The organism is Streptomyces aureus (assembly GCF_000725495.1).
Classification (GTDB): Bacteria; Actinomycetota; Actinomycetes; order Streptomycetales; family Streptomycetaceae; genus Streptomyces; species Streptomyces aureus_B.
In genome coordinates, this window is sequence record NZ_JNZD01000001.1 from 455,545 (window position 1) to 513,215 (window position 57,671).

At 71.8% G+C, this 57,671-nt stretch carries 41 protein-coding genes, 10 tRNA genes, 1 other RNA gene, 3 pseudogenes and 1 riboswitch (2 of these 56 only partly in view); of the genes and pseudogenes, 28 read left to right on the forward strand and 27 right to left on the reverse strand.

Annotated elements, in window-relative coordinates; genetic code table 11:
• Positions 1-205, forward strand: partial view of a copper resistance CopC/CopD family protein gene (locus IO36_RS02055; protein WP_078942959.1) — the final stretch only. It extends 1,739 nt beyond the left edge of the window; 205 of the gene's 1,944 nt are visible here — the last part of the coding sequence; its start codon lies beyond the left edge, outside the window; its stop codon occupies positions 203-205.
• 126 nt (positions 206-331) lie between these two features.
• Here IO36_RS02055 and IO36_RS02060 read toward each other — a convergent pair.
• A tRNA-Ser gene (locus tag IO36_RS02060) sits at positions 332-419 on the reverse strand.
• A 72-nt stretch (positions 420-491) separates the two neighbouring features.
• Here IO36_RS02060 and ffs point away from each other — a divergent pair.
• The 6 genes from ffs to IO36_RS02085 all read left to right on the forward strand — a co-directional run bounded on the left by ffs (position 492) and on the right by IO36_RS02085 (position 9,477).
• Positions 492-590: signal recognition particle sRNA small type (gene ffs, locus IO36_RS43670), an RNA gene on the forward strand.
• Between the two features lie 47 nt (positions 591-637).
• The gene (locus tag IO36_RS02065; RefSeq protein ID WP_037615193.1) at positions 638-2,890 is read left to right on the forward strand and encodes a DNA polymerase III subunit gamma and tau; all 2,253 of its coding nucleotides are present in this window, start codon (positions 638-640) and stop codon (positions 2,888-2,890) included.
• Positions 2,891-3,167: 277 nt separating this feature from the next.
• The gene (gene purD / locus IO36_RS02070) at positions 3,168-4,421 is read left to right on the forward strand and encodes a phosphoribosylamine--glycine ligase (protein ID WP_037615194.1); all 1,254 of its coding nucleotides are present in this window, start codon (positions 3,168-3,170) and stop codon (positions 4,419-4,421) included.
• A gap of 449 nt (positions 4,422-4,870) precedes the next feature.
• Positions 4,871-6,706, forward strand: coding sequence for a membrane protein (locus tag IO36_RS02075; RefSeq protein WP_037615196.1), 1,836 nt, complete (start codon positions 4,871-4,873; stop codon positions 6,704-6,706).
• Positions 6,707-6,924: 218 nt separating this feature from the next.
• A complete protein-coding gene (locus IO36_RS02080; RefSeq protein WP_037615198.1) occupies positions 6,925-8,445 on the forward strand; it encodes a N,N-dimethylformamidase beta subunit family domain-containing protein in 1,521 nt (506 codons plus the stop codon).
• Positions 8,446-8,577: 132 nt separating this feature from the next.
• The gene (locus IO36_RS02085; RefSeq protein ID WP_037615200.1) at positions 8,578-9,477 is read left to right on the forward strand and encodes a phosphoribosylaminoimidazolesuccinocarboxamide synthase; all 900 of its coding nucleotides are present in this window, start codon (positions 8,578-8,580) and stop codon (positions 9,475-9,477) included.
• A gap of 143 nt (positions 9,478-9,620) precedes the next feature.
• Here the strand turns inward: IO36_RS02085 and IO36_RS02090 are convergent.
• The 8 genes and pseudogenes from IO36_RS02090 to IO36_RS02125 form a co-directional block, all read right to left on the reverse strand.
• Positions 9,621-9,693, reverse strand: a tRNA-Gly gene (locus tag IO36_RS02090).
• Positions 9,694-9,715: 22 nt separating this feature from the next.
• Positions 9,716-10,345 (reverse strand): response regulator transcription factor, encoded by a 630-nt coding sequence (locus IO36_RS02095; RefSeq protein ID WP_037615202.1) that lies wholly within the window; start codon positions 10,343-10,345, stop codon positions 9,716-9,718.
• A 380-nt stretch (positions 10,346-10,725) separates the two neighbouring features.
• Positions 10,726-11,973, reverse strand: a pseudogene (locus IO36_RS02100) (histidine kinase); the annotation flags it as partial.
• A gap of 20 nt (positions 11,974-11,993) precedes the next feature.
• Entirely contained in the window at positions 11,994-12,797 is an 804-nt protein-coding gene (locus IO36_RS02105; protein ID WP_037615204.1) for an ABC transporter permease, read from the reverse strand.
• Positions 12,794-13,816 (reverse strand): ABC transporter ATP-binding protein, encoded by a 1,023-nt coding sequence (locus tag IO36_RS02110; protein WP_037615206.1) that lies wholly within the window; start codon positions 13,814-13,816, stop codon positions 12,794-12,796. The genes IO36_RS02105 and IO36_RS02110 overlap by 4 nt, the downstream gene beginning before the upstream one ends.
• A gap of 181 nt (positions 13,817-13,997) precedes the next feature.
• A tRNA-Gly gene (locus tag IO36_RS02115) sits at positions 13,998-14,070 on the reverse strand.
• 79 nt (positions 14,071-14,149) lie between these two features.
• Positions 14,150-14,221, reverse strand: a tRNA-Gly gene (locus IO36_RS02120).
• Positions 14,222-14,358: 137 nt separating this feature from the next.
• Positions 14,359-14,676, reverse strand: coding sequence for a histone-like nucleoid-structuring protein Lsr2 (locus tag IO36_RS02125; protein WP_037615208.1), 318 nt, complete (start codon positions 14,674-14,676; stop codon positions 14,359-14,361).
• A gap of 361 nt (positions 14,677-15,037) precedes the next feature.
• Here IO36_RS02125 and purS point away from each other — a divergent pair, with 361 nt between their 5' ends.
• From purS to purL, 3 genes are read left to right on the forward strand one after another with little or no spacing between them, the layout of a single operon-like run.
• Positions 15,038-15,301 carry a phosphoribosylformylglycinamidine synthase subunit PurS gene (gene purS / locus IO36_RS02130; RefSeq protein WP_005482678.1) on the forward strand — a complete coding sequence of 88 codons (264 nt, stop codon included), beginning with the start codon at positions 15,038-15,040 and terminating at the stop codon, positions 15,299-15,301.
• Positions 15,298-15,978 carry a phosphoribosylformylglycinamidine synthase subunit PurQ gene (gene purQ / locus IO36_RS02135; protein WP_037615212.1) on the forward strand — a complete coding sequence of 227 codons (681 nt, stop codon included), beginning with the start codon at positions 15,298-15,300 and terminating at the stop codon, positions 15,976-15,978. The genes purS and purQ overlap by 4 nt, the downstream gene beginning before the upstream one ends.
• A complete protein-coding gene (gene purL / locus IO36_RS02140; RefSeq protein ID WP_037615214.1) occupies positions 15,975-18,233 on the forward strand; it encodes a phosphoribosylformylglycinamidine synthase subunit PurL in 2,259 nt (752 codons plus the stop codon). Before purQ ends, purL begins: the two co-directional genes overlap by 4 nt.
• Before the next feature lie 70 nt (positions 18,234-18,303).
• Here purL and IO36_RS02145 read toward each other — a convergent pair whose 3' ends face one another.
• Positions 18,304-19,797 (reverse strand): MFS transporter, encoded by a 1,494-nt coding sequence (locus tag IO36_RS02145; RefSeq protein WP_037615428.1) that lies wholly within the window; start codon positions 19,795-19,797, stop codon positions 18,304-18,306.
• 79 nt (positions 19,798-19,876) lie between these two features.
• On the opposite strand from IO36_RS02145, the gene IO36_RS02150 reads away from it, so the two are divergent.
• From IO36_RS02150 to purM, 5 genes are all read left to right on the forward strand, one after another.
• Positions 19,877-20,515, forward strand: coding sequence for a TetR/AcrR family transcriptional regulator (locus IO36_RS02150; protein WP_037615216.1), 639 nt, complete (start codon positions 19,877-19,879; stop codon positions 20,513-20,515).
• A 118-nt stretch (positions 20,516-20,633) separates the two neighbouring features.
• A complete protein-coding gene (locus IO36_RS02155) occupies positions 20,634-21,428 on the forward strand; it encodes a maleylpyruvate isomerase family mycothiol-dependent enzyme (RefSeq protein WP_037615217.1) in 795 nt (264 codons plus the stop codon).
• Positions 21,429-21,650: 222 nt separating this feature from the next.
• The gene (locus IO36_RS02160; RefSeq protein ID WP_051899896.1) at positions 21,651-22,160 is read left to right on the forward strand and encodes an META domain-containing protein; all 510 of its coding nucleotides are present in this window, start codon (positions 21,651-21,653) and stop codon (positions 22,158-22,160) included.
• Positions 22,161-22,221: 61 nt separating this feature from the next.
• Positions 22,222-23,748, forward strand: coding sequence for an amidophosphoribosyltransferase (purF, locus tag IO36_RS02165; RefSeq protein WP_037615219.1), 1,527 nt, complete (start codon positions 22,222-22,224; stop codon positions 23,746-23,748).
• Positions 23,749-23,790: 42 nt separating this feature from the next.
• A complete protein-coding gene (purM, locus tag IO36_RS02170) occupies positions 23,791-24,891 on the forward strand; it encodes a phosphoribosylformylglycinamidine cyclo-ligase (protein ID WP_037615221.1) in 1,101 nt (366 codons plus the stop codon).
• Positions 24,892-25,089: 198 nt separating this feature from the next.
• On the opposite strand, the gene IO36_RS02175 is transcribed toward purM, so the two are convergent.
• Both IO36_RS02175 and IO36_RS02180 read right to left on the reverse strand, forming a co-directional pair.
• Entirely contained in the window at positions 25,090-25,344 is a 255-nt protein-coding gene (locus tag IO36_RS02175; RefSeq protein WP_037615441.1) for a DUF3073 domain-containing protein, read from the reverse strand.
• A 301-nt stretch (positions 25,345-25,645) separates the two neighbouring features.
• Positions 25,646-26,740 carry a Leu/Phe/Val dehydrogenase gene (locus IO36_RS02180; protein WP_037615222.1) on the reverse strand — a complete coding sequence of 365 codons (1,095 nt, stop codon included), beginning with the start codon at positions 26,738-26,740 and terminating at the stop codon, positions 25,646-25,648.
• A gap of 222 nt (positions 26,741-26,962) precedes the next feature.
• On the opposite strand from IO36_RS02180, the gene IO36_RS02185 reads away from it, so the two are divergent.
• Positions 26,963-27,811 carry a DUF8083 family protein gene (locus tag IO36_RS02185; RefSeq protein ID WP_037615224.1) on the forward strand — a complete coding sequence of 283 codons (849 nt, stop codon included), beginning with the start codon at positions 26,963-26,965 and terminating at the stop codon, positions 27,809-27,811.
• Between the two features lie 658 nt (positions 27,812-28,469).
• Positions 28,470-28,676 carry a developmental transcriptional regulator BldC gene (bldC, locus tag IO36_RS02190; protein ID WP_003949541.1) on the forward strand — a complete coding sequence of 69 codons (207 nt, stop codon included), beginning with the start codon at positions 28,470-28,472 and terminating at the stop codon, positions 28,674-28,676.
• Between the two features lie 478 nt (positions 28,677-29,154).
• Here the strand turns inward: bldC and IO36_RS02195 are convergent, their stop codons facing one another.
• The 9 genes from IO36_RS02195 to IO36_RS02235 form a co-directional block, all read right to left on the reverse strand.
• Positions 29,155-29,346, reverse strand: a complete 192-nt coding sequence (locus IO36_RS02195) for a DUF6274 family protein (protein WP_037615229.1) — start codon at positions 29,344-29,346, stop codon at positions 29,155-29,157.
• 316 nt (positions 29,347-29,662) lie between these two features.
• Positions 29,663-29,737 (reverse strand) — tRNA-Asp (locus tag IO36_RS02200).
• 89 nt (positions 29,738-29,826) lie between these two features.
• Positions 29,827-33,804, reverse strand: coding sequence for an ATP-dependent RNA helicase HrpA (gene hrpA / locus IO36_RS02205; RefSeq protein WP_037615231.1), 3,978 nt, complete (start codon positions 33,802-33,804; stop codon positions 29,827-29,829).
• 68 nt (positions 33,805-33,872) lie between these two features.
• Complete coding sequence (locus IO36_RS45680) at positions 33,873-34,247, reverse strand: hypothetical protein (RefSeq protein WP_051899899.1); 375 nt, start codon at positions 34,245-34,247, stop codon at positions 33,873-33,875.
• 231 nt (positions 34,248-34,478) lie between these two features.
• Positions 34,479-34,552, reverse strand: a tRNA-Phe gene (locus tag IO36_RS02215).
• A gap of 24 nt (positions 34,553-34,576) precedes the next feature.
• A tRNA-Asp gene (locus tag IO36_RS02220) sits at positions 34,577-34,651 on the reverse strand.
• A gap of 49 nt (positions 34,652-34,700) precedes the next feature.
• Positions 34,701-34,773: transfer RNA gene (locus IO36_RS02225), tRNA-Glu, on the reverse strand.
• 80 nt (positions 34,774-34,853) lie between these two features.
• Entirely contained in the window at positions 34,854-36,458 is a 1,605-nt protein-coding gene (locus IO36_RS02230) for a metallophosphoesterase family protein (RefSeq protein WP_037615232.1), read from the reverse strand.
• A 113-nt stretch (positions 36,459-36,571) separates the two neighbouring features.
• Complete coding sequence (locus IO36_RS02235) at positions 36,572-36,922, reverse strand: metallopeptidase family protein (protein WP_037615235.1); 351 nt, start codon at positions 36,920-36,922, stop codon at positions 36,572-36,574.
• A gap of 162 nt (positions 36,923-37,084) precedes the next feature.
• On the opposite strand from IO36_RS02235, the gene IO36_RS02240 reads away from it, so the two are divergent.
• The 6 genes and pseudogenes from IO36_RS02240 to IO36_RS02265 all read left to right on the forward strand — a co-directional run bounded on the left by IO36_RS02240 (position 37,085) and on the right by IO36_RS02265 (position 46,633).
• A complete protein-coding gene (locus IO36_RS02240) occupies positions 37,085-38,326 on the forward strand; it encodes a serine hydrolase domain-containing protein (RefSeq protein WP_051899901.1) in 1,242 nt (413 codons plus the stop codon).
• Positions 38,327-38,565: 239 nt separating this feature from the next.
• Positions 38,566-39,105 carry a hypothetical protein gene (locus IO36_RS02245; protein ID WP_037615237.1) on the forward strand — a complete coding sequence of 180 codons (540 nt, stop codon included), beginning with the start codon at positions 38,566-38,568 and terminating at the stop codon, positions 39,103-39,105.
• A gap of 356 nt (positions 39,106-39,461) precedes the next feature.
• Positions 39,462-41,458: pseudogene (locus tag IO36_RS02250) on the forward strand (DEAD/DEAH box helicase).
• 233 nt (positions 41,459-41,691) lie between these two features.
• Positions 41,692-44,844: an FG-GAP repeat domain-containing protein gene (locus IO36_RS02255; RefSeq protein WP_245173087.1), complete on the forward strand. Its 3,153-nt coding sequence runs from the start codon at positions 41,692-41,694 to the stop codon at positions 44,842-44,844.
• A 58-nt stretch (positions 44,845-44,902) separates the two neighbouring features.
• A complete protein-coding gene (locus tag IO36_RS02260; RefSeq protein WP_037615239.1) occupies positions 44,903-46,438 on the forward strand; it encodes an amino acid permease in 1,536 nt (511 codons plus the stop codon).
• A gap of 122 nt (positions 46,439-46,560) precedes the next feature.
• Positions 46,561-46,633 (forward strand) — tRNA-Lys (locus IO36_RS02265).
• Between the two features lie 125 nt (positions 46,634-46,758).
• On the opposite strand, the gene IO36_RS02270 is transcribed toward IO36_RS02265, so the two are convergent.
• Together IO36_RS02270 and IO36_RS02275 are read right to left on the reverse strand one after the other, a co-directional pair.
• Positions 46,759-47,412: a GTP cyclohydrolase II gene (locus tag IO36_RS02270; RefSeq protein ID WP_037615241.1), complete on the reverse strand. Its 654-nt coding sequence runs from the start codon at positions 47,410-47,412 to the stop codon at positions 46,759-46,761.
• Positions 47,413-47,534: 122 nt separating this feature from the next.
• Positions 47,535-48,044 carry a MarR family winged helix-turn-helix transcriptional regulator gene (locus IO36_RS02275; RefSeq protein ID WP_037615243.1) on the reverse strand — a complete coding sequence of 170 codons (510 nt, stop codon included), beginning with the start codon at positions 48,042-48,044 and terminating at the stop codon, positions 47,535-47,537.
• Between the two features lie 66 nt (positions 48,045-48,110).
• Here IO36_RS02275 and IO36_RS02280 point away from each other — a divergent pair, with 66 nt between their 5' ends.
• The 5 genes and pseudogenes from IO36_RS02280 to IO36_RS02300 all read left to right on the forward strand — a co-directional run bounded on the left by IO36_RS02280 (position 48,111) and on the right by IO36_RS02300 (position 52,382).
• Positions 48,111-49,253, forward strand: coding sequence for a dihydrofolate reductase family protein (locus tag IO36_RS02280; RefSeq protein ID WP_037615245.1), 1,143 nt, complete (start codon positions 48,111-48,113; stop codon positions 49,251-49,253).
• Between the two features lie 83 nt (positions 49,254-49,336).
• Positions 49,337-49,410, forward strand: a tRNA-Met gene (locus tag IO36_RS02285).
• A gap of 109 nt (positions 49,411-49,519) precedes the next feature.
• Positions 49,520-49,747, forward strand: a pseudogene (locus tag IO36_RS02290) (SpoIIE family protein phosphatase); the annotation flags it as partial.
• 261 nt (positions 49,748-50,008) lie between these two features.
• A riboswitch (cyclic di-AMP (ydaO/yuaA leader) is annotated at positions 50,009-50,162 on the forward strand.
• Positions 50,163-50,173: 11 nt separating this feature from the next.
• Positions 50,174-51,208 (forward strand): M23 family metallopeptidase, encoded by a 1,035-nt coding sequence (locus tag IO36_RS02295; RefSeq protein WP_037615249.1) that lies wholly within the window; start codon positions 50,174-50,176, stop codon positions 51,206-51,208.
• Between the two features lie 229 nt (positions 51,209-51,437).
• Positions 51,438-52,382, forward strand: coding sequence for an aldo/keto reductase (locus IO36_RS02300; protein ID WP_037615252.1), 945 nt, complete (start codon positions 51,438-51,440; stop codon positions 52,380-52,382).
• Positions 52,383-52,437: 55 nt separating this feature from the next.
• Here the strand turns inward: IO36_RS02300 and IO36_RS02305 are convergent, their stop codons facing one another.
• The 4 genes from IO36_RS02305 to IO36_RS02320 form a co-directional block, all read right to left on the reverse strand.
• Positions 52,438-53,799: a PrsW family intramembrane metalloprotease gene (locus IO36_RS02305; RefSeq protein ID WP_037615254.1), complete on the reverse strand. Its 1,362-nt coding sequence runs from the start codon at positions 53,797-53,799 to the stop codon at positions 52,438-52,440.
• 91 nt (positions 53,800-53,890) lie between these two features.
• Positions 53,891-54,727, reverse strand: coding sequence for a tRNA (guanosine(46)-N7)-methyltransferase TrmB (trmB, locus tag IO36_RS02310; RefSeq protein ID WP_037615256.1), 837 nt, complete (start codon positions 54,725-54,727; stop codon positions 53,891-53,893).
• A 403-nt stretch (positions 54,728-55,130) separates the two neighbouring features.
• The gene (gene lhgO / locus IO36_RS02315; protein ID WP_245173088.1) at positions 55,131-56,366 is read right to left on the reverse strand and encodes an L-2-hydroxyglutarate oxidase; all 1,236 of its coding nucleotides are present in this window, start codon (positions 56,364-56,366) and stop codon (positions 55,131-55,133) included.
• Between the two features lie 255 nt (positions 56,367-56,621).
• Positions 56,622-57,671, reverse strand: the 3' portion of a protein-coding gene (locus IO36_RS02320) for an NsdA family TPR-like regulatory protein (protein ID WP_037615259.1). The gene runs 372 nt beyond the window's last position; only the last 1,050 of its 1,422 coding nucleotides appear in the window; its start codon lies off the right edge, out of view; its stop codon occupies positions 56,622-56,624.

Here is a 57,671-nt window from a genome sequence, read left to right on the forward strand (position 1 = left end):
CGTGACCGTTCCCGAGGTGCGCCTCAGCTTCACCTTGGAATCGCAGAAGGTCGGCCCGATCGACGCGGGGATCACCGACAAGGGCGGCTACTGGACCTCCGACGGCCTCACCCTCCCCCTCCCCGGCACCTGGACCATGAAGGTCACGGTCCGCACGAGCGACCTCGACGAGGTCACCGTGTCGAAGAAGGTGAGGATCGACTGATCCCGGCATGACGAAGGCCCCGGACACGTGGGTGTCCGGGGCCTTCGCATGTCCGGCCGGTTCCGGGAAACGTCGAAGGGCCCCACCTCGCGGTGGGGCCCTTCGACATCGTGCCCGGTGAGGCACTGGCGGAGGATACGAGATTCGAACTCGTGAGGGGTTGCCCCCAACACGCTTTCCAAGCGTGCGCCCTAGGCCTCTAGGCGAATCCTCCGCGGCAAACAATACAAGACGTTGAGGAGTGCTCGCGAACTCGTTCCCCGCCCCGCCGATCCTGTACTCTTTGCGGAGCCCCTCACGTGGCGCTATCTGACTGAACTCCCCCAGGGCCGGAAGGCAGCAAGGGTAGGTCGGCTCTGGCGGGTGCGTGGGGGGCGCTTGCGTTTCCCGGGCGGTCCCTTGATGTCAGTGGGCGCCTATAACCTCGTAGACGTGTCGTCTCTCGCGCTGTACCGCCGCTATCGCCCGGAGTCGTTCGCCGAGGTCATCGGGCAGGAGCATGTCACCGACCCGTTGTCGCAGGCGCTGCGGAACAACCGGGTCAATCACGCGTACCTGTTCAGCGGGCCGCGCGGGTGCGGCAAGACCACCAGCGCGCGCATCCTGGCCCGCTGCCTGAACTGCGAGCAGGGCCCGACGCCGACCCCGTGCGGCCAGTGCCAGTCCTGCCAGGACCTCTCCCGCGGCGGCCGGGGCTCCATCGACGTCATCGAGATCGACGCCGCCTCGCACGGTGGTGTGGACGACGCCCGTGACCTGCGCGAGAAGGCCTTCTTCGGCCCGGCCGGCAGTCGTTACAAGATCTACATCATCGACGAGGCCCACATGGTCACGTCGGCAGGCTTCAACGCGCTGCTGAAGGTCGTCGAGGAGCCCCCGGAGCACCTCAAGTTCATCTTCGCCACCACGGAGCCGGAGAAGGTCATCGGGACGATCCGGTCCCGTACCCACCACTACCCGTTCCGGCTGGTGCCGCCCGGCACCCTGCGCGAATACCTGGGCGAGGTCTGCGGCCAGGAGGGGATCCCCGTCGCGGAGGGCGTGCTGCCCCTCGTCGTCCGGGCGGGCGCGGGGTCCGTGCGTGACTCCATGTCCGTGATGGACCAGCTGCTGGCCGGCGCCGCCGACGACGGTGTGACGTACGCCATGGCGACCTCGCTCCTCGGCTACACCGACGGCTCCCTGCTGGACGCCGTCGTCGAGGCGTTCGCGTCCGGGGACGGCGCCGCCGCGTTCGAGGTCGTGGACACCGTCATCGAGGGCGGCAACGACCCGCGCCGCTTCGTCGCCGACCTGCTGGAGCGGCTGCGCGACCTGGTGATCCTCGCGGCCGTCCCGGACGCGGCGGAGAAGGGGCTCATCGACGCCCCGGTGGACGTGGTGGAGCGCATGCAGGCGCAGGCCGGGGTCTTCGGCGCCGCCGAGCTGAGCCGCGCCGCCGACCTCGTCAACGAAGGACTGACGGAGATGCGCGGGGCCACCTCGCCGCGCCTCCAGCTCGAGCTGATCTGCGCCCGCGTGCTGCTGCCCGCCGCCTACGGGGACGAGCGGTCCCTCATGGCCCGCCTCGACCGCATCGAGCGCGGGGTGAACTTCTCCGCCGGAGCGGCCGCCCCGGCCCTGGGGTACGTGCCCGGACCCGAGGCCCACGGCGCGGCGCCGGCCCCGCAGGCGGCCCCGGCGGCCCCCGCGGTCCCGCCGGGAGGCGGCCTCGCCGCGGCCCGTGCGGCCGCACGGGGAGCGGGTCAGGGCACACCACAGGGAAGCGGGGCACGGCCAGGCGCCGGCGACGGCGGAGCCCTGCCCGGCGGGGCTCCCGCGGCGCCCGCCCCCGTCGCTCCCCCGGCGCCCGAGCAGCCCGCGGCCCCGGCCGCCGCGCCGGCGGCATCCGCGCCCGGCGCCTGGCCGACCGCCACGGCGGCCGGCAGCGGCCGGCGTCCCGGCGGCTGGCCCACGACCGCCCCCGCGGGCGGCGGCCGGCCTCCGGCGCCGTCCGCACCGGCCTCCGCCGCCGCGCCCGCTCCCGCGGCCGGCGCGGCCCCCGGAGCGCCCCAGGCGGCCGCCCCGGCGCCGGGCGGACTCGACCCCCGTGTGCTGTGGCCGAACATCCTGGAGGCGGTGAAGAACCGCCGCCGCTTCACCTGGATCCTGCTCAGCCAGAACGCGCAGGTCACGGCCTTCGACGGCACGACCCTGCAGATCGGCTTCGTGAACGCCGGGGCCCGGGACAACTTCGCGAGCAGCGGCAGCGAGGACGTGCTGCGCCAGGCGCTCGCGGAGCAGTTCAACGTGCAGTGGAAGGTCGAGGCGATCGTGGACGCCTCGGGCGGCCCGGCACCCCAGACCGCCCCGTCCGGCGGTGGCGGCTACGGCGGCGGGTACGGCGGTGGCGGCGGCGGTGGGTACGGCGCGGCTCCGGCCGGCCAGGGCCCGGCGCCCCAGCAGCCCTCGGCTCCCGCTCCCCCGGCCCCGCAGTCCGGCCCGTCCGCGGGGCGTCCCCAGGCCACGGGCATGTCCGCGCCCGCTCCCGCGCCGGCTCCGGCGTACGAGCCGCCGCCGGTCTCCCCGGAGGACGACACCCCTGAGGACGACGACCCCGACCTGGACGAGTCCGCCCTCTCCGGCCACGATCTGATCGTCCGCGAACTCGGTGCGACGGTGGTCGAGGAGTTCACGAACGAGTGAGCCCGGCCCGGGACGCCTCCGGGCACCGGGAACGGAGCCTCCGGACACGGGGATGGACGCCTCCGGGCACCGGTGGGACGGAGCCTCCGGACACCGGGGACGGATCCCGCCGGACGCCGGGGACGGGCGCCGTCGAACGCCGGCGGACGGACGCCTTCCGATGGCGAGGTCGGATCCCGCCGGACACCGTTTTTCGGAGGATCGCACCAGGGGCGTACGCCCTCCGTTTCGGAAGCCACCACAAAGGCATCCGCGCGCGGCGGATAGGCTGACCCCCGTGAAGGTCCTTGTCATCGGTGGTGGCGCCCGCGAACACGCCCTGTGCCGCTCCCTGTCCCTCGACCCCGACGTCACCGCCCTGTACTGCGCTCCCGGGAACGCCGGGATCGCGGAGGTGGCGGAGCTGCGCGCGGTCGACGCCCTCGACGGCGCCGCCGTGGCCGCGCTGGCGACCGAGCTCGGCGCCGAGCTGGTGATCGTGGGCCCCGAGGCCCCGCTCGTCGCCGGTGTCGCCGACGCCGTGCGCGCCGCGGGCATCCCCTGCTTCGGGCCCTCGGGCGAGGCAGCGCAGCTGGAGGGCTCCAAGGCGTTCGCGAAGGACGTGATGGCGGGTGCCGGCGTCCCCACGGCACGCTCGTACGTCTGCACGACGCCCGAGGAGGTCGAGGAGGCCCTCGACGCCTTCGGGGCGCCCTACGTCGTGAAGGACGACGGACTGGCGGCCGGCAAGGGCGTCGTCGTGACCGACGACCTGGAGGCGGCGCGGGCGCACGCCAACGCCTGCGACCGGGTCGTCATCGAGGAGTTCCTCGACGGTCCCGAGGTCTCCCTCTTCGCGATCACCGACGGCACCACCGTCGTCCCGCTCCAGCCGGCCCAGGACTTCAAGCGCGCCCTGGACGGCGACGAGGGCCCGAACACCGGTGGCATGGGCGCCTACTCGCCGCTGCCGTGGGCGGACCCGAAGCTCGTCGAGGAGGTCATGGAGACCGTCCTCCAGCCGACCGTCGACGAACTGCGCCGCCGCGGCACCCCGTTCTCCGGGCTGCTGTACGCCGGTCTGGCGATCACCAGCCGCGGGGTGCGGGTCATCGAGTTCAACGCCCGCTTCGGCGACCCCGAGACCCAGGTGGTCCTCGCCCGGCTGAAGACCCCGCTCGCCGGTGTCCTGCTGGCCTCCGCGAACGGCACCCTCGCCGATCTGGAGCCGCTGCGCTGGAGCGAGAACGCGGCCGTCACCGTCGTCGTGGCCTCGCACAACTACCCGGACACCCCGCGCACCGGCGACCCGATCACCGGGCTCGACGAGGTGGCCGCCCAGGACGCCCCGCACGCCTACGTCCTGCACGCCGGCACCCGGCACGAGGGCGGCGCCGTGGTGAGCGCGGGCGGCCGTGTGCTGTCCGTCACAGCGATCGGATCCGGCCTGACCGAGGCCCGTGAGCGCGCCTACGCGGCCGTCGCCCGTATCGGTCTGGACGGCTCGCAGCACCGCACCGACATCGCGGCCAAGGCGGCGGCCGAGGCCTGATCCACCCCGGCGGGTCCCGGTCCGACGGGCCGGGCACGCCCGGCCGTACCGGCCTCGACGGGCGGTGTCCCCGCCCGAGCCCGGCCCCGAGCCCCCATAGCAGCACGGCGCCCCGGACCCGTACGGAGTCCGGGGCGCCGTCGTGTCGCCTCCGCCCCCTGCCACCTGCGGATTTCCGCGTGGGACCGGAAACCTGTCCGAGACCCGCCGTCATCCACCTTTCCCCAGAGCCATTCCATCGGGTGACCGATGCCCTATCCGGCTGACGAGGGCCGGGGCCCCAACTATGGTGCGGCGAAAGCATTCCGGCACTTGGCCCACCGGCATTGCGATGTCGGCGGCGGGTGCCACAGTGGGGGAGTGACCAACGCCAGGGCATCCGTCGGCGCCGGCAGCGACAGGGCCGGGGCCCGGCGGACAAGAGGGGGTGACGTCCGGTCGTGACCGGTATGGGTGTGGAGGTGGGCGCGCAGGCAGCGCGCTCCCGGGCTCTCGCCGTGCTGCGCGTCCGCAGCAGGGCGCTGGCCGTCGCCCTGCTGCCCGCGGCCGTGGCCGTCGTGCTGCTCGTCGGGGCCGCCACCGGCCGTGTCACCGGCAGACCCTGGGGCATCGCGGGGTGGATCGTGACGGTCCTCGCCGTGGTCGTCCTCCTCGCGGCGGCGGGTGTGGCCCTCGTCGTGGCCCGGGCCCGGCCGGCGACGAGTCCCACGGTTCCGATCCCCGAGGCCTCGGCCCCCGACCTCTACCGCATGGTCCGTGACCTGGCCGACCGCCTCGACGTGCCGGCCCCCTCGGCGATAGCGCTCACCCCGGACTGCGACAGCTGGCTGGAGGACCGCACCCACCGGGCGCAGAGCCGGTTCTCCCCCGGTGGACGGGGCGAGCGGGACGACCGGCGGGCGGACGCGGCCGGGAGCCGTGCCGTGACCGCGCCGGCGGACCGCGCCGCCCGGGTCCCCGTCGCCCCCGTCCTCGTGATCGGCTCGCCCTTCCTGTGGTGGATGCGGGTCGGCGAGCTGCGGGCGGTCCTCGCCCCCGTCGTCGCCGGCACGGGTCCGTCCGCGCATCCGGACATAGCCGCGGCCCGCCGTTTCGTCCGGGGCCTGGACGCGGCCGTGGCCGTCGCCTCGGCCTCCGGCCGGGGCCCGCTGTCCCGTACGGTCCTGGCCGGCGTCGGCTGGGTCACCCGGTTCCTGCTGCGCGGCTGCCGGGACCACGCGGCCGAGATGGAGCGCGCGGTGGCCTCCGCCGCGGCCGAGCGCGCCCAGGCCGTGGACTACGGCGTGCGGATCGTCGCCCAGGAGCAGGTCGGTCTGGCCTACGCGGGCTGGGACCGCCTCCTGACCCGGGTCGCGCTGCCCGCCTGGCGGATGGGCCGCTGGCCCTCCCGGCTGGACGTGGGGGTCGTCGCCGCCCTGACCGAGTTGTCCCGGCGCGACCGGCTCGCGGAGGGCTTCACCTCCCGGCTGGGCGAGCGCCCCGCCTGCGATCTGCTCGAGGAGCCCGGCACCGTGGACGAGGCGGCCTCGCTGCTGGCCGCCCGGCTCTTCCACGGCGGTCCGGCCGAGGCCGGCCCGGACTGGGCGCCGGTCGACTGGCAGGACTATCCGGACGAGGTCGTGGACCGCACCTGGCGCGCCGACGCGGCCCGGCTGCACCGGGTCCTGGACGCGCTGGGCGTCCGCCACCCCGCCGACCCCGCGCTGCCCGAGGCGGACGGACCGACGCTCGCGCGGGTCCTCGACCACCTGACCGTGCCCGGCGCCGTGCCCGCCCCGGACTCCGGCCCCGCCGCCGTGCTCGCCGAGCACCGGACGGAGGCGTACGGCGAGATGGGGATCGCCGAGAGCGACGACCACGACCTCGCCGTGGGCAACGAACGGTCGGCGGCCCTCGCGGCCCGCCTCACCGCCGAACTGGCCCGCGAGGAGGCGTCCGCCCCGGCGGGGTCCCGGCCCGCGGGGAGCGCCGCGCAGCAGGGCCCCGACCACGACCTGTGGGACGACCGGATGCTTCCGCTGTTCCCGCTCCAGCCGCCCAGGACCGGCCGTGAACTGCTGGCCGACCACGTCACGGCGATGGTCTGCTGCGCCGCGATGGACACGGCGGGGGCGGTCGCCGGACTCGACTGGCTGGACGGTCCCTCCCTCCTCGTCGCCGGGGAGCGCGCCTCGGACATCGGCCCCCGGGTCCTCACCCTCATAGAGACGGGGGACCCCACGCCCCTGCGGGACTGGCTCCGCCATCTCGGCGTCCGTCCGGAGAAACCGGTCCGTCTGGTCTGACGGCCCTCCGCCACAGGGCCCCACCCCCGTCCCTTCCCCCACGACCGAAACATCCCGCCGTCCGCGGTCCCCCGGCACACGTGGAGCCATCCGTTCCACTCGCGCCAATTCACGACGAACGGTGACGGACCGCGTGCGTAATGTGATGTGCTGGGACCAGATCGAGCACGGCGCAAGGGCTTGCCAGTACGACGGGGGCACGAGGGAGGGGTGCGGGCATGGGATCGGAGCAGATCCGCCGCTGGGAGTCGGGAGCACTCGCGCACGCCGTCACGGATCCCTTCGGCCTGGGACCCGTTCCCTGGCTCCGCGGCAGTGAGACCTATTTCGACGACACCGGCCACGTCGTCCCCTGGTACGTGGACACCGACGCGCCCCAGCCGACGGCCGGCGCGTCCCGGATCCCGGCCCCGCGGTCCACCTCCCGCACGGGCGCGCGTACCGGCCCGGGAGGCCCCCGCTCCGCCGACGACGTCCACCGTCAGATCAAGGGCTTCACCAGTACGGGTGCCGCCGCTCCCGGGGAGTCCATCGACTTCCATGTGACGGTCGACCCGCCGCAGGAGTTCAGCGTCGACATCTACCGGATCGGCCACTACGGCGGGGACGGCGCCAGCAAGATCACCACGAGCCCCCGGCTCTCGGGGATCGTCCAGCCGCGCCCGCTGACCGCCGACCGGACGGTCTCCTGCCACCACTGGTGGCTGTCCTGGCGCCTGCAGATCCCGTCCTACTGGAGCGTCGGTGCCTACGTGGCCGTCCTGACCACGCTCGACGGCTATCGCTCGCACGTGCCCTTCACCGTCCGCAACCACCAGACGGCCGATCTGCTCCTGCTGCTCCCGGACATCACCTGGCAGGCGTACAACCTGTATCCGGAGGACGGTCACACCGGTGCCAGCCTCTACCACGCCTGGGACGAGAACGGCCGGCTGCTCGGCGAGGCCGACGCCGCGACGACGGTGTCCTTCGACCGTCCGTACGCGGGCGCGGGCCTGCCCCTGCACGTCGGCCACGCCTACGACTTCATCCGCTGGGCCGAGCGCTACGGATACGACCTCGCCTACGCCGACGCCCGCGACCTGCACGCCGGCCGGGTCGACCCCACCCGGTACCGCGGTCTGGTCTTCCCCGGCCACGACGAGTACTGGTCGCCACAGATGCGCCGCACCACGGAGCTCGCCCGCGAGCACGGCACCTCGCTCGTGTTCCTCTCCGCCAACACCATGTACTGGCAGGTGGAACTGGGCCCGTCCCCCTCGGGCGTCCCCGACCGGCTGCTGACCTGCCGCAAGCGCCGGGGCCCCGGCAAGCCCGTCCTGTGGCGCGAGATCGACCGCCCCGAGCAGCAGCTCATCGGCATCCAGTACGCGGGGCGCGTCCCCGAGCCGAACCCGCTGATCGTCCGCAACGCCGACCACTGGCTGTGGGAGGCCACCGGGGCGCACGACGGCGACGAGGTGGAGGGCATGGTCGCGGGCGAGGCGGACCGTTACTTCCCGCGCACGCCACTGCCCGAGCACCAGGACCGGATCCTGCTGGCGCACTCCCCGTACCCGGACAGCGAGGGTGTCGTGCGCCACCAGGAGACCTCGCTCTACCGCGCCCCGTCCGGCGCCCTGGTCTTCGCGTCCGGGACGTTCGCGTGGTCCCCGGCGCTCGACCGCCCCGGCCATGTGGACACCCGGATCCAGCGGGCGACCGCCAACCTCCTCGACCGCATCTGCAAACACGACTGAGGAGGCCCCGCCGGGTGCCCGTGCCGCACCCGTGTCCGGGGTGCCCGCACCCGCCCGGCCCGCCCCCTGTCCGCAGCAGCTCGTCCCGTACGGGAGAATCGAGCCACTTGGACAGAACCACGGGGAGGAACCGTGTCCGGATTCGTCGAAAAGCCCGAGCCCCTCCAGGTGCCGGGTCTGGTACATCTGCACACCGGCAAGGTGCGCGATCTGTACCAGAACGAGGCGGGCGACCTCGTGATGGTCGCCAGCGACCGCATCTCCGCCTACGACTGGGTTCTCCCCACCGAGATCCCCGACAAGGGCCGCACGCTCACCCAGCTCTCCCTGTGGTGGTTCGACCAGCTCGCGGAGCTGGCCCCCAACCACGTGCTGAGCACCGAACTCCCGCCCGGCGCCCCGGCCGACTGGGCCGGCCGCACCCTGATCTGCAAGTCGCTGCGGATGGCCCCGGTCGAGTGCGTCGCCCGCGGCTATCTGACCGGCTCGGGCCTCGTCGAGTACAACGAGTCCCGTACGGTCTGCGGTCTCGCGCTCCCCGAGGGCCTCGTCGACGGCTCGGAGCTCCCCGCGCCGATCTTCACCCCGGCCACCAAGGCCGCGGTCGGCGAGCACGACGAGAACGTCTCGTACGAGGAGGTCGTCCGTCAGGTCGGCGCCGACACCGCGGCCGAGCTGCGCCAGGCGACCCTCGCCGTCTACAGCCGCGCCCGTGACATCGCCCGCGACCGGGGCATCATCCTCGCGGACACCAAGTTCGAGTTCGGCTACGACGGCGACACGCTCGTCCTGGCCGACGAGGTGCTGACCCCGGACTCCTCGCGCTTCTGGCCCGCCGACGTCTGGGAGCCGGGCCACGCCCAGCCCTCCTTCGACAAGCAGTACGTCCGCGACTGGCTGACCTCCGCCGAGTCGGGCTGGGACCGCAAGAGCGAGCAGCCGCCGCCCGCGCTGCCCGAGCGCGTCGTGGAGGCCACCCGCGCCAAGTACATCGAGGCGTACGAGCGTCTGACGGGCGTGAGCTGGACCTGATCCCGTCCCACGGGCCCGGCCGCCGGCCGGGCCCGCGGGCGGCTCGGCCGTCTCCCCGCGGATCTTCCGTCCGGGGCGGCGGACCGTGACCGGCCCGCGCACACGAAGAAGCCCCCGGCCGAGGCCGGGGGCTTCTTCTGCTGAGCGGACGACGAGGCTCGAACTCGCGACCTCAACCTTGGCAAGGTTGCGCTCTACCAACTGAGCTACGTCCGCATGCGCCGTGGCGCGAGAGCAACTATACCCAACCTCGCTCCCGTGCGAGACGCACTGCCGTGTGCCGGTTCTCCGCGCCCAGTTTGGACGCGGCCGACGAGAGGTAGTTCCGCACCGTCCCCTGGGACAGCGCGGCCCGTTCCGCGATCTCCGCCACCGGCGCCCCGTCGGCGGCGAATTCGAGGACCTCGGCCTCGCGGGCGGTCAGCGGCGAGTCCCCGGCGGAGATCGCGTCGGCGGCCAACTCGGGGTCCACGTAGCGGTTTCCCGCGTGCACGGTCCGGATGATCTCCGCGAGCCGCCGCGCACTGACCGTCTTCGGGACGAATCCGCGCACACCCGCCGCGAGCGCCCGCTTCAGATGCCCCGGACGCCCGTGACTGGTCACGATCAGCACCTGGCAGCCCGGCAGTTCGGCCCGCAGGGATGTGGCCACGCTCACACCGTCCGCCCCGGGCATCTGGAGGTCCAGGACGGCGACGTCGGGCACGTGGGCCCGCGCCATCGCCAGCGCCTCCGGTCCGGTGGCCGCCTCGGCCACCACGACCAGGTCGTCCTCCAGTCCGAGGAGCGCGGCGAGCGCGCCCCGGATCAGATGCTCGTCGTCGGCGAGCAGCAGCCGTACGGGAGTGCCGGGCGGCGGGTTCGTCATGGGGTGGCCTCTCTCACCTGATGCGGAACGGACGGCGGCGACCCGCCCGGCGACTCCTCGCCGCTTCCCGGGGCGGGGTCTCCGCCGTTCCCGGACACGGCGTCCCGGTGGCTCTCCCCGATGTCCGCCGGGGAGGGCCGCCCTGTGGAGGCCGGTCGGGGCCGTCCTGCGGAGTCCGGGCCGTTTCCGGGCACGGTTTCCCGGTGGCTCTCCCCGATGTCCGGCGGGCCAAGCCGCCCTGCGGAAGCCGGGCCGGGCCGCCCCGCGGAAGCCGGGCCGTTCCCGGGGCCGGGGCCCCGGTCCTTCGTCGGGTCCGGGCTCCCGGCGCCGGCCGGCGCACGGCCCCCGCTGTTTCCGGGGGCGGGGCCGGGTGTGTCCGGGCTCCCGTCCGGGGACGGACTCAGCGGCACGTCCGCCGTCAGCCGGAACACCCCGTCCCGCGCGCCGGCCCGCAGAACCCCGTCCACCTCCCCGAGCCGCTCCCGCAGTCCCGGCAGACCGCTGCCCCTGCCCGGCCGGGGGCCGCCGTCCGGTCCGGAGTCCGGGTCCGTCTCCCGTGGCGCCCCGTCGTTCTCGACGGTGAGCGTCACCCGGTCCGGTGTCACGCGCAGGGACAGCGCGACCATCCGCGCGTTCCCGTGCCGCAGCACGTTGGTGGTCGCCTCGCGCACGACCCAGCCGAGCGCCGACTGGACCCGCGGCGGGAGCTCCGCGGCCGTGCCGGTGATGGAGCACTCGATGCCGGCGGCCGTCAGCACGCCCTGGGCACCGGCGAGTTCGCCCGCGAGGTCGGCCTCGCGGTAGCCCCGTACGACGGCCCGCACCTCCCGCTGGGACTCCCGCGCGATCCGCTGCACCTCGGTCATCTGGTCCACGGCCTCGGGCCGTCCGCGCCGGGCGAGCTGCACCGCGAGTTCGCTCTTGAGGGCGATGACCGCGAGGTTGCGGCCCATCACGTCGTGCAGATCCCGCCCGAAGCGCAGCCGTTCCTCGGCGACGGCGAGCCGGGCCCGGGTCTCGCGGGCCTCGTCGAGCTCGTAGACGGCGGTGAGCAGCCAGACCGAGAAGGCCGCGGTGAAGGTCAGGAAACCGGTGGCCAGCAGGACGATGAAGGCGGTGACGAGCGCGGCGGGCGCCGGGAAACCGAGGGGGAGGGCGAGGACACCGGTTCCCGCGGACGCGCCGAGCACGAGGTGGGACATCCTCCGGCGGTCACGGGTCCCGAGCGCGACCGTGCCCGTGCCGAACGCCGTGACGCCGACGAGCAGCGAGGAGGCGACCGTGAACGCGCTGTCGCTCGCCGGGGCCCAGGGGCTGCCCGACAGGACGCTCCCGGCGACGGCCGTCGCGAAGGTCGCCACGATCAGGGCCGACAGCATCCGCCGGGGCCGTTCCCGGGTGCCGCGGGTCCAGTCCAGCGTCCGTGAGGCGGTCACCGAGCAGAACGCCGCGTGCCCGCACACCAGCAGGAACACCGCCCAGGACCGGACCGGCGGCAGGATCCCGAACACGGGCAGCCCGATCGAGAGGGCTTCGAGCAGGGCGAAGAAGTGGAACGACCACCGGGTGTACGTCTCGACCTTCGCCGGTGTGCTCTTGCCCCGCCACCAGCCGGACGGCCTGCCCATGCCCACCCCCGCCTCCGTGGTCACCGCCGCGGCTCCCAGCGGAACCACCGGCGTACAGCAAACACCGCGATCACGGTCCAGGCCACCGCCGTGACGAGGGCGCCGACGGTGTCGTGGGCGGAGAGGTGCCCGCTCCAGCCGCCACGGACCAGGGTGATCACGGGCGTGAGAGGCAGCAGTTCGCAGAACGGGGCCACGCCGTCGGGGAGCATCTGCAGGGGGACGAAGGTTCCCGAGCCGACCATGGACACCAGGGTCAGGGGCGCGGCCGCGACCTGGGCTCCCTCCACGCTCCTGCTGAAGCTCGCGGTGACGGCCGCGAGCGCGGGCCAGGTGACGAGGGCCGACAGCAGCCCCAGCGCGACCAGTTCGGGGCGCTCGGGCAGGCCGGTCCCGAGGGCCGCCCGGCAGGCGATCGTCAGGACCACGCACTGGGCGAGGCCGATCGCCACCGAGGGCAGGGCCGCACCCGCGAGGATCTCCAGGTCCCGTGCCTCCCCCGTGCGCAGCCGCTTGAGGACGAGTTCCTCCCGGCGGGCCGCGTACACGCTGACCAGGGAGCCGTAGACGGCGAACAGGAGCGCGAAGCCGATGGCGGAGGGGAGCAGGACCGAGCCGACGGTGAGTCCGGTGCCCTTCAGGTCCATCGAGGAGACGGCCGAGCGCAGCGTGAGCGGCATGACCAGGGGGACGAACACCGCGGCGGCGAGGGTCGCCCGGGTGCGGCCCAGGAGGGTCAGTTCGGCGTGCGCCAGTGCCCTCGTCCGTCCCGCCGCCGTGGTCCGGGCCGGGCCGGCGCCGGTGGTGACCGTTGTCCCGCTCATGCCGCCGTTCCCCTCGTACGTGCCGGTCGCGTGTCCGCGGCCGGTCCGGTCGTCGTCGCTGCGTTCTCGTCCCCGTCGCGTGCCGCCGCGTCCCGCGAGATCCGCAGGAAGGCCTCCTCCAGGGAGGCGGGGCGCACGTCCAGTCCCCGCAGTTCGACGCGTGCCCGCTCGGCCCACACCAGCAGGGCGGTGGCCGTCCGCTGGAGTTCGCCGGTGCGCAGCCTGATCCTCCGGCCCGTCGTCTCGTGGCCGCTCACGCCGAGTCCCGGCAGCGGGGGCAGGTCGCCGGGGAGATAGCCGTCGGGCAGCTCGAAGGAGACGTGCGACGGCTGGGAGGCGGTCACCTCGGCCGGGGTGCCGAGGGCCGCGACACGGCCTTCGTGCAGGATCGCCAGCCGGTCGGCGAGTTCCTCGGCCTCTTCCAGGTAGTGGGTGGTGAGCAGGACCGTGGTCCCGGCGTCGCGCAGTTCGCGGACCAACTCCCAGGTGCTCCGGCGCCCTTCCACGTCGAGCCCGGTCGTCGGCTCGTCGAGGAAGAGGACCTCGGGGTCGCCGAGGAGCGCGAGCGCCAGGTCCAGGCGCCGCTTCTCGCCGCCGGACAACTGCTTCACGCGGACGCCGGAGCGGTGTCCGAGGGCGACCCGGTCCAGGACCTCTCCGGCGGGCCGAGATCCGCTGGTGCAGCCCGCCCACATCCGCGCGGTCTCCGCGACCGTGAGCTCGGAGGGGAAGCCGCCCTCCTGGAGCATCACGCCGATCCGGGGCCGCACGGCGGCGCGGCCGGTGTAGGGATCGTGCCCGAGGACGCGCACGCGCCCGCCGGCCGGCGGGGCCAGGCCCTCGATCAGTTCGACGGTGGAGGTCTTGCCCGCGCCGTTGGTGCCGAGGAGCGCGAAGATCTCACCGCGCCCGACGGAGAAGGTGACGCCGCGCACGGCCTCGAAGTCCCTTCCGCCGCCCCCGTACACACGCCGCAGACCGGTGACCTCGATCACGTCGTCGTGCTGGTTCGTGTTCATGGGATCAGCGTCGGCGCGGATCGGACCCCTCGGCAGTGCGCGGTGTCATCACTCGACATGACATATGTCAGAGGGCCCCGGCAACCGTCGCGGGAACGCCGGTGCGCGCGGGGATCCGGGAACACCGGTGACGCGGGAAACGAGAAAGGCCCCGGTCGCTGACCGGGGCCTTTCTTCACTGAGCGGACGACGAGGCTCGAACTCGCGACCTCAACCTTGGCAAGGTTGCGCTCTACCAACTGAGCTACGTCCGCATTGCCTCCGACCGGCTTCCACCGATCGGCGCGAGCACCACCCTACCTGATCGACGACGTCCATCGGTAAGAAGTGCAGAGCGGGTGACAGGAATTGCACACTGCGCCTTCCCCCTGGAAGGGGGATGTTCTGCTACTGAACTACACCCGCACGACCTTCGGGTTCCGGCTTTTTCGGCCTTGCCCCTCGGCGTGTTCCAGACTCTAGCTGATCAGACGGGGGTCAGCGCAAGTCGGTTCTCCCGGGGCCGCCGGAGGTCTCCGGCGGCCGTGCTCCGGGCCGCCGGCTCAGTGGGCCTCGGCGAACGCCTCGTAGACCTTCTTGGGGATCCGGCCGCGCGGCGGCACGTCCATCTTGTTGGAACGGGCCCAGGCGCGGACGGCCGCGGGATCGGGCGTCAACGCGGTGTGCGTGTAGGCCTTCCCTGACTTCGCCCGCTTGCGGCCGGCCTCGACGTACGGCTCGAGCACCTTCCGCAGTTCCTCGGCATTGGAGGGGTTGAGGTCGATCTCGTACGACTTGCCGTCGAGTCCGAAGGCGATCGTCTCCGCCGCTTCCGAGCCGTCGATGTCGTCAAAGAGAGTGACCACGACACGCTGCGCCACGAATATCGGTCCCTTCGTGCGACACCTTCGCGATCAACGGTCATGACGTGCGCCGACGTCACTGAGTTGTCGGGGAGATGCCGACTGTCCGGCTGTTATTGAGCAAAGTATCGGCTATTGCCAATTCATTTGTACAGGGCCCGGCATTGCAATGGGAAGCCCGACTAAATCCCCCCGCGTGTCCGGTGGCAATGGCGTCCTGCCGTTCTTCTGCGGTTTTTCCCAGGATTTTCCGTGGATGGCCCCGCGCCGATGCCGGATCGTGATGGCGGTCACGTAGGATTCTACGAATCTACGCGAGTAGAAATTTCGTACGGGTAGTCTGAAGGGACCTGCTCAGCACCACACACCGGGAGTGCCAGTGGCACGCGTCGTAGTCGACGTCATGCTCAAGCCGGAGATCCTCGACCCCCAGGGCCAGGCGGTGCAGCGTGCACTGCCGCGCCTCGGTTTCGAAGGTGTCTCCGACGTCCGTCAGGGAAAGCGATTCGAACTGGAAGTGGACGGGCCGGTGGACGACGCCGCCCTCGCCCGCATCCATGAACTGGCGGAATCCTTCCTCGCCAACACCGTGATCGAGGACTTCACCGTCAAGGTCGAGGAAGTCGCGGAGGCCGGAAAGTGACCGCTCGTATTGGAGTCGTCACCTTTCCGGGCAGCCTCGACGACCGCGACACGCAGCGCGCGATCAGGCTCGCGGGCGCGGAGCCCGTGGCCCTCTGGCACAAGGACAAGGACCTCAAGCAGGTCGACGCCGTCGTCCTGCCCGGCGGTTTCTCGTACGGCGACTATCTGCGGGCCGGTGCCATCTCGCGCTTCTCGCCGGTGATGGGGACCGTCATCGAGCAGGCGAAGTCCGGAATGCCGGTCCTCGGCATCTGCAACGGCTTCCAGGTCCTCACCGAGGCGCACCTGCTTCCCGGCGCGATGCTCGGCAACAACCACCTCCACTTCATCTGCCGCGACCAGAAGCTGCGGGTGGAGAACACGGACACCGCCTGGACCGCCGACTACACGGCCGGCCAGGAGATCCACGTCCCGCTGAAGAACATGGACGGGCGGTACGTCGCCGACGAGCACACGCTCGACATGCTGGAGGCGGAGGGCCGGGTCGTCTTCCGCTACCTGGACTTCAACCCGAACGGCTCGCTGCGGGACATCGCCGGCATCACGAACGAGGCCGGGAACGTCGTCGGTCTCATGCCGCACCCCGAGCACGCCGTCGAGCCCCTGGTCGGGACCGGCCGCACCGACGGCCTCCCGTTCTTCACCTCGATCCTCAAGAAGCTGGTCAACGCATGAGCCGCACGCCTCTGGACACGGTCGAGCACGCGGCCGCGACCCCCGACGTCGAGCTGCCCTGGGCCGAACTGGGTCTGAAGAAGGACGAGTACGAGCGGGTCGTCGAGATCCTCGGCCGCCGGCCCACCGGTGCCGAGCTCGCCATGTACTCCGTCATGTGGTCCGAGCACTGCTCCTACAAGTCCTCGAAGGTCCACCTCCGCCAGTTCGGCGAGAAGGCCCCTCAGTCGGACGCCCTCCTCGTCGGCATCGGCGAGAACGCCGGTGTCGTCGACGTCGGCCAGGGCTACGCGGTCACCTTCAAGGTCGAGTCCCACAACCACCCGTCGTACGTCGAGCCCTACCAGGGCGCGGCCACCGGCGTCGGCGGCATCGTCCGCGACATCATCGCGATGGGCGCCCGCCCGGTCGCGGTCGTGGACCCGCTGCGCTTCGGCGCGGCCGACCACCCCGACACCAAGCGCGTCCTCCCGGGCGTCGTCGCCGGCATCGGCGGCTACGGCAACTGCCTGGGCCTGCCCAACATCGGCGGCGAGGTCGTCTTCGACGCCTGCTACCAGGGCAACCCGCTGGTCAACGCCGGCGCCATCGGCGTCATGCGGCACGAGGACATCCACCTCGCGAAGGCCTCGGGCACCGGCAACAAGGTCATTCTCTACGGGGCCCGCACGGGCGGCGACGGCATCGGCGGCGCGTCGATCCTCGCCTCCGAGACCTTCGACGACGCCAAGCCGTCGAAGCGCCCGGCCGTCCAGGTCGGCGACCCCTTCCAGGAGAAGCTCCTCATCGAGTGCACCCTGGAGGCCTTCGCCGAGAAGCTGGTCGTCGGCATCCAGGACCTCGGCGCGGCCGGTCTGTCCTGCGCCACCTCCGAGCTCGCCTCGAACGGCTCCGGCGGCATGCGCGTCACCCTGGACGACGTACCGCTGCGCGACTCCACGCTCTCGCCCGAGGAAATCCTCATGAGCGAGTCGCAGGAACGCATGTGCGCGGTCGTCGAGCCGGAGAAGGTCGACCGGTTCCTCGAGATCTGCGACAAGTGGGATGTCATCGCCACCGTCATCGGTGAGGTCACCGACGGCGACCGGCTGGAGATCTTCTGGCACGGCGGCAAGATCGTCGACGTCGACCCGCGCACGGTCGCGCACGACGGCCCGGTCTACGAGCGCCCCTACGCCCGCCCCGAGTGGCAGGACGCGCTCCAGGCCGACGACGCCGGCAAGCTGCCCCGCCCGGCGACCGGCGACGAGCTCAAGGACCAGGTCCTCAGGCTGGTCTCCTCCCCGAACCAGGCCTCCAAGTCCTGGATCACCTCCCAGTACGACCACTTCGTGCAGGGCAACACGGTGCTGGCCCAGCCCGAGGACTCGGGCATGATCCGCATCGACGAGGAGTCCGGGCTCGGCGTCGCCATCGCCACCGACGGCAACGGCCGCTACGCCAAGCTCGACCCGTACACGGGCGCCCAGCTCGCGCTGGCCGAGGCCTACCGCAACGTCGCGACGACCGGTGCCAAGCCGCTCGCCGTGTCCGACTGCCTGAACTTCGGCTCGCCCGAGGACCCGGCCGTCATGTGGCAGTTCGCCGAGGCGATCCGCGGTCTGGCCGACGCCTGCCAGCAGCTCGGCACCCCGGTGACCGGCGGCAACGTCTCGCTGTACAACCAGACCGGCGAGGCGGCCATCCACCCGACCCCGGTCGTGGCCGTGCTGGGCGTCATCGACGACGTCGCCCGTCGCACCCCGGTCGCCTTCCAGGAAGAGGGCCAGCTCCTCTACCTGCTCGGTGACACCCTTGAGGAGTTCGGCGGTTCGGCCTGGTCCCAGGTCGTCCACGACCACCTGGGCGGTCTGCCGCCGAAGGTCGACCTGGAGCGCGAGCGGCTGCTCGCCGAGATCCTCATCTCGGCGTCCCGCGACGGCATGATCGACTCCGCGCACGACCTGTCCGACGGCGGTCTGGTCCAGGCCGTGGTCGAGTCGGCGCTGCTCGGCGGCAAGGGCGCGCGCCTGGTCGTGCCCGACGGTCTCGACGCGTTCACCTTCCTGTTCTCGGAGTCGGCGGGCCGCGCGGTCGTCGCCGTCCCGCGTTCGGAGGAGCTCCGCTTCAACGACATGTGCGGTGCCCGGGGTCTGCCCGTCACCCGCATCGGTGTCGTCGACGGTGACGCGGTGGACGTCCAGGGCGAGTTCGCGCTCTCGCTGGACGAGCTGCGCACCGCCCACGAGGGCACCATCCCGGCGCTGCTCGCGTAACGCACCCGCCGCGTCCGGCCGCACGAAGGCCCCGCCCGTTCCGACGGGCGGGGCCTTCGACGTGCCGGCCTCACGCCGGGACCGGCTCGCTCTCCCGGGGCGGGGCCGCGGAGTCCGCCGCGCCGCCGGACCGGGGCAGCCGCAGCGCGAGCAGTGCGGCGAGTGCCATGAGCGCGGCGCCTCCCCAGAACACGGCCTGGGTCGCGTCGACGAAGGCGTGGACGCCCTCGGCGTGGGCCGGGCCGGTGAGCCGGGCGAGGGCGCTGATGTCGCCGCCGGGTCCCCCGTCGGCGTAGAGGCGGGCCAGGACGCTGCCGAAGACGGCGGTGCCCAGCGCGTTGCCGAGCGTCTGGAAGAAGCGGACGGCCGTGGTGGCCACGCCGAGCTGGTGCGGCGGCGCGGAGCTCTGGACGAGCAGGAGCAGCTGGCCGACGAGCTGGCCGAATCCGGCGCCGGCCAGCAGGAGTTCGCCGCGGACCAGCCACAACGAGGTGTGCGGTCCGGTCGTGGTGGCGAGCAGGACGAAGGCGAGGGCGGTGGTGGCGGTGCCGCAGACGGTGAAGGTCCGCGCCGACCAGCCGCGCGCCGCGAGCGGGCCGGTGAGCATCCCGGACGCGGCCAGTCCGAGGGCCATCGGGACCAGGTAGAGGCCCGCCGAGGAACTGGCGATCCCGCGGGCGACCTGCAGATAGACCAGCACGTAGTAGATGGCACACATCATCGCGCCGCCGAGGATCGCCTGGACGGCGAAGCCGAGGCGCAGCTCGCGGACCCGGAACAGGGAGAGCGGGAGCACCGGTTCGGGCGCGCGGACCTGCCGCCACAGGAAGAGCGCGAGGGTCGCGGCGGCCGCCAGGGCCAGGGCCAGGATCTCGGGGGACGTCCAGGCGTAGCGCTTGCCGCCCCAGTCGGTCATGAGGAGCAGCGTGCTGGAGAAGGCCGCCGCGAGTCCCGCGCCCAGGTAGTCCGGCGGACGACGCACCGGGTGTGCGGGGAGCTTGAGGGCGAGAGCGGCGGTGACCAGGACGGCGACGCCGATCGGCAGGTTGACGTAGAAGATCCAGCGCCAGTCGGCGTGGTCGGCCAGGAGCCCGCCGATCCAGGGGCCGATCGCCATGGCACCGCCCGCGACGAGACCGCCGGTGTTGGCCCCCTTGGCCGGGCCGTCGCTGTCGGCGGGGCCCTTGAGCTGCGCGATCACCACCATCGTGATGCTCATCAGCCCGCCGCCCCCGAGGCCCTGGAGCGCCCGGGCGGCGATGAGCTGGTCCATGGACCGGGCCGCGCCGCAGAGCGCGGAGCCGAGCAGGAAGGTGGCGACCGCGCCGAGGAAGACGCGGCGCGCGCCGAGGACGTCGCAGAGCTTGCCGTACAGCGGCAGCATCGCCGCCGAGGCGAGCGCGTAGGCGCTGACCAGCCACGGGATCTTGTCCATGCCGTGGGCGGGGTCGAGGTCCCGGACGATCGGGACGGTGGCCGCCGACACGATCTGCAGGTCCAGCAGCGCCAGCACGATCGTGACGAGGCAGACGAGGAAGCCGATTTTTCGCTGGGTCTCGGTCATGGGCACCACCATGGACGAAGAACATGTACCGAGTCAATCTTTCATCCGAGATTAAATTTCGTCTTGGTACAGTGAGGTCATGGCTGAGGCGATGGGACTGCGCGAACGCAAGAAGCTGCAGACCGCGATGCGGATCTACCGGACGGCCGTCGGGCTCTTCGCCGAGAAGGGCTTCGACAACGTCTCCGTCCAGGAGATCGCCGACGCGGCCGAGGTTTCCAAGATGACCGTCTTCAACTACTTCGGCACCAAGGAGGACCTGGTCTTCAGCCCCATCGAGGAGCACTTCGGCGATCTGGCCCGTGCCGTCCGCGAGCGGCCGTCCGGCGAGACCGCGGTGGACGCCGTGCGCCGGCAGTTCCTGGAACTGGTCGAGAACCGCGACCCCTCGGTCGGCCTGCACAGCGAGCCGTTCGCCCGCCAGGTGCACAGAGTCGTCCGGGAGACCCCGGTCCTGATGGAACGCGCCTTCCTGGCCGCGCAGAAGGGCACCCGGGACCTGGCCGCCGCCCTCGCCGAGGAGACCGGCGACCTGACGCTCGCCACGATCGCCGCCGCCATGCTGAGCGCGGCCCGCAACGCCCTCATCGAGGAGCACCACCGCCGGGCCGAGGCCGGTGACAGCCTGGACGACATCGCCGCCGCGGCCCCCCGGCACGCCGAACGCGCCTTCGCCCTGGTGGAACACGGACTCGCGGACTACGCCCGCAGGCCGTGACGGCTCCTGGCGAAACCCGGGGCCTGCACGGCGGTCCGGCATCCCAGGCGACGGGACCACCCCCGGAGCGATCTTCAATTGCCCCCGTTCCTCCGGGTCTTGGAGCTAGGCTCCCCGTATGACCACACCCCGGAAGCGCACGCGGACGTACGACTCGGCCAAGATCCGTGCGGCGGTGCTCGCGCAGTTCCGGAACGTGCGGGAGGGCGTGCGCGCGCTAGACGAGGAGCAGCTGGCGCGGCCCGCGGGACTCGGGGACTGGACCGTGCGGGAGCTCGTCGCGCACCTCACGATGGCCGCCGACAGCGTGAGCCGTCATCTCGACCTCCCGGCACCGCCGGCCAAGGAACTCGGCCTGCTGGAATGGCCGTTCGGGACGGCCTCCCGCGCCGGGAACATCGCCGACGGCACCCGTGCGCTCGCCGGGGACAACCCCGACCTCGACGCGCTCTACGCCGGGGCCGAGGAGCGGATCACCGCCCATCTGGCCACGGCCCCCGACGACCGGCTGCTCGGCGTGCCCGCAGGGGCCATGACCCTCGCCGACTTCCTGGTCACCCGCACCGTCGAACTCGTCGTCCACACCGACGACCTCAACCGTGCCGCCGGTACGGACATCCCCATCGACCGCCAGGCCCTCGCCGCCTGCACCCGGCTGCTCGCCGACGCCCTCGCCGTGAAGGCGCCCGGTGCCTCGACCGAGGTCCGCGTCCCGCCGTACGCCGTCGTGCAGTGCGTCGAGGGCCCCCGGCACACCCGCGGCACCCCGCCGAACGTCGTCGAGACGGACCCCCTGACCTGGATCAGGCTCGCCACGGGACGCACGGAGTGGAAGACGGCGCTCGACGAGGCGAAGGTCAGCGCGAGCGGCGAGCGCGCCGACCTCGGCGCCCTGCTCCCCCTGATGGGCTGACGCCCCACCCGCGCCCGCCCCGGACCCGATGGGCTGACGCCCCACCCGCGCCCGCCCCGGACCTGATGGGCTGACGCCCCACCCCCGCCCGCCCGGCCCCGATCGGCTGACGCCCTCGCCGCCCGAGCCCGCCCCGGAGGGAAACCCGCTCCCCGCTCCCGCGGGAATCCGGTCTCCTCCCCGGGAGGGGAACCTGCTTCCCACCCCTCCCGTCCCATCGGCATGGACATCTGCCCGCACATCGGCACGAACGGGCGGCGAACGGCACTCGGTGCCCTGGCCTTGCTGCTCCTGACCTCCGCGTGCGCCACGCGGTCGGAGGGGGCCACGCCCGCTCCCGAGGATCCGGCCGCACAGGGTGCGCAGGCCGGAGCGCACCGGGACGCACCCCTGCTGGGGACGAAGTGGACCGTGACGGCACTGGGTGACACGGACGGCGGCGCCCGGCCGCTTCCCGAGGGGGCCAAGGCCTACCTCGTCCTGCGTGAGGACGGCACCTTCCAGGGCCGGCTCGGCTGCAACCACGCGTCCGCCGAGGCCACCGTGAGCGACGGACATATCACCCTCAGCCGGGCCAGGACCACCCGCATGATGTGCCAAGACTCACTCATGCGGACCGAGAAGACGCTGCTCGGACTCTTCGGCGGCACGGTCGCCTACCGGATCGATCATCGTGACATCGCTCTGACCAGTGCAAACGGCACGGTCGTCCGTGCGGTGGCCGACGAGTGATCCACTTCCGGTCCGCATCCCCAATTCGGACCAGTGGTCGATCTCGCCTACACTCGGTGCCGTGCCACGTGGTGACGGTCGACTCAATCATGATCTGCTCCCCGGTGAGAAAGGCCCCCAGGACGCTTGCGGCGTCTTCGGTGTCTGGGCTCCGGGCGAAGAGGTCGCCAAGCTCACTTACTTCGGGCTCTACGCCCTCCAGCATCGGGGTCAGGAATCCGCGGGAATCGCGGTCAGCAACGGCTCCCAGATCCTCGTCTTCAAGGACATGGGCCTCGTGTCCCAGGTCTTCGACGAGACCTCGCTCGGTTCGCTCCAGGGTCATATCGCGGTCGGTCACGCCCGCTACTCGACCACCGGTGCCTCCGTGTGGGAGAACGCCCAGCCGACGTTCCGTGCCACCGCGCACGGCTCGATCGCGCTCGGCCACAACGGCAACCTGGTCAACACGGCGCAGCTCGCCGAGATGGTCGCCGATCTCCCCAAGCAGGAAGGCCGCACCACCCGGGTGGCGGCCACCAACGACACCGACCTGCTCACCGCGCTCCTCGCGGCCCAGGTCGACGACGACGGCAAGCCGCTGACCATAGAAGAGGCGTCCGCCAGGATCCTCCCCCAGGTCAAGGGCGCCTTCTCGCTCGTCTTCATGAACGAGCACACGCTCTACGCCGCCCGTGACCCGCAGGGCATCCGCCCGCTGGTCCTCGGCCGTCTGGAGCGCGGCTGGGTGGTGGCCTCGGAGTCCGCGGCCCTCGACATCTGCGGCGCCAGCTTCGTGCGCGAGATCGAGCCGGGCGAGTTCGTCGCCATCGACGAGAACGGCCTGCGAACCTCTCGATTCGCGGAAGCGAAGCCCAAGGGCTGTGTCTTCGAGTACGTCTACCTGGCCCGTCCCGACACGGACATCGCCGGCCGGAACGTGTACCTCTCGCGTGTCGAGATGGGCCGCAGACTCGCCAAGGAAGCGCCGGTCGAGGCCGATCTGGTCATAGCGACCCCGGAGTCCGGGACGCCCGCGGCGATCGGTTACGCGGAGGCCTCCGGCATCCCGTTCGGCGCCGGCCTGGTCAAGAACGCCTATGTCGGCCGGACCTTCATCCAGCCCTCGCAGACGATCCGCCAGCTCGGAATCCGCCTGAAGCTGAATCCGCTCAAGGAAGTCATCAAGGGCAAGCGCCTGGTCGTCGTCGACGACTCGATCGTGCGCGGCAACACCCAGCGCGCGCTGGTCCGGATGCTCCGCGAGGCGGGTGCGGCCGAGGTCCACATCCGGATCTCCTCCCCGCCCGTGAAGTGGCCCTGCTTCTTCGGCATCGACTTCGCGACCCGCGCCGAGCTGATCGCGAACGGCATGACGATCGAGGAGATCGGCACCTCGCTGGGCGCCGACTCGCTCTCGTACATCTCCCTGGACGGGATGATCGAGGCCACCGCGATCGACAAGCCCAACCTGTGCCGCGCCTGCTTCGACGGCGAGTACCCGATGGAGCTTCCCGACCCCGAGCTGCTCGGCAAGCAGCTCCTGGAGACCGAGCTGGCCGCGGGTCCCGCAGCCACGGCCGCGGCTGACGCCATCCGTCGCCCGTAGCGCCGCAGAGCCCCGTTTCACCAACCCGAAAGATCCCAGGCAATGTCTGCTGTACCTGATCAGTCGACTTCGTCGACGGGCACTGCTTCCGGCGCGTCCTACGCGGCCGCCGGAGTCGACATCGAGGCGGGCGACCGCGCCGTCGAGCTCATGAAGGAGTGGGTGAAGAAGACGCAGCGCCCCGAGGTCCTCGGCGGCCTCGGCGGCTTCGCCGGCCTCTTCGACGCCTCCGCCCTCAAGCGCTTCGAGCGGCCGCTGCTCGCCTCCGCCACCGACGGCGTGGGCACCAAGGTCGACATCGCCCGCCAGCTGGGCGTGTACGACACCATCGGCCACGACCTCGTGGCGATGGTCATGGACGACATCGTGGTGTGCGGCGCGGAGCCGCTCTTCATGACCGACTACATCTGCGTGGGCAAGGTCCACCCGGAGCGGGTCGCGGCCATCGTGAAGGGCATCGCCGAGGGCTGTGTCCTCGCGGGCTGCGCCCTGGTGGGCGGCGAGACGGCCGAACACCCCGGTCTGCTCGGCCCGGACGACTTCGACGTCGCCGGCGCCGGTACGGGCGTGGTCGAGGCCGACCTGCTGCTCGGCCCGGATCGCATCCGTACGGGTGACGCGGTGATCGCCATGGCGGCCTCGGGACTTCACTCGAACGGGTACTCGCTCGTCCGGCACGTCCTCTTCGACCGGGCGAACCTGCGCCTGGACCAGCACGTCGAGGAGTTCGGCCGCACGCTCGGCGAGGAGCTCCTGGAGCCCACCAAGATCTACTCGCTGGACTGTCTGACGCTGACGAAGAGCGCCGAGGTGCACGCCTTCAGCCACATCACCGGCGGCGGTCTGGCGGCCAACCTGGCCCGGGTGATCCCGGACGGTCTGCACGCCGTGGTGGACCGCGGGACCTGGACCCCGGCACCGGTCTTCGACCTCGTCGGCAAGGCCGGCGACGTCGAGCGCCTGGAGCTGGAGAAGACGCTGAACATGGGCGTCGGCATGATGGCGATCGTCCCCGAGGAGTCCGCCGAGGTCGCCCTCGCCGTCCTCGCGGACCGCGGAGTGGACGCCTGGGTCGCCGGTGAGATCACCGAGCGCGGGGACCACGCGACGGGCGCCGCGCTCGTCGGCGACTACGCGAGCTGAGACGCGAACGGGGGCCGAGGCCGGCGGTCACGCCGGCCGAAGCCCCCGGAGCAGCACGAAACCCGGTCCGGCGATGAAGCCCGGACCGGGTGAGGTGCAGTCGCTACGAGAAATCCGCCAGGCGGGATCTGCCAGAAACCCGCGCCTGGAGATCCGCTACGAGAAGAGATCGCGGAAACTGCGAGGGACGCTGTTGCGTCAAGCGCCGCGACGTTGAGACTGGGGACCGGACTGGTCGTCCTCGTCCTCGTCGTCGTCGTTGTAGAGATCCGCGTACTGTGCGTACGGGTCGTCTTCCTCGTCGTCGTCCTCGAACGGCTCGCCATTCGGCGGCTGGCTCGAAGTCGAAGCGCCCAGCTCATTGGCCAGACGCGAGAGGTCAGTCCCGCCGCTGCTGTACTTCAGCTGGCGGGCGACCTTCGTCTGCTTGGCCTTTGCCCGGCCGCGCCCCATGGCTCGACCCCCTCGGATACGGGGCTCGACGGCCCCAGAGTCTTGACACGCGTTCATGATCTGGAACGGACTCTCCGTGGAGAGACCGGTCCGTAGGGCTTCCACGGTACCTGAGCCCGCGCCCATACGGTACGTCGCCCGCAGCACGCGCCTTCGCCCAGCCCCCGCGAGGTGCCCTGTCCTCGCTGGTCAACCGCGATTTTAACCTCTTCTTGGGCTACGACCCGCCGACGGACGTGAGAGTTCTCTCCCAGTCGTCCGCCGACGGGTCCCTGACAAGCGCCGAAGGCCCCCGAAAGGGTCAGTGGCCGCGTGCCTCCGCCATCCGCTGCTCGGCGATCCGGTCGGCCGCCGCGGCCGGCGGGATCCCGTCCTGCTTCGCACGTGCGAATATGGCCAGCGTGGTGTCGAAGATCTTCGTGGCCTTCGCCTTGCACCGGTCGAAGTCGAAGCCGTGGAGCTCGTCGGCCACCTGGATGACTCCGCCCGCGTTCACGACGTAGTCGGGGGCGTACAGGATCCCGCGGTCCGCGAGGTCCTTCTCCACACCCGGGTGCGCCAGCTGGTTGTTGGCCGCGCCGCACACGATCCGGGCCGTGAGCACGGGCACCGTCTCGTCGTTGAGCGCGCCGCCCAGGGCGCAGGGCGCGTAGATGTCGAGGCCCTCGGTGCGGATGAGGGTCTCGGTGTCCGCGACGGCCGTGACGCCCTCGGGGTGACGGTCCAGGATCCGCCGCACGGACTCGGCCCGCACGTCGGTGATCACGACCTCGGCGCCGTCCTCGCGCAGGTGGTCGACCAGGTGGTGGCCCACCTTGCCGACACCGGAGACACCGACCTTGCGGCCGCGCAGCGTCGGGTCGCCCCACAGGTGCTGCGCGGAGGCGCGCATGCCCTGGAAGACACCGAAGGCGGTCAGCACCGAGGAGTCGCCGGCGCCGCCGTTCTCCGGGGAGCGTCCGGTGGTCCACCGGCACTCGCGGGCCACGACGTCCATGTCGGCGACATAGGTGCCGACGTCGCACGCGGTCACGTACCGGCCGCCGAGCGAGGCGACGAACCGGCCGTAGGCGAGGAGCAGCTCCTCGGACTTGATCTGCTCCGGGTCGCCGATGATGACGGCCTTGCCGCCGCCGTGGTCGAGCCCGGCCAGGGCGTTCTTGTACGACATCCCGCGCGCGAGGTTGAGGGCGTCGGCGACGGCCTCCTGCTCGCTCGCGTACGGGTAGAAGCGCGTGCCGCCGAGGGCGGGGCCCAGTGCGGTGGAGTGGATCGCGATCACGGCCTTGAGGCCGCTGGCGCGGTCCTGGCAGAGCACGACTTGCTCATGACCGCCCTGATCCGAGTGGAACAGGGTGTGCAGTACATCAGCAGGCGCGCCGGTTACGTCGGTCACTGTGGTGACTCCCAGGTAATAAGCGGCGGTTGGGTCCGGCGCCCGTGCGGATGGCGGGCTCCGTGGGAATGAGATTAGAGCCTGTGCCGACCCGCCCCCGGCGCAGTGTTCAGGATCACCTACGGGCGGGGTACGGCCGTGGTTCGATTTGCATAGATTTCTGTTCAGGTTCTGAGTGGTTCTCGCTGGTTTTCCCGGTGGTCGACGGGGGAGGGAGCAGGCGTGCCCAAGGTGTCCGCGGTGAACGTCCCGTACACGTCGTATCTGCGGGTGTACGAGCCACTGGCCGCGTTCCCCGAGTCCGAGCGCGACCACTGGACGCGCTACGCCCGGCGCGCCGAGCGCCCCTCGTACCAGGACGAACTGCGCCGCTCGCTGGCCGATCTGCTGCCCACCCCGCCGGTCCCCGTGCCGGTGCACGAGAGCGGCGACGCGTTCGTCGCCGAGGTCGACGGGGTGGTGTGCGTCTGCCCCTGGCGCACCCGGCTGCGCGGCTGGCAGGCCCTGGGCGAACTGGGCGAGGACCTGCCCGCGTCCGTCCTGGACGCGGTGCTGCCGCCGCTGGTGCGCCGTCAGGCCGCGCTCGACTACGAACGCTGGCTGGCGCGCAACCCGGACGCCCGCCCCTGGATCCGCACCTCGACCTGGCAGGTGCCGCTGAACTGGTTCGTCCTCGTCACCGACGAGGAGCGGGAGTACGAGAAGGGGACGGGACCGGCCGGAGCGGCGCCGCTGCTGCGCTACCGGACCCCGATGGTGCAGGCGCGGCGGCGCACGGCGCGGGCCCTGCGCACGCTCCGGGACGCATTGGACGACGGCCCGCTCATCGAGGGCCTGGTGGACGTGGGGCGCTGGCTGGAGGAGTTCCATCCGCGCTCGCTGGTGGAACTGGACTACGGCGGGCTGGTGCACGCGCTGCCGGCCGGTGACCTGGAGGGCGACCACTCCGCCGCGGACGTGGCCGAGGGCATCGAGGCGCTGCGCACCGGGGACGGGGCGACCGCGGGCGAGGCGTACGGCCGGCTGGTGGAGCGCTGGCGGTCGGTCAGGGACCGGCGTTCGGCGAACTGAACCCGCCCCCGGGAGGCCCCGGGAGGGTGGTCCGCGCCGATCCGTTCAAGGTCGGTGCGAACACTTCGGCCCCGTGGTCCGTACACATGGTTCGGGTGGGACGGAAGGTGCTTCCGGGGCGCCTGCGCGGGTGTGATCTGCTTCTCACAGGATTCGGTCGAACTCGCGTATGGTCCTCGCACACTGAAGAACCCTCACGTCCGGGACGTAGGGCCCGATCCGGGCCAATACGTCAACGGGTGTCAAGCGTGACGGACGGCACTTACCCGGCTCTTGCATCGCTTCCCCCTCCTCGTGTCAAAATAGGACAAGGAGCCCGGGGGAGGGCTCCCTCCGCCCGCTTTTGGGGGGGAATCTCGGCATTGCACGCTTTTAGGACGTCTGGTGACTCCTGATCGCCCTGTGACTGATCGTCACAGTGGCGTGACTGTCCGCTATGGCATGGTCCATCGGCTTCCGTCGCTGATGAACACCTGGGAGGGCAATTCCATCGGTTTGGCCGACGCGGCTGGACGGATGGTGTAGTTGTAGTGCCGAGGACAAGCCGTTCGTCCTATAACCGACTCGACTCGCGTCCGCCATTTCGGGCAACGCGGGTCAAGGTGCAGAATTTAGAGGAAAGAACCGAGAAGGTTCGGTTCTCCCGAGGAGGCCGCTCATGACCGCTCGCACCCCTGATGCCGAGCCGCTGCTGACCCCCGCTGAGGTCGCCACGATGTTCCGCGTCGACCCCAAGACGGTCACGCGGTGGGCGAAGGCCGGCAAGCTCACGTCCATCCGCACGCTCGGAGGGCACCGTCGTTACCGCGAGGCTGAGGTCCGCGCACTGCTCGCGGGTATCCCGCAGCAGCGCAGCGAAGCCTGAGTCATTGCATAACCGGACAAATCAACGGATCCCCCAACCCGTCGAGGCGTCCACACCACAGCTCCAAGCGACGCGGGTTCTGCCCCAACAGAGCTCTCGCCCAAGCGTTACTGACACTTGAACAGGGTGCGTCGTAGATCGCGCTGGACTCCGCCGGGTCCAGCGCGATTTTTTTTGTGCGTTCCGCGCTCCCCGGAGGCGGGCCTGTGAGCGGCCTTGTCGGAGTCTGGGGGCGGGTGTCGGATCGACTGTGGAAGTCCTCGACAGGCGGTGCAATTGCACATATTAAATTGACTGGTTGTATGAGGGGGGTAAGTTCCACACTTCTGAAAACATATGCGGTGACTCCCGTCACATGCCACAGTCCTTGTCCGCCGAGAGCCTTCTGCGCTAGGGGAGTTGGGCTCGGCCGGGGGTCGTGTCGCACCGGGGCGCACACCGGGACGCGCTCGGGGTGGCCGTCGCGGGGCCGGCCCGGTCACGCCGACGAGGGGCTCTCGTCCTCCGGGGCGCCCTCGGCGTCCTGCTCGTCGTTCGGGACGGTCTCCATGGCCAGTCGTGCGAGCTGATGGCAGATCGGGCAGTGCCGCGTCAGATGGCGGTAGCCGGAGGCGGCCGCCAGATGGGCTCGGAGCAGAGCCCGGGTCTCGTGCCGGGCGGACACCGCCATACGCACCTCCAGAGGGCCGTCAGGGCGAGGGCCCTGGATTCCGGGGTACCGGCGGAATGTGACGCCGTCAAGGGACGCGAACGCGCCGCAGGGGCGCTCCTGGAGGGCTCCCGGCCGCCCGAAGCCGACGCGGAGCGTGCGCGGCCGCGAACCCCGCCGGCACGCTCACCCCAACGGGGCCGGTGGATGTACACGGACGGGCCGGTGGACGTGCGCGGACGGGCCGGAGGCCGCAGGCGAACGGGCCGGCAGGCGGGTCGCCGGGGCCCGGACAGACGAAAAGGCCCGGAGCTTTCGCTCCGGGCCTTTCTTCGTGCGGTCCTGACGGGATTTGAACCCGCGGCCTCCACCTTGACAGGGTGGCGAGCACTCCAAACTGCTCCACAGGACCTTGATTCGCAGCGAGTTGTTCCTGCGCTGCGAAAAGAACAGTACATGAGGTCAGCCCCCGGGTCGAACTCACCACCCGTGGGGCCGCCGTCACGGGGCGGCGGCGTCGATCGCCTTCACGATCCGCTTGTCGGAGACGGGGTACGCGGTGCCCAGCGCGTGGGCGAAATAGCTGACCCGCAGCTCCTCGATCATCCAGCGGATGTCCAGGACCGACGAGGGCACCGGCCGGCCCTGGGGCAGCTGCTCCAGGAGCCAGGCGTACTCGTCCTGCATCTCGTGGACCTTCTCCATGCGGCTGGTGTCCCGCTGGGCACCGGTCGGCATCTGCTGGAGACGGCGGTCCGCGGCGACCAGATAGCGCATCAGGTCCGGCAGCCGCCGCAGCCCCGTCGCCGTCACGAAACCGGGCTTCACCAGGGCGTCCAGCTGGGCCCGTACGTCCGCCAGGTTCGCCAGCAGGGTCGGGCTGCGGAGGGCCTTCAGACGGCGCTCGCAGGCCTGCCAGGCGGCGAGCACCTGCTGCACCTGCCCGACCGTACGCACGGTCGTGTCGACGATCTCGGCACGCACCTTGTCGTACAGCTTGCGGTAGGACTCCTCGTCCCACGCCGGGCCGCCGAAGTCCGCGATCAGCTTGTCCGCGGCGGCCATCGCGCAGTCGTCGAAGAGCGCCTGCACCGAACCGTGCGGGTTCGCGGACAGGGCGAGCTTCTGGGCGTTGGTGAGCTTGTCCGAGGCGAACTTGCCCGGGTTCACCGGGATGTTCCGCAGGATCAGCCGGCGGGTGCCCTTCCACATCGCCTCGGCCTGCTCGGCCTCCGTGTCGAAGAGCCGCACCGAGACGGTGTTCGCCTTCGGGCCGTCGTCGACCAGTGCCGGATACGCCTTCACCGGCTGGCCCGCCCGGCGCGTCTCGAAGACCCGGCGGAGCGGGCCGATCGTCCAGTCCGTCAGCCCCGAGCGTTCCAGCGACTCGCCGCCCTCGCGCTCCGCCGTCGCCGCGGCGGCCTGCGAGATCGCCTGGCGCGCCTTCGGCTTCAGCCGGAGCTTGAGGGCCTCCAGGTCCTTGTCCTCGGCCAGCTTGCGGCGCCGCTCGTCGACGATCCGGAACGTGACCTTCAGATGGTCCGGAAGCCGGGACCAGTCGAAGTCGTCGGCTGTCAGCGGTACCCCGACCATGCGCTTGAGCTCACGCGCCATGGTCAGCGTCAGCGGCTCCTGCAGCGGGACCGCCCGCTCCAGGAACTTCTGGGCGAAGTTCGGGGCCGGTACGTAGTTGCGCCGGATCGGCTTCGGCAGCGAACGGATCAGCTCCGTCACCACTTCCTCCCGCAGACCCGGGATCTGCCAGTCGAATCCCTCGTCCGTGACCTGGTTCAGCACCTGGAGCGGGATGTGGACGGTCACGCCGTCCGCGTCCGCGCCCGGCTCGAACTGGTAGGTCACCCGGAACTTCAGCCGCCCCTGCGCCCAGGAGTCGGGGTAGTCGTCCTTGGAGACCGCGCCCGCCCGGTCGTTGATGAGCATCGAGCGCTCGAAGTCGAGGAGTTCGGGCTCCTCGTGCCGCTTGTGCTTCCACCAGGAGTCGAAGTGCGCCCCGGACACGACGTGTTCGGGCACCCGCTGGTCGTAGAAGTCGTACAGGGTCTCGTCGTCCACCAGGATGTCCCGGCGCCGGGCCCTGTGCTCCAGCTCCTCGACCTCGGTGAGCAGCTTGCGGTTGTCCGCGAAGAACTTGTGGTGCGTGCGCCAGTCGCCCTCGACGAGCGCGTTGCGGATGAACAGCTCGCGGCTGGCCTCCGGGTCGATCCGCCCGTAGTTCACCTTCCGCTGCGCGACGATCGGCACGCCGTACAGCGTGACCTTCTCGTACGCCATCACGGCCGCCTGGTCCTTCTCCCAGTGCGGCTCGCTGTAGGTCCGCTTCAGGAGATGGCCGGCCAGCGGCTCCACCCACTCGGGCTCGACGCGGGCGTTGACGCGCGCCCAGAGCCGCGAGGTCTCCACCAGCTCCGCCGACATCACGAAACGCGGGGGCTTCTTGAACAGCGCCGAGCCCGGGAAGATCGCGAACTTGGCGTTCCGCGCGCCCAGGTACTCGTTCTTGCCCGAGCCGCGCCCGCTCTCCGAGCCGGTCTCCTTCACGTCCTTCATGCCGATGTGCGAGAGCAGACCGGCGAGCAGGGACACATGGACGCTCTGCTCGGGGGCGTCCTCCTCGTTCAGATGGATGCCCATCTGCCGGGCGACGGTCCGCAGCTGGCTGTAGATGTCCTGCCACTCGCGGATGCGCAGGAAGTTCAGGTACTCCTGCTTGCACATCCGGCGGAACGCGGACGAGCCCCGCTCCTTCTGCTGCTCCCGGATGTAGCGCCACAGGTTGAGGAAGGCCAGGAAGTCGGAGGTCTCGTCCTTGAAGCGGGCGTGCTGCTGGTCCGCCTGCGCCTGCTTGTCGGACGGCCGCTCGCGCGGGTCCTGGATGGAGAGCGCGGCCGCGATCACCATGACCTCGCGCGCGCAGCCGTTCTTGTCGGCCTCCAGGACCATCCGGGCGAGCCGGGGGTCCACGGGCAGCTGGGCGAGCTTGCGGCCGGTCTGCGTGAGCCGCTTGCGGACGTCCTTCTCCGCCGGGTCCAGCGCGTTCAGCTCCTGGAGGAGCTGGACGCCGTCGCGGATGTTGCGGTGGTCCGGCGGGTCGATGAAGGGGAACTTCTCGATGTCGCCCAGGCCGGCCGCGGTCATCTGCAGGATGACGGAGGCGAGGTTCGTGCGCAGGATCTCGGCGTCGGTGAACTCCGGCCGGGCGAGGAAGTCGTCCTCGGAGTACAGCCGGACGCAGATGCCGTCGGACGTACGGCCGCAGCGGCCCTTGCGCTGGTTGGCGCTGGCCTGAGAGACGGGCTCGATGGGCAGCCGCTGCACCTTCGTGCGGTGGCTGTAGCGGGAGATGCGCGCGGTGCCCGGGTCGATCACGTACTTGATGCCCGGGACGGTCAGGGAGGTCTCGGCGACGTTGGTCGCCAGAACGATCCTGCGCCCGGTGTGCGGCTGGAAGACGCGGTGCTGCTCGGCGTGCGAGAGCCGCGCGTACAGCGGCAGGACCTCGGTGAAGCGGTAGTTCTTCTTGTTCAGCGCGTCGGCCGTGTCGCGGATCTCCCGCTCGCCCGACAGGAAGACCAGGATGTCGCCCTTGCCCTCGGCCTGGAGCTCCTCGACGGCGTCGCAGATCGCGGTGATCTGGTCGCGGTCCGCGTCCTCGGAGTCCTCCTCGAGCAGCGGGCGGTAGCGCACCTCCACCGGATACGTCCGCCCGCTGACCTCGACGATCGGGGCGTCGCCGAAGTGCCGGGAGAAGCGCTCCGGGTCGATGGTCGCGGAGGTGATGACGACCTTGAGGTCCGGCCGCTTGGGCAGCAGCTGGGCCAGGTAGCCGAGCAGGAAGTCGATGTTGAGCGACCGCTCGTGCGCCTCGTCGATGATGATCGTGTCGTACGCGCGCAGCTCACGGTCCGTCTGGATCTCGGCGAGCAGGATGCCGTCCGTCATCAGCTTGACGAAGGTGGCGTCCGGGTTCACCTGGTCGGTGAAGCGGACCTTCCAGCCGACGGCCTCGCCGAGCGGGGTGTCCAGCTCCTCCGCGACGCGCTCGGCCACCGTGCGGGCGGCGATCCGTCGGGGCTGGGTGTGCCCGATCATGCCGCGCACGCCACGGCCCAGTTCGATGCAGATCTTCGGGATCTGGGTGGTCTTGCCGGAGCCGGTCTCACCGGCGACGATCACGACCTGGTGATCGCGGATGGCCGCCGCGATCTCGTCCTTCTTCTGGCTGACCGGAAGCTGCTCGGGATAGGTGACCGCGGGCACGCGGGCGCGGCGCTCGGCCGTGCGGGCCTCGCCCTTGGCCATCTCCGCCTCGATCTCGGCGAACACGGCGGAGCGGGCCTCGGGCTTGCGGATCTTGCGTGCGCCTTCGAGCCTGCGCCCGAGCCGGTGCGCGTCGCGCAGGGGCAGCTCGGCCAGGCGGGCGGCGAGATCGCCGAGGGCGGGGGCAGGGTGCGTAGACATACGCGATCCAGGATCTCATCCCGGGGAAATCCGTGGCGAACCCTTTTGCCGCGGCCGGCGGGGCGGGGTCAGGGGGCGCGCTGGGCGGGCGGCGCCGGAGCCTCGGCGGCGGGCGCCGTGGATCCGCTGCCGGCCTCGGGCGCGGGGTCCTTGGCGGCGGGGCGCGCGGGCTCCCGCCGGGGAGCCGAGCCGAGCGCGATGGACCGGGCGGTGTTGGAGACGGCTTTGATGCCCAGGTAGGCGGTGGTCATGCTGCTCACCGCGGTGAACGCGGCGGTGAGCACCCCGACGATCACGGCCTTGTCGCCGTCGAGCCGCCAGACCCCGAAGACCGCGACGCCGGCGATGGCGACATTGCTCATGACGACCGCGATCAGCCCGTAGCGCGCCCGGTCCTTCTCCAGCTCGGTGTCCCGCAGCGCGGCCGCGTCGTCCCGGCTCATGTCGTCCCCCCGAAGAAACCCGATTCGATCAGCCAGAGAAGCTAGCGCCACCGGCACCCGCTGCCAAGCGGACCGTCCCTATCCGGTCACGCCCCGTCGCCATCCGGCCAGGCCCGTTCCGGACCGGGGCACGTACGGCCGGCACCGGTCGCGTCTTGCCGGTGCCGGTCACGCCGGTCCCGGGAAACGACGAAACCCCCTCCGGATGACCCGGAGAGGGTTTCGTTCTTGTGGCTGGGGCCGGGGTCGAACCGGCGACCTATCGCTTTTCAGGCGATCGCTCGTACCAACTGAGCTACCCAGCCACGAGGCTTCCGGAGAAACCTCAGCGGTCCTGACGGGATTTGAACCCGCGGCCTCCACCTTGACAGGGTGGCGAGCACTCCAAACTGCTCCACAGGACCAAGCTTTTGTGTGCGAACAAGCGATGCAAGTGTCGCACACAGTGTTACGTGCCCCCAACGGGATTCGAACCCGTGCTACCGCCTTGAAAGGGCGGCGTCCTAGGCCGCTAGACGATGAGGGCTATCGGCCCGCCTGCGCGCTTCTCAGCGCGTCGGGGACGTGAGAAGCATATGGGATGGCGGGAGGTATCGCCAAAACGGTTTACGGGGAGGTCGTGGAGGGGGTTCCCGAGGGCATCGGCGAGGGGGTCGCGCCGGGCTCGTTCTCCTGCGCCAGATGGCGGCTGACCTCGGCCGTCGTCTCGCCGAGACCGCCCAGTCTGATCTCGTCCCAGGCCTGGAGCCGGTGGGTGTCGCGGTCCATGTAGAGCACCGAGGCCTCGATCGGGGCGGGGTACCGGCGCTCGACCGCGCGCAGCCCGCTGCCGCCCGTCGAGCCCTCCACCCGCAGCCGGGTGCCGTACTTCATGATCTCCATCTCCTCGTGGTGCAGATGCCCCGCGAGCACCAGGGGCACCTGGCCGTCCGTCCCGCGGGCGGCGACCGGTTCGTGGGCGACGGCGATGTCGGCCGGGGTGCCCGCGGCGCGCTGGTCGCGCAGGGCCGAGGCCAGCCGGGCGCCCGCGAGGTCCTCCGCCGCGTCGCCGCCCGGCGCGGACGAGCGGTCGGGTGTGAACTGGGGATCGCCGATGCCGGCGAAGCGCAGGCCCGCGACGGAGACCGCCCGGCCGTCGTCCAGGACGTGCACGTTCCGCAGATGTTCCAGGTAGCGCTGGGTCTCCCGGGAGTCGTGGTTGCCGCGGACCCAGACGTAGGGGGCTCCCAGGTCCGGTATCGGGTCCAGGAAGGCGTTCTCGGCCGCCGAACCGTGATCCATCGTGTCGCCGGAGTCGACGATCACGTCGATCGCGTACTGCTTCACGAGCGAGGCGATGATCTTCCAGCTCGCCGGGTTCAGATGGATGTCGGAGACGTGGAGCACCCGGATCGTGGTCGGGTCGGGTTCGTAGGCGGGAAGGGTGGACGTGACGTCGTACAGCTTCGTCACGTTCGTCACCAGGCGTGCCAACTCCTTCTGGTAGACGTCGAATTCGCTGACGATGCTGCGGGCGTCGCCGACCAGGGAGGGGGCGGAGGCGAGGAGCCCGGAGTACTTCGGCTCCAGGACCGACTTGGGGTTCCAGGTGGCGAAGGCGGTCGCTCCCGAGGCGCCCAGCAGGCACAGGGCGAGACCCCCGGCGGCGAGGGCGCGGCGCGGGCGGCGGTAGACCGCGAGGCCGAGGGCGGCGGCGCCGGCGACCACGGCCGTGCAGGAGCGGACGGCCAGGTCCAGGGTGCCGTCCTCGACGTCCCGTACGACCTCGTCCTGGAGCCCGGCGAGGCGCTCGGGGTGCTCGACGAGGGCCTGGGAGCGCTCCGGGTCGAGCCGGTCCACGTCCACGTCCAGGCGCAGCGGGGCCTCGTGGCTGCGCAGTTCCAGGGCGCCGAGCGGGGAGATGTTGATCTTCGTGCCACCGGTGAGGGAGGGGCGCAGGGTCATGGTGGTGTTCATGGGGCCGACCGGGACGCGGACGTCGCCCACGGCCAGCAGCCCCAGCCAGGCGCCGAGCAGGACGACGCACAGCATCCCGAGGGCGCGGGTGTACGGGTTCGGGCGGGCGGCGAGTTCGAGCTCGGGGGGTTTCCGGCGGCCGGTGCGGCCGGGGCGGCGGCGGGCGAGCGCGTGGAGCGCCCGTCCGGCGCGACGGGCGGTGCTGCGGGCCGTACGACGGACGGTGGCGGTTGCGGCGACGGGGACGCGGGCCATTCGTCCCGTCTGCCCAAGGGGCGCGGGGGGTATGCGGGGTTCCGTCCCCGTCCTGGAGGAGGCGGCCTGCGGCGCGGGGAGGACGGGTCCGTGGTGGGTGCGCCGTGGTGCGGTCAGCCCCAGCCCAGTTCGTGGAGCCGGTCGTCGTCGATGCCGAAATGGTGGGCGATCTCGTGGATCACGGTCACCGCGACCTCGTGGACCACCTCGTCCGTCGTCTCGCACCGGCGCAGGGTGGGACCCCGGTAGATCGTGATGCGGTCGGGCAGCACACCGGCGTACCACTCGCCGCGGTCGGTGAGCGGAGTGCCTTCGTAGAGCCCCAGCAGCTCGGGGTCGTCCGCCGGAGGCTCGTCCTCGACGAACACGGCGACGTTGTCCATCACCCGGGTCAGCTCCGGCGGGATCCGGTCCAGCGCCTGGCTCACGAGCTCTTCGAAGGTTTCGCGCGTCATCTCCAGCACCCCGCCATTGTCGGGGATGGCGGGGTGCCGGCGGCGTACGACGGAGACCGGAAGGGCCCGGATCCGGCGGGGAAACGGGGCGCCTGCCCCACATGGGGTGTCTCGTACCGGTTTCGGAGTGTGCTGCCGAAGGGGTCCGGGCCGCCCGGTGATAGTGCGGGCATGACACGCACCCCCTCCCCGGGCCGCCCGGTCGCGCGAGCCCGCAAGGCCCTTCTGTGCGCCGCTCTCCTCGCCGTCACCGTCCAGACCGCCGCCGTGCCCGCGGCCGCCCACGAGGCCGCCCGCCCGCGCGGGAGCGAGTGCGCGCGAACCGCGCGGCCCCTCGGCGGAGAGTCCCGCGAAGTCCTCGGGATCACCCGGAAGGCCAAGGCCGATCTTCATCTGAAGTCGGTCGAGGTGAAGGTCACCCGCGGCCGGCGCGAGGTGCTCACCGACGCGCTCGGCGAGTCCATGACCGGAGTGCCGGCCGAGCCGGACATGCACTTCCGCGCCGGTTCCGTGGTCTTCTCCTACGTCGGCACGGCGCTGCTGCAACTGGTCCAGGAGGGCCGGGTCCGCCTGGACGACACCGTGGAGCGCTGGCTGCCCGGGCTGCCCAAGGCGAACCGGATCACCCTGCGGATGCTGGCGACCAACACCACCGGACTCCACGACTACGTCACCGACCCGGCGTTCCTGGCCGAGCTGGAGGCCCACCCGTTCCGCCACTGGACCCCGCAGCAGCTGCTCGCGTACCCCTACAGCCATTCGTTCTGGTACGAGCCGGGCACCAACTGGAGCTATTCGCACGCCAATTACCTGCTGCTGATCCAGGCGCTCGAGAAGATCACCGGTACCCGGATCGACCGGTTCCTGCGGGAGCGGGTGACCGGCCCGCTGGGTCTGGACAACACCCGGAACAACTTCACCCCCGACATCCCGCGCAGGGTCCTGCACGCCTTCACCTCCGAACGCGGGCTGTACGAGGAGTCGACGTTCTGGAACCCCTCGTGGACCACCGCGCCCGGTGCCGTGATCACCACGCACATCTGTGACCTGGCCCGTTCGGCCCGGGCCATCGGCAGCGGCGAGCTCATCTCGCGCCGCTCGTACCGCACGCTGATCAACCCGGGGACCGTCGGGCTCGGTCACCCGACCGCCCGCTGCCCCGCCACGGTCTGTCTGCCGCAGACGGAGGCCAAGCACTTCGGCCTGGGTGTCATCGTGATCAACGGATGGGTCCTGCAGAACCCCTCGTTCTCCGGCTACGCGGCGATCCAGGCGTATCTCCCGTCGAAGCGGCTGGCCATCGCGGTCAGCGCCACCAAGACCAAGGACACGCCCGACGGCAACATGGCCGAGGTGGTCGCCCAGCGCATCGCGGCGGCGCTGGCTCCCGAGGCGCCGCTGGCCGTCGGCTGACCTGCGGCCGGCCCGCCGCGTCCGGCACGGCCGCGCCCGCGGGTGCGGCGGAGGGCGGGCCCGGCGCACGCCCTCCGGGTCCGATGTGGGCCCGGAGCGCACGCCCCCCGGGTCCGGTTGGGCCCGGGGGGCGCGTGTCCTCGCGCGGGCGACGGGAGTTGGGCAGGGAGAACTCCCGTTTCTCCCCACGCTCCCGGCTCCTTCCGAGCGGGGGACACCCCGTCCGGAGGTGGCCGCCCGTGCGCGCCTTGTACGTACCCGTCCGTTCGCGCGTACCCGCCCGGCTGGTCGCCGCGGTCCTGACCGTGGCCGCGACCGCCGGCTGCATGAGCGTCGGCGACGACGCGGGGCGGCCGGCGCCCTCGCAGTCGGCGGGCAGACACGCCGACGGGGTGCCCGGCGGCGGGGCCGCGGGGGGCGGCGGGATCGGGTCGTTCGGCGGGAAGAGCGGCAAGGGCGGCAAGGGCCACAAGGGCGGCAAGGCCTCGGCGAAGCCGGGGGAGTCCGCCTCAGGGGACCCCTCCGCCTCGGCCTCCCCGGGCGCGAAGCCTTCGGCGAAGATCACGGTGAAGAGCGGGGACCCCTCCGAGAACTCCGCGCCGCCCGGTGAGGAGCCGACTCCCACGCGGACGACGGCGGAGCCGACGCCCGAGCCCCCGCCGGCCTCGTCCCCGGCGCCCGACCCCGGTACGGCGGAGCCGTCCTCGTCGGCCCACGAGCAGCCGCTGCCCCAGCTGGTCCAGCGCGAACCGGCGCCCGAGGCGGGCTCCCCGGTCTAACGGCGACGGCAGCGGCAGTGGCGGCGGCAGCGGCCGGTGTGGCGGGGTTCACGGGCCGAAGGGCCGCGGATGTGGTCCGTCCAACAGCGCGGCCGACGGCGGCGAGGTAACTTGGGTGGTGCGAGCAGCTGGCTCGCACTGCACCCTCACCTGGTCTTACGGGCTCGGTTTGCCTTCAAGGGGGAAGGGTGCGTATGGTAGTAGATCGTTTGATCCCATTTGCCCGGCGCCGCCGCAGAGAGCGCCGCGTGGCGCGTACTCTCCCTTGCCGTGGCCGGACCGCATAGAGGCGGTCGTTTGCGACTTCACGGAGTTTGGGCGCGTGCCGAAGAAACTCCGGAAGGTTCGCATTTCGCATGTCTGTTTCCAGTACTGATCACGTCGTCGTGCCCGAGAACAACGAGAACGACGACGTGGTCGAGGCCACGATCGAGGCGATCGAGACCACCGAGTCCGCCGTTCCCGAGATCACCTTCGCCGACCTCGGTCTCCCCGAGGGCGTCGTCCGCAAGCTCGCGCAGAACGGCGTGACCACCCCCTTCCCGATCCAGGCCGCGACCATCCCGGACGCCCTGGCCGGCAAGGACATCCTCGGCCGCGGCCGCACCGGCTCCGGCAAGACCCTCTCCTTCGGTCTGCCGACCCTGGCGCAGCTCGCCGGCGGCCACACCGAGAAGAAGAAGCCGCGCGCCGTCATCCTGACGCCGACCCGTGAGCTGGCCATGCAGGTCGCCGACGCGCTGCAGCCCTACGGCGACGTCCTCGGCCTGAAGATGAAGGTCGTCTGCGGCGGTACGTCGATGGGCAACCAGATCTACGCCCTGGAGCGCGGCGTCGACATCCTCGTCGCCACCCCGGGCCGTCTGCGCGACATCATCAACCGCGGCGCCTGCTCGCTGGAGAACACCCAGATCGCCGTCCTCGACGAGGCCGACCAGATGTCGGACCTGGGCTTCCTGCCCGAGGTCACCGAGCTGCTCGACCAGGTCCCGGCCGGCGGCCAGCGCATGCTGTTCTCCGCCACCATGGAGAACGAGATCTCCACGCTGGTCAAGCGCTACCTGAGCAACCCGGTCACGCACGAGGTCGACAGCGCCCAGGGCAACGTCACCACGATGTCGCACCACATCCTCATCGTGAAGCCCAAGGACAAGGCGCCGGTCACCGCCGCGATCGCCTCCCGCAAGGGCCGCACGATCATCTTCGTCCGCACCCAGCTGGGCGCCGACCGCATCGCCGAGCAGCTCCGCGACGCCGGTGTGAAGGCCGACGCGCTGCACGGCGGCATGACGCAGGGCGCCCGTACGCGGACGCTGGCCGACTTCAAGGACGGCTACGTCAACGCGCTCGTCGCCACCGACGTCGCCGCCCGCGGCATCCACGTCGACGGCATCGACCTGGTCCTGAACGTGGACCCGGCCGGTGACCACAAGGACTACCTGCACCGCTCCGGCCGTACCGCCCGTGCGGGCCGCTCCGGCACTGTCGTGTCGCTGTCGCTCCCGCACCAGCGCCGCCAGATCTTCCGGCTGATGGAGGACGCGGGCGTCGACGCCGCGCGTCACATCATCAACTCGGGCACGGCCTTCGAGCCCGAGGTCGCCGAGATCACCGGCGCCCGCTCGATGACCGAGGTCCAGGCCCAGTCGGCGGGCGACGCCGCCCACCAGGCCGAGCGCGAGGTCACCCAGCTCACCAAGGAGCTGGAGCGCGCGCAGCGCCGTGCCACCGAGCTGCGCGGTGAGGCCGACCGTCTGGTCGCCCGTGCCGCGCGCGAGCGGGGCGAGGACCCGGAGGTGGCGGTCGCCGCCGCGGCCGAGGCCGCTGCCGAGCAGGCCGTCGTCGAGACGCCGGCCGTCGAGACCGTCGTCGAGGCCGACGAGCGTCCCGCGTACGAGCCGCGTCAGCGCCGCGACGAGCGGGGCAACTACGAGCGCCGTGACAACGACCGTGGCGGCCGTTCCTTCGAGCGCCGCGATGACCGCGGTGGCCGTTCGTTCGAGCGTCGTGACGACAACCGTGGCGGTGGCTTCCGTCGCGATGACAACCGTGGTGGCGGCTTCAACCGCGCGATGACCGCGGTGGCCGTTCGTTCGAGCGTCGTGACGACAACCGCGGTGGCGGCTTCAACCGCGACGACCGTGGCGGCCGTTCCTTCGAGCGCCGCGACGACCGTGGCGGCCACCGGGGCAGCGACCGTCCCTTCAACCGTGACCGTCAGGGCGACCGTCCCGCCGGCGGCGGCTTCCGCTCCGGCCACGACCGTCCCACCGGCCGTCGCGACGACCACCGCGCCACGGGTGCCGGTTCGTTCCGCCGCGACGAGAAGCCGCGCTGGAAGCGCAACGGCTGACACCTGACAGCCGAGTTCTGACGCCTGACGGCTCAGCGACCTGATGTGGCCCCCACCCGGACCGGGTGGGGGCCACATCGTCGTTCCCGGGGCCGGCGATGGGAAAAGCCGTTGCTGTCGCCCAGTCAACTCCCTGTAATATTCGTCGACTTGTGCGAGGGATGTGACTGCTGGGGGCCGGGCTCAGGCCCGGGACGGCGAGGTCTCCCCGCACTGCTTCGGGAGGGGTTTCCTTGATTCGTCGTTCCTTCGTCCGCCCCGGACGTTCCTTCGTCCGCCCCGCGAGAGCCGGACGCGCCGCCGCCGTCGCCGCCGCGGCGTCCGCGATGCTCGCCGGCGGTGTGATCCCGCTGCTGCCCACGCCCGCCTCCGCGGTGGGCGCCGCCCAGGAGACGGTGGTTCCCGCCGCGTTGCGGAGCACCTCCACGTCGGCGACGCTCTTCAGCGCCTCCACCTACAAGGGGCACGACGGCGCCGGTGCCCAGGGTGTTTTCCACCGGCTGGAGGGACACTCCGGACTGGTCTGGACGCGCTACGCGGACGGGGTGTCCGTACCGGTGCCGCAGCCTGAGGGCGTCCTCGGTACGTGGGGTACGGGCAGTGACGTCCTCGCCTACCGCTACGAGGACCGTCGGGTCGACCTGTGGGACGCGGCCGACGGGACCACGCGCACCGTCCAGCCGCCTGCGGGCATGGGCCTGTTCACGGCATACGCCGATCTGGTGATCGGGTACCGCGTGGTCACCGCCGAGGACGGCAGGACCAGCAAGGAGATGCACCTGCTGTTCCCCGAGCGGGACGGTACGACCCGTGATGTGCCGGTCACCGGGCTGCCCGCAGGGTGGCAGCTTCTCTCCCCGCTGGGAGGGGACTCCGAGGGGCTCCTCTTCAGCGCGTTTCAGGACGGTCAGTACCGGTCGGTCATGGTCGACCGGAGGACCGGGCAGGTGAGCGGCATGACCGCACCGCGCTCCAAGGTCTACCTCGAAGCTCAGGTCACTCCCGAGCACGTCGTCCTGTTCAACGTGAACGAGGCGAAGGTTCTGGTGTTCGGGCGGTCCGATCTGTCGGCCGCCCCCGCCGAGGTCACGTTGGACGGCGGGGGCAGCGTGAACCCCGCGCAGGACCTCGCCGTGGTCGGTGACTGGCTGGTCCACCGGCCGAGCAACGGGACGGCGGTGACAGCCGTCCCGGTCACCGGCGGCCCCGCGGTGACCGTGCTGCCCGTTTCGGACCCGTACGTCTCCGCCGTCCCGGACGGTACCGCCGTCGCGAAGGGCCGTACGGCCTCCGGTGACTGGGGCATCCAGCGCATCATCGCGGGCCCGGACGGCACTCCCGCCGTCACCCAGGTCAAGCCGCTGCCCAGGCCCCCCGTCCCCGTCCAGGGCATCTCCCTCGACCAGGGGCGTCTCGTGATCACGGACGACAGCCTGCGCGGGCGCCGGGACGACTTTGTCCGGACCGTCGCCGCGACCGGCACCCCCGCGTACGGCGAGCGGTCCGAGTTCTCGCCCTACGCCGAGACCGTGGTCATCGCCCCTTGTGCGACGACGGACGTGGCCTGCTCCGAGATCCACGGCACGGCCGACGGCCGGATCGCCTGGCTGGAGCACTCCTCGGCGACGAAGGACCTGATCCGGGTCAACGGGCCGAAGAGCAACGACCTCTGGGAGCGGAGCGTGCCCGCGGGCGGGCGCATCACCGACGTCTCGGGGCGCTACCTCGTCCACACCACCGCCGACCGGCAGGACGTGTACGCGCTCGACGACGCCGGCGCTCCCGTCCTCACCCGTGCCCCCGGTGCCGCCGCGCTCTCCGGTGACGTGCTCTGGACGGCGGGGTCCACGCCCGGCACCCTCACGGCGTACGACCTGACCGCGAAGCGGACGACGGAGACGCTCGTCACCGACGCCGGCTGCGTGCCGACCGAGTTGCAGGCGCTGGGCCGCTGGATCTACTGGACCTGTGACGGCAGGGCCGGTGTCTACGACCGTACGGCGAAGAAGTCCGTCGCGGTGCCGGCCGACGAGGCGAAGCTCGGCGACGGCTACGTCGTCACGCACGACAGGGCGGCCGGGAAGCTGACGCTCACGACGGTGGCCGGCGGCAGCGCCGTGAGCCGGGTCATCGGCGACCTGCCCGACACCGGCGTCTCCCAGCGGGACGTGCGCTGGACGGTCGACGAGTCCGGTGCGAACGCCGCGTACGTGGACGGCCAGGAGCGCGTGCACCTCGTACCGTCCGGGGTGCCCGAGCAGCCGCTGCGGCTGCTGGCGCCCGCCAGGAACGAGCCGTCCGTGCAGGCGCACGCGGTCGACACCGTCCCGGACACCCTGACCACCCTGCTGCTGTCGAAGCCGGCCGCGGGCTGGGACCTGACGGTGCGCAACCGTGCCACCGGCAAGGTCTACGACGACGGCCGCGACGGCTCCGCCGCGCGCGGCGAGCTGACCGTCGGCTGGCACGGGGACGACCCGGCCCTCCAGGGCGACACCTCCGTCCCGGACGGCACCTACGACTGGACGGTGTCCGTCACCCCCGCGGACGGGGTCGGCGCCCCTCTCCAGGTCCGCGGCACGGTCCGGCTCAAGGGCGGCAGCCCGGTGCGCCACGACCACGTCGGCGCCGAGGGGGCCCCGGACGGCACCGGCGACCTGCTCACGCTCAACGCGTCGGGAGGGCTGACCTTCCAGCAGGGCGACGGGAAGGGCGCGTTCGCCGGGAAGGCCACCGGCAACGGCTGGTCGGCCAAGACGGTCGCGGTGCCGTTCGGCGATCTGAACGGCGACCGCTGCAACGACGTCCTGGTGCGGATGAGCGACGGGGCCCTGCGCGGCTACAAGCCCGCGTGCGGCACGGCGCCGACCCCCTCGACCTCGTACAAGGCGCTCGGCACCGGCTGGAACGCGTATGACGTCCTGACCTCGCCCGGCGACCTGACCGGTGACGGGCGGCCGGATCTGCTCTCGCGGAAGTCCTCGACCGGCGACCTCTACCTGTTCGCGGCGAAGAGCGACGGAACGCTCTCGGCGGGCAGGAGGATCCGCACGGCGTGGACGGGCTACACCAAGGTCGTCGGCGCCGGGGACCTGAACGGCGACGGGATCGGGGACGTGCTCGCGCGGGACGGGGCGGGAACGCTGTACCGCTACGACGGCACCGGGACCGGCCTGTTGAAGGACCGGGTCAAGGTGTTCACCGGCTGGGGCGCCTCCTACAACGCGATCGTCGGCGTCGGCGACATCACCGGCGACGGGAGGAGCGACCTGGTCGAGCGCGACACCTCGGGGAACGTCTACCGCAACGCCGGTACGGGGACGGGCTCGTTCGGTCCCCGCGTGAAGATCGTCGGCGGGTGGCAGGGCTACAAGGGCCTTTTCTAGCCACATTGCCCGTCGGCCCGGCGCATGTCATGCCCCCGGCGAGGGAATCGCTGGGGGCATGACAGATGACGCCAGAGTGACTGGGCTGTCGGACGAAGAGCGGCTGGCCCAGCTCGGCTACACGCAGGTTCTCGCCCGCCGCATGTCGGCGTTCTCCAACTACGCGGTCTCCTTCACGATCATCTCGGTCCTGTCGGGCTGCCTGACCCTGTATCAGTTCGGTATGAACACCGGCGGCCCCGCCGTGATCACCTGGGGCTGGGTCGCCGTCGGACTGATGACCCTGTTCGTCGGCCTCGCGATGGCCGAGATCTGTTCGGCCTATCCGACGTCCGCCGGGCTGTACTTCTGGGCGCACCGGCTCGCCCCGGAGCGCAGCCGGGCCGCCTGGGCGTGGTTCACGGGCTGGTTCAACGTCCTCGGCCAGGTCGCGGTGACCGCCGGCATCGACTTCGGCGCGGCCCTGTTCCTCGGCGCCTATCTGAACCTCCAGTTCGACTTTGAGGTGACGCCGGGCCGCACGATCCTGCTGTTCACCGCGATCCTGATCCTGCACGGCCTCCTCAACACCTTCGGCGTGGGGATCGTCGCCCTCCTCAACAGCATCAGCGTGTGGTGGCATGTCGTCGGTGTCGCCGTCATCGTCGGCGCGCTGACCTTCGTCCCGGACCACCACCAGTCGGCCGGCTTCGTGTTCACGAAGTTCGTGAACCACACGGGCTGGGGCAGCGGGGTCTACGTGGTCCTGATCGGACTTCTGATGGCCCAGTACACGTTCACCGGGTACGACGCCTCCGCCCATATGACCGAGGAGACCCACGATGCCTCCACGGCCGGGCCCAAGGGCATCGTGCGCTCCATCTGGACCTCGTGGATCGCCGGGTTCGTCCTGCTCCTCGGTTTCACCTTCGCGATCCAGTCCTACGACAAGGAGCTGGGCTCGGCGACGGGCGCGCCTCCGGCGCAGATCCTGCTGGACGCGCTCGGCGCGACCGCGGGCAAGCTCCTGCTGCTCGTCGTGATCGGCGCCCAGCTGTTCTGCGGCATGGCGTCCGTGACCGCCAACAGCCGCATGATCTACGCGTTCTCGCGGGACGGCGCGCTGCCGTTCTCGTCGGTGTGGCACACGGTGCACCCGCGCACCCGGACCCCCGTGGCGGCCGTCTGGCTGGCCGCGCTGGGCGCCCTCGTGCTCGGCCTGCCCTATCTGATCAACTACGCGGCCTACGCGGCCGTGACGTCGATCGCGGTGATCGGCCTCTACGTCGCCTACGTCATCCCGACCCTGCTGCGGGTGCGCAAGGGCGACGCCTTCGAACGCGGGCCCTGGCACCTGGGCCGCTGGTCCCGTCCCGTCGGGGTGATCGCGGTCGGCTGGGTGGCCGTCATCACCGTGCTGTTCATGCTGCCCCAGGTCTCCCCGGTCACCTGGGAGACGTTCAACTACGCCCCGGTCGCCGTCCTCGTCGTCCTCGGTTTCGCCGCCGCCTGGTGGCTCGCCTCGGCCCGGCACTGGTTCCTCAACCCCGAGCACCAGCGCACGATCGACCGCGAGGCCGCCCGCAAGGGTGCACCCGAACCGGTCGATCCCTGACCTTGCGGGCCCCCGGCGTGGCCGGGACCCCCGATACCCGATCGGAGTCCCGGCCACGTCCCGCTATGCTCGGGGATGCATCGGCGCGCTCCGGTGCGCCGTGCCGGTGTTTTCCGGTGCGGGGACCCTTAGCTCAATTGGCAGAGCAGTGGACTTTTAATCCATTGGTTGTGGGTTCGAGTCCCACAGGGTCTACGCGAAAGCCCCCGGCTCAGAGGTGTTCCGAGCCGGGGGCTTGTTGTTTTCGGGGACCCTCGCGCCGCCCCCTCGCGGGAGCGGGAGCGGGAGCGGGAGCGGGTGCGGGCCGGGCTGTCGGGGTGTCAGCCCGCCGAGAGGTCCGTGAGTTCCGCGCGCTCCACGAGGTCCGGCAGCGGCAGCGTGTGCTGGGTCTGGAGGACCTTGGCGCGCAGGTAGCGGACGTTGTGGGCGGTGGTGAAGACGCCCGTCGGGACCCGGTGGGCGACCGTGACGCCGAGCTCGCGGAGCTGTTCGGCCTTGTCCGGGTTGTTGGAGAGCAGGTCCAGCGAGTCGATGCCGAGGGCCTGGAGCATCTGGGCGGCCACCGTGTAGTCACGGCCGTCCTCGGGCAGGCCGAGCGCCGCGTTGGCGGCGTAGGTGTCGAGGCCCTGGTCCTGGAGGGCGTAGGCGTCCAGCTTGTTGTAGAGGCCGATGCCGCGGCCCTCCTGGCGCAGGTACAGCAGGACGCCGCCGCGGTCCGCGATCTGCTCCACGGCCTCGCGCAGCTGGGGGCCGCAGTCGCAGCGGGCCGAGCCGAACACGTCGCCGGTCAGGCATTCGGAGTGCAGCCGCACCAGCGGGTTCGCGCCGGGCTCGCCGAGGACGACGGCCAGGTGTTCCTTGCCGTCGTCGAGGCCGTGGAAGGTCACGAGCTCGGCGTCGACGGAGTAGCCGTCGCCGAAGCGCAGGGGAACGCGGACGCGGGTGCGCACGGTGGCGGTGGGGTGGTCGCGCATGGTGTCTCTCCGTCCGGCGGGTTCGTACCGGCTGTGCTTCAGATTTGAAGCACAGCCTCGGGACGAGACACTACATCTGCTTAAAACTTCAAGCAACGGGGTTCACGCGTCCCGCGAGCGCCTCACGAGGAGCAGGAACGCCGCCGCCAGGGCAGATCTTCCCCGGACGCCCCCGAATTCCCGTCCTGGATCGCCCGGGTGATGGTTCCGCAGATCTCCTCCAGCTGTTCCACCTGCTCGGGGCTCAGATGGTCGAAGAGCGCCGCCCGCACCGTCTCGACGTGTCCCGGCGCGGTCCGCTCCAGGAGGGCCATGCCCGCGTCGGTCAGGACGGCCATGTGTCCGCGCCGGTCGGTGGGGCAGCCCTCGCGGCGCACCGTGCCGTCCTTCTCCAGCCGCGTCACCGCGTACGTCAGCCGGCTGCGGGTGATCTTCTGGGCCTCGGCGAGGTCGGTCATCCGCAGCCGCCGGTCCGGAGCCTCGGACAGTCTGGCCAGGATGGAGTAGTAAAGGTGGGGCATCCCCGCCTCCGCCTGCAACCGGCGGTCGATGGTGTCCTCCAGGAGGGAGGTCGCGGAGACGTACGAGCGCCAGGCGCGCTGTTCGGCGGCGGAGAGCCAGCGGGTCGTCATGAGACCAGTCTAGGTATTGTTTAAAACTTGAACCACTGTGCGCGTGCGACCGGAGGATGCGTCCCGATGCCCCGTCCCTACGTCCTGCTGTCCGCCGCCGTCTCCCTCGACGGCTACCTGGACGACACCGGCCCCGAACGGCTGCTGCTCTCGGGCCCGGCCGACTTCGACCGGGTCGACGAGGTGCGGGCGGCCAGCGACGCCATCCTGGTCGGCGCCGGAACGCTGCGCACCGACAACCCGCGGCTCCTGGTGAACTCCGCCGAGCGGCGCGCGGCCCGGGTCGCCGGAGGCCGCCCCGAGTACCCCCTGAAGGTCACCGTCAGCGGCTCCGGCGAGCTCGACCCGGCGGCGCAGTTCTGGCACACGGGCGGCGAGAAGGTCCTCTACACGAGCGACGAGGGCGCGCGGCGGGCGTCGGAACTGCTGGGCGGCATCGTCGGCGTCGACGTCGTCGCGACCGGCCCCCGTCTGGACTGGCGCGTGCTGCTGGAACACCTCCACGACGTACGGGGCGTGCGCCGCCTCATGGTCGAGGGGGGCGGCAAGGTCCACACCCAGCTCATGCGCGAGCAGCTCGCCGACGAACTGCAGCTCGCCGTCGCCCCGCTGTTCGTCGGGCAGCCGGACGCACCGCGGCTGTTCGGACCCGGGGACTACCCGCCGGGCCGGCTGCGGATCGAGGAGACCCGGCCCGTCGGCGACATCGTGCTCATCCGGTACGTCCCCACCGCGCCCGGCACCGGCCCGCACGCCGCCGCCGCGGACCGCCGGTGGCTGGAGCTCGCCTGCGAGCTGGCCGGGCTGTGCCCGCCGTCGCAGACCGCGTTCAGCGTCGGCGCCGTGGTCGTCGCGGCCGACGGGACCGAGCTGGCCAGGGGACACTCCCGCGAGGGAGGCGACCCGGCCGTGCACGCCGAGGAGGCCGCCCTCGCCAAGATCGACCCGGCCGATCCCCGGCTGGCCACCGCCACCGTCTACAGCAGCCTGGAGCCGTGCGCCCACCGCGCCTCCCGGCCCGTGCCCTGCGCCCGGCACATCCTGGACGCCGGGGTGCGGCGGGTCGTCACCGCCTGGCGCGAGCCCGACACCTTCGTCACGGACGCCGACGGGAACGGGCTCCTCGCCGCCGCCGGCGCAGACGTCGTCGTCCTCCCCGAGTACGCGGACCGCGCCCAGGCCCCCAACCGGCATCTGCCGACCCGGTAGGACCGGTGCCCGCGCTCGCCGGAGGGGCGCGGACAAACGGATGTGCTTCGCGTCCCGCGGATGGCGTACACTGGTTTCACCGACGCGGGGTGGAGCAGCTCGGTAGCTCGCTGGGCTCATAACCCAGAGGTCGCAGGTTCAAATCCTGTCCCCGCTACTGAAGACCAAGGGCCGGAACTCGGATTCACGAGTTCCGGCCCTTGGTGTTTTCGTACCCCCGCATCCAGGTGCCCCCGCATGCCCCGGTCGGGCCACCCCGGTCGCCCGCCAGGCGGGAGTGCTTCCCGCGCGGAGCGACGCTGCTCCTGCACACCGACGGACTGTCCGAGGCCCGCGACGAGCGGGGGGAGTTCTTCGACCCCGCCGCCTGGCTGGCCGGACGGGCCTTCCCCTGCCCCGACGCGCTGCTGACCGCGCTGTCCGAAGCGGTCCGCCGGCATACGGGCGGGACACTGGCCGACGACATGGCGCTGCTGGCCGTGCGGCGGCCCTGAAACCCCCCGCGCGGAAGCCGTTCCCCGGTCCGGTCACGAGCGGTGACCGAGTGGTGTCCCTGCGCATAACAACTGACGTACCGTCAGGTAAACCCGTGTAGAAGACACGAGGTCAACTCGCCCGTTTTTCATCGGTCATGACCCCAAAGTCCAGGCCGAAAGCCGTTAACGATCACCGGGAACAGCTTGGAATTCGGTGCCCGGGTCTATTAACGTTCGATAACGCAGCGCGGTCGTCACAACCGTCACAAGAGGCGGCTCCGTGCGCACGCGCCGAATCCCGCAAGGGAACCGGGGACCCATTTTCTGGGGTGAATCGAGCGTAATCCGCCGTGTCACGGTGGCAGTACGCCCGTAGGAGACCTTCCTGCTCCGAACCCGTCAGCTAACCCGGTAGGCGGCAAGGAAGGAAAGGAGTGCGCCCACGTGGCGTCCAACCGGCCCGCTCAGCCAACCTCGTTCGCGCCGAACGAAACGCACACCTTCGGCTACGGCACGGATGAGGGCCCCTGGGAGGAGTGGAATCCCACCGCGGACTCCGTCGCTCCCGTCCGCGGCCGGCATCGCACGGGCAAGCAGCGCGGCGGAGGACTCGCCCGCAGCTCCACGGTTCTCGGCGTCGGCGTCATAGCCGCCGTCGGAGCGGGCGGCATCGCCAGCGCCGCTCCGGGCAAGCCCCCCGTCTCGATCTCGCTGCCCGACCTGTCGACGGTCACCGCGTCGGCCAAGGCACTGATCTCGGACAGCGGCTCCAGCACTCCCAAGGGCTCCACGACCCCGCTCACCACCGCGGGTCTGACGAACTCCGACACCGCCCACGGCGCCACCGACGCCGGCGAGGCGCTGCGCGACCGCATCATGCAGCAGGCCCAGTCGCAGCAGAACCAGGCCGACACCGCCACGCAGCAGGCCGCCCAGACGGCCGCCGCGAAGAAGGCCGTCGCGACCGCCGCCAAGCAGCAGGACGAGGCGGAGGCCAAGGCCGCCGCCGCGAAGGAGAAGGCGGAGGAGGCGGCCAAGGCGAAGGCCGAGCAGGAGCGCCTCGCCGAGCTCGCCAAGAGCTACTCGCTGCCGACCTCCTCGTACACCCTGACCTCGCGCTTCGGCGAGGCCGGCTCGATGTGGTCCTCCGGCTACCACACCGGACTCGACTTCGCGGCGCCCACCGGAACGCTCATCAAGGCGATCCACAGCGGCACCATCACCGAGGCCGGCTGGGCGGGCGCCTACGGCTACCGCACGATCCTCACCCTCGACGACGGTACGGAACTCTGGTTCTGCCACCAGTCCTCGATCAGCGTCACCGTCGGCCAGAAGGTCGCCACCGGCGACGTCATCGGACGCGTGGGCGCGACGGGCAACGTCACCGGGCCGCACCTGCACCTCGAGGTGCACCCCGGCGGCGCCGCCACCGGCATCGACCCGATGGCCTGGCTCCAGAGCAAGGGCCTCAACCCCTGATCCCCGGCCCCTGATCCCTACGGGCCCCCGGGCCCCGCGCGGATGACGGGCACGCGGACCGCCCCCGGCGCGTGTCCCGTGCACGTCCTGCCTGGTCTCCGGTGGTCCTGACGTCAACCCCCCCGACGTCAGGGCCGCCGGTCAGGCGGATGTCCGACACGACGGCGCTCCCGCCGCGGCCCGGGTCATTGTGGAATACATCCATCCGGCGCGGGTGTTGATCCCCCACATGACTTCCCTTCGCAAGCTCGGATCGTCCGACCTCGAGGTCTTCCCGCTCTCCCTCGGCGGCAACGTCTTCGGCTGGACCGCCGACGAGACCCGCTCCTTCGCCGTGCTGGACGCCTACGCCGCCGCCGGCGGCAACTTCCTCGACACGGCCGACTCCTACTCCAAGTGGGTCGAGGGGAACGAGGGCGGCGAGTCCGAGACCATCATCGGCAACTGGCTCAGGACCCGCGGCAACCGCGACGACATCGTGGTCGCCACCAAGGTCAGCGAGCACCCCGCGCACCAGGGACTGTCCGCCGCCACCATCAAGGCCGCGGCCGACGCCTCGCTGCGCCGCCTGGGCACCGATCACATCGACCTCTACTACACGCACTTCGACAAGCCCGAGGTGCCCGTCGAGGAGATCATCGGCGCCCTCGACGAGCTGGTGAGGGCGGGCAAGGTGCGGCACATCGCCGCCTCCAACATCACTCCGGAGCGGCTGCGGGAGTCCCTGGACTTCTCCGACCGCGAGGGCCTCGCGCGCTATGTCGCCCTCCAGCCGCACTACAACCTGGTCTCGCGCGACACCTACGAGGGCCCGCTGCGCGACCTCGCCTCCCGGGCCGGTCTGGCGGCCGTCCCGTACTTCGCGCTCGCCGCGGGCTTCCTCACCGGCAAGTACCGCCCCGGCGCGACGGTCGACTCGCCCCGGGCGGCCGGCGCGGCCAGGCACCTCGGCACGGAACGCGGACCGCGGGTCCTCGCCGCCCTCGACGAGATCGCCGCGGACCACGGCGTCGCCGTCCCGACCGTCGCCCTCGCCTGGCTGGCGGCACAGCCGACGGTCGCCGCGCCGATCGCCTCCGCCCGCACCGTGGAACAGCTCCCCGCCCTGCTCGGGGTCGCCGACCTGGTCCTGACGGACGAGGAACTGACCCGCCTGGCGGCGGCGTCGGCGTAGACCTCTCCGGGGCGCCGGCACGGCACCGGGCGGACCCCCCGCTGCCCGCGGAGGTCTACGTGCGGTACGTGCGGTACGGGTCGTACGCGGGGTACGGCGCCGGCGCGGACGGCCGCGGCGGAGTGCCGTACGGCCGCGCGGGCGGGGCGACGTATCCGTACCCGTACCCGGGTGCAGGCCAGGGCGCCGGCGCGGGCAGCGGCGCCGTGATCCGGGCCGCGTACGCGAGCGCCGGACGCGCGATCTCCCGGCGGCGCCACAGCTCCTCCAGCAACTCGCGCTCCCGTACGACGAAGTCGGCGCCCGCACGGCCCCGGCGCCCCCGGTGCCGCAGGGCCGCCAGCGTGGTCGCGTAGGCCTCGTACCGGGCCACCGAGCGGGCCGCCTCCTTGCCGAAGTGATGACCGGCGTACTCGCGGGCGAGCTGGCGCGCCCGCATCGAGCCGAGGGCCCAGGGCTCGGCCGCGCCCAGCCAGCCGGCCGCGCAGTACACGGGCAGTTCGGCGCGGACCGTCCGCAGCTCCCGCTGCCGCGTCCACACGGCGAGCCAGGTCAGCAGCCCGAACGCGGGCACCATGAACACCACGTACACGCCGAAGAAGCCGAACCGGTCGAAGCCGGAGGAGCCGTTCCAGAGCGCGTGCATGCCCATCGCGAGCAGCAGTCCGGTGAGCGGCAGCAGCACCCGGCGCACCCGTCGGCGTTCGGCGGACAGGGCCGCGACGCCGAAGCCGATCCCGGTCAGCACCGTGAACAGCGGATGCGCGAAGGGCGACATCACCACCCGGACGAAGAAGGTCGCCGCGGTGACGGAGGCGAGCCCGCTCTCCCCGCTGAGCCGGTCGGTCCCGAAGGCGGTGCCGAGATAGAGGATGTTCTCGGTGAACGCGAAGCCGGTGGCGGTGACCCCGGCGATGACGACCCCGTCGACGATCCCGGTGAAGTCCCGTCTGCGGAAGAGGAAGACGAGCAGCACCGCCGCCGCCTTCGCGGACTCCTCGACGACGGGCGCTATGACGGTCGCCCCGAGCGTGTCGGCGCCGGAGGGGTCCGCGGTCGTCATCGCGATCCAGCGGGTCGCGAAACTGTTCGCGACGATCGCTATGAGGGCGGCCGCGCAGGCACCCCAGGCGAAGGAGAAGAGCAGGTTGCGCCAGGGGCCCGGTTCGACCCGGTCCAGCCACCGGAAGGCGGCGATCAGCAGGGGGACGGGGAACACGGCCAGTCCGAGGCCGACCAGGAAGCCCTCGGTTCCCGTCTGTTCGCGGACGAGCGCGAGGATCACCAGACCCGATATCGCGAGCAGGGTGATCAGCGCGCCGTACCGCACCCAACTGCGCTGCCACCAGCGCGGATGTCTCGGCCCGGGTCCGGTGGGGGCACCGGGCCGGGTGGGGTACGGAAATTGGATGGCCACGGCATTGACCCTAACGAGGGAGGGCGTGGTCCGCGACGGTAGTCCGAGGGTCCGTGGGAGATCCCGGCGGACACCGGCGGGTGTGTGCGGGTCAGACGCCCGGGGTGTGCTGGTCTCGATCCTGTACGCGGCGGAAGAGAAGGTCGTTCACCACATGACCCTTGTCCAGTCCCTGGCCCTCGAAACGGGTCAGCGGCCGGAACGCGGGACGCGGCGCGAAACCGCCCTCCGCCACGGTGTTCTCGAAGGCGGGGTGCGCGCTCAGCACCTCGAGCATCTGCTCCGCGTACGGCTCCCAGTCCGTCGCGCAGTGCACGAGCGCGCCCGGCGCGAGGCGGGTCGCGGCGAGATCCAGGAACTCCGGCTGGATCAGCCGCCGCTTGTGGTGCCGCTTCTTCGGCCACGGGTCGGGGAAGTAGACGCGCAGGCCGTGCAGCGAGGCGGGCGTGAGCATCTCGCGGAGCAGGATGATCGCGTCGCCGTTGGCGACCCGGACGTTGGTCAGGCCGCTGCGCTCGGCGAGGTTCAGCAGATTGCCCTGGCCGGGCGTGTGCACGTCCACGGCGAGGATGCCGGTCGCCGGGTCCTCGGCCGCCATCAGCGCGGTCGCCTCACCCATGCCGAAGCCGATCTCCAGCACCACGGGGAGGTCCGCCCCGAACAGGGCCGCCAGATCGAGCGTGCCCTGTCCGTCGATGTCCAGGCCCCACTTCGGCCACAGCCGCTGCAGCGCGTCCGCCTGCCCGGTCGTCACCCGGCTCCGGCGCGGCTGGAAGCTTCGGATCCGCCGCTCGAAGTGCGAACCGGCGGGATCCGCCTGCGGCCCTTCGGGGAAGCGGGGCTCGCCCTTGGCACGGTGGTGACGCGGCGAGCCGTCCTCGGCGGAGGCGGGCCGGGTCTCTTCGGTGGAGTCGAGGAAATCAGACACAGTGGGGTCGATTTTACGGGCGGGGACGGGACGTGCGGCGTCCCGTCCCGATGGGCGGGGGCAGCCGGCGGGGTCGGTGGGCCGTGCCCCGGGCTCGACGGGCCCGCTCGGGGTCGGCGGGGGCACCGCCGCCGGGTGCGGGTGCGGCGGCTCGGGTCGCCGCCGGGGGTCGGCGGGCCCGCTCGGGTTGGCGCCGGGGGTCGGCGGGCCCGCTCGGGTTGGCGCCGGGTGCGGGGCGGTCGGCATGGGTTGCTGCCGGGTGCGGGTGCGGGTGCGGCGGCTCGGGTCGCCGTCGGGGGTCGGCGGGCCGGCTTGGGGCGCCGACCGGGTGCGGGTGGGGTCGGGTTCAGGTCGACGCCGGGGGCGGATGGGGTCGGGTTCAGTTGCGGGCGGGGTGGACGGGTCAGGTCGCCGACAGGGACGCCAGGGCCCGGCGGGCCACCTCGCGGCCGATCGGGAGGGAGGCGGTGGCCGCGGGCGACGGGGCGTTCAGGACGTGCACGGTCCTCGGGCCCTCCTTGATCAGGAAGTCGTCCACCAGGGTGCCGTCCCGCAGGACCGCCTGGGCGCGGACCCCGGCGGCGGCGGGAACCAGGTCCTGAGACGTCACCGCGGGCAGCAGCCGCCGCACCGCCTCCGTGAACGCCGCCTTCGACACCGACCGGCGCAGCTCCCCTGCTCCGTAGCGCCAGTGCCGCCGCGCTATGTGCCAGGAACCCGGCCACGCCAGGGTCCCGCCCAGTTCACGCGGCCGGACGACCCCCCAGTCGTACCCCTCGCGGGCGAGCGCGGGCACCGCGTTGGGGCCGATGTGGACGCCGCCGTCGATGCCCCGGGTGAGATGGACGCCGAGGAACGGGAACGCCGGGTCGGGGACCGGATACACCAGGCCCCGCACCAGCTCGGGACGCGCCAGCGTGTAGTACTCGCCGCGGAAGGGGACGATCCGCATGCCGGGGTCGTCGCCCGTCAGACGGGCGATCTGGTCGCAGTGCAGCCCTGAGCAGTTGACGAGGACCCGGCTGCGGACGACCGTCCCGTCGGCCGTGCGCACGGCGACGCCCCGGTGCGCGCGGCGGTCCGCCCGCACGACCTGTGCCCCGTACCGGATCTCCGCCCCGGAGGCCTCCGCGAGCCGGCGGGCCACCGCCACGTAGTCGCAGATCCCGGTGGAGCCGACGTGGATGGCGGCGAGGCCGCGGACCTCGGGTTCGTACTCGGTGAGCTGGGCGGGGCCCAGTTCCTTGACCGGGATGCCGTTCTCCCGGCCGCGCTGCACCAGGCCGTGCAGCCGGGGGAGCTCCGCCTTGTCCGTGGCGACGATCAGCTTGCCGGTGACGGCGTGCGCGATGTCGTACTCCGCGCAGAACTTGACCATCTCCGCGGCGCCCTGGACCGCGAACCGCGCCTTCAGGGATCCGGGACGGTAGTAGATCCCGCTGTGGATCACCCCGCTGTTGCGCCCGGTCTGGTGCCGGGCGGGACCCGGCTCCTTCTCCAGCACGGTCACCCGCGTGCCCGGCGCCGCCCGCGTGATGGCATACGCCGTCGACAGGCCGACGATCCCACCGCCGATCACCAGCACATCGCAGTCGTACGCGCTCCGCACCCGCACCACCTCCCGGCCTCGATAGTGCACTGCGCCACTGACAACGCCCTCAAACCCGAGCACCGTGCCCCGTGATTCTTTCGCGTCGCGGGGGCGCGGCGCGCCTGTCTCCGCCCGATTCGCCGGGCGCCTCGTCTTCGTCGCCGGGCGTTCCCGAGCGAGCCTCAGGCCGTTTCCGTCCGGGCCGCCGGTCGTTCCCGTGCGGGGCACCGACTGTCCCGGCGGGACCGCGGGCTGTTCCGTCCGTACCGTCGGCTGTTCCGTTCCGGCCGGAGCGGCCCGCGGCTAGGCGGGAGCCATCAGCAGCGGGCGGGCCCGCTCGCGCAGCTCCACCACGCGCGGCTCGTCGCCGTACGGCTCCAGCCGGTGCAGCAGGTCCTTCACGTACTCGGTGGTGCGCGCCGAGGAGATGCGCCCCGCGACCTCCACCGCCCGCACGCCCTGCTCGCACGCCGCGTCCAGGTTGCCGGACTCCAGCTCGGCGACCGCCGACACCACCAGACGCAGCCCGTGCGAGCGCACGAACTCCTCCGTCGGCTTGGACAGCGCCTGTTCGGTGAAACGGCGCACCTGGCGCGGGGCCTTCAGATCGCGATAGCACTCGGCCGCGTCGGCGGCGAAGCGGTCGTACCCGTAGAAGCCGAGCCAGGACGGGTCGTTGTCGCCGTCCCTGGCCCGCTCCAGCCAGCCCTCCGCGGCCTTGAGCGCCGCGCCGGCCGCCTGGGCGTCGCCCGCGCGCGCGTGGGCCCGTGCCTCGACGAGCCGGAAGAAGCTCATCGTGCGGGCCGTGGCGAGACCGCGGTTGCGCTCCAGCGCGGCCTGGGCGAGGTCGACGCCCTCGTCGCCGAAGCCCCGGTACGTCGCCTGGAGGGACATGGAGGCCAGCACATAACCCCCGAGGGGCACGTCGGCCGCCGCGCGCGCCAGCCGCAGCGCCTGGATGTAGTAGCGCTGCGCCGCCTCCTGCTGGCCCGTGTCGAAGGCCATCCAGCCCGCGAGCCGGGTGAGCTCCGCCGACGCGCCGAACAGCGCCCGGCCGACCTCGTCCGAGTAGGAGCCGAGCAGCAGCGGTGCCGCCTCGACCCGCAGACATTCGGGGACCATCGACGAACGCCAGTCGCCGCCCCCGTACTTGGAGTCCCAGCGCCGCGCGTCCTCGGCGGCCTCGCGGAGCTTCTGCACATCGCTGTGGCCGACCTTCAGCGGCGCCCCGGAGCCCTCGCCCGGACTCACCTCGCGCGCCACCGAACTGTCGGCCGGGGTTATCAGCCAGCGGGAGGCGGGGGTCGCGTAGGCGCTCACGGCGAAGGAACCGGCCAGCGACTGCCAGATGCC

Excerpts from the sequence above, each read along its gene's own strand:
- IO36_RS02075 (WP_037615196.1), top strand. The coding sequence starts at position 4,871 with ATGGGTGTGGAGGTGGGCGCGCAGGCAGCGCGCTCCCGGGCTCTCGCC.
- IO36_RS02080 (WP_037615198.1), top strand. The coding sequence starts at position 6,925 with ATGGGATCGGAGCAGATCCGCCGCTGGGAGTCGGGAGCACTCGCGCAC.
- IO36_RS02095 (WP_037615202.1), bottom strand. The coding sequence starts at position 10,345 with ATGACGAACCCGCCGCCCGGCACTCCCGTACGGCTGCTGCTCGCCGAC.
- IO36_RS02105 (WP_037615204.1), bottom strand. The coding sequence starts at position 12,797 with ATGAGCGGGACAACGGTCACCACCGGCGCCGGCCCGGCCCGGACCACG.
- IO36_RS02110 (WP_037615206.1), bottom strand. The coding sequence starts at position 13,816 with ATGAACACGAACCAGCACGACGACGTGATCGAGGTCACCGGTCTGCGG.
- purL (WP_037615214.1), top strand. The coding sequence starts at position 15,975 with ATGAGCCGCACGCCTCTGGACACGGTCGAGCACGCGGCCGCGACCCCC.
- IO36_RS02145 (WP_037615428.1), bottom strand. The coding sequence starts at position 19,797 with ATGACCGAGACCCAGCGAAAAATCGGCTTCCTCGTCTGCCTCGTCACG.
- IO36_RS02150 (WP_037615216.1), top strand. The coding sequence starts at position 19,877 with ATGGCTGAGGCGATGGGACTGCGCGAACGCAAGAAGCTGCAGACCGCG.
- IO36_RS02155 (WP_037615217.1), top strand. The coding sequence starts at position 20,634 with ATGACCACACCCCGGAAGCGCACGCGGACGTACGACTCGGCCAAGATC.
- IO36_RS02160 (WP_051899896.1), top strand. The coding sequence starts at position 21,651 with ATGGACATCTGCCCGCACATCGGCACGAACGGGCGGCGAACGGCACTC.
- purM (WP_037615221.1), top strand. The coding sequence starts at position 23,791 with ATGTCTGCTGTACCTGATCAGTCGACTTCGTCGACGGGCACTGCTTCC.
- IO36_RS02175 (WP_037615441.1), bottom strand. The coding sequence starts at position 25,344 with ATGGGGCGCGGCCGGGCAAAGGCCAAGCAGACGAAGGTCGCCCGCCAG.
- bldC (WP_003949541.1), top strand. The coding sequence starts at position 28,470 with ATGACCGCTCGCACCCCTGATGCCGAGCCGCTGCTGACCCCCGCTGAG.
- IO36_RS02195 (WP_037615229.1), bottom strand. The coding sequence starts at position 29,346 with ATGGCGGTGTCCGCCCGGCACGAGACCCGGGCTCTGCTCCGAGCCCAT.
- hrpA (WP_037615231.1), bottom strand. The coding sequence starts at position 33,804 with ATGTCTACGCACCCTGCCCCCGCCCTCGGCGATCTCGCCGCCCGCCTG.
- IO36_RS45680 (WP_051899899.1), bottom strand. The coding sequence starts at position 34,247 with ATGAGCCGGGACGACGCGGCCGCGCTGCGGGACACCGAGCTGGAGAAG.
- IO36_RS02230 (WP_037615232.1), bottom strand. The coding sequence starts at position 36,458 with ATGGCCCGCGTCCCCGTCGCCGCAACCGCCACCGTCCGTCGTACGGCC.
- IO36_RS02240 (WP_051899901.1), top strand. The coding sequence starts at position 37,085 with ATGACACGCACCCCCTCCCCGGGCCGCCCGGTCGCGCGAGCCCGCAAG.
- IO36_RS02260 (WP_037615239.1), top strand. The coding sequence starts at position 44,903 with ATGACAGATGACGCCAGAGTGACTGGGCTGTCGGACGAAGAGCGGCTG.
- IO36_RS02270 (WP_037615241.1), bottom strand. The coding sequence starts at position 47,412 with ATGCGCGACCACCCCACCGCCACCGTGCGCACCCGCGTCCGCGTTCCC.
- IO36_RS02275 (WP_037615243.1), bottom strand. The coding sequence starts at position 48,044 with ATGACGACCCGCTGGCTCTCCGCCGCCGAACAGCGCGCCTGGCGCTCG.
- IO36_RS02280 (WP_037615245.1), top strand. The coding sequence starts at position 48,111 with ATGCCCCGTCCCTACGTCCTGCTGTCCGCCGCCGTCTCCCTCGACGGC.
- IO36_RS02300 (WP_037615252.1), top strand. The coding sequence starts at position 51,438 with ATGACTTCCCTTCGCAAGCTCGGATCGTCCGACCTCGAGGTCTTCCCG.